Raw genomic sequence first — 57,671 nt, forward strand, 5'->3', positions numbered from 1 at the left:
CCTCGTCTGCACATGCCCCCCAATGGACGCATACAAAGAAGCCGCAGAATAAACAGCAACAACAAAACAACCCCCCCGCCTTGGCGGGGGGCAAACGATTTTGGTCATGCTGCGACGGGACCTAATCGCTCTAGGCAAGTGGAGGAACAATGAAACACTATGTTCTCGGAAACGACCGCGCCCAACTGGCCAAATCGACGATTGACAGACAACACAGCATCGACGTTTTTTTGAACGAACCAGACGCCGAAGCTTCGGCAGAGATGGTTGTCGAATTCTTTCACGCTCTCAATGACCTAGTGGAAGATCACACTTACGTCGTGAACATTCGCTGTACCGCAACGGCATCGGCAGGTGATCCGCTGTATTGGTCAAGTCGCACAGCGATCTTCTGGGGCAATATTCGTGAGACTTGGCTAGACGAGAACCACGATGTAACGCGGCTTTCGCAGGTGCTTAATCTTGCAACCCGTTCGATACTGGTTGGCGGGGCCGTAATGCTGCTGGAGAAAGCCGGACGGGGCGACCAGCCCATTGCCGCCATCCATCCCAATTTCTCGGCCGCGGCGCGGGAAATTGGCCTTGCCGACTGTCATCGAAGCACCCGCCGATCCCCTGATGGGCGGGTCCATACCGCAGCGACCAAACTGAGCGCCCTGCGCCTGTTGGCGGAATTTGTTGCACTGGATCACGGAGAACACCTGGCCGAAACGCTTCGCAGCTATATTGGTATGACCGAGCCGAAACGTAGCTGTACAAGCCAACTTGGAACGCGACTTATTCACAGGTCGGGCGAAGACCCGTTGGTGCGCCAAGTGATCGAAAAGATGCTGAGCAACGTGGAAGATCCGCTGAAAATCTCCGATTTGTCGGAGGCACTTGGGGCATCTACGCGGCAACTGCAGCGGCGCTTTCTCAGCAAGACGGGTGTCAAACTGCTAACCACCTATCGCGAGTTGCGGTTGGAACGCGCCTACAGCCTTTTGCGTCACACTGACATGCCGCAGCTTGAGATTTCTGCAGCTACAGGCTTCTCATCCTCAGCCGCATTGGCGCGCGCGTTTAGAGATCAGTACAAGACGACGCCCGACGCCGTACGCAGCCGTCGCTTTGCCGGAGCGTTGTCGGTATAACCAACACCGCGTTGAATCGTTTTATCAAACCCGATCATGAGGGCTTGCCTGTCTTCAGTTCTTGGGATTTTCTGGCTTCATTCACAAACCACATGTCCGGGCTGGAATGAAACTTGAATTTCATCACATTAATTTTGTCTCTGATGATGTCGATCGGTTGCACCGCTTCTACACTCAAGTCCTTGGATTGGACGATATCCCGATCGAGAACTTCCCACGGCCAGATGAGACCGACGACAAAGGTTATAGCGGGAAGATCCGCTTTGCGACGGACGGTAGCATGCAAATGCACCTGGCGGAAAAGAACCTCGACGTTGCCTTCAAGCACGGGGAAACGATCAACCCGGTCGAGCGTGGCCACATTGCGTTTCGAACAGATGACATCGAAGCCTTCAAAAAGCTGCTGGACGACAATGGGGTTCCTTATTCGGACTACGGTACCGCCTTCGCGAAAGAGTGGCACCAGTTGTTCTTCCACGATCCCGAAGGCAATATAATCGAGGTACATCAAGCGCTTTGATCCAATTGGGAGGCAAAGATTGACACAGGCCGTACTCGTTGTCGACGTCCAACCCTGCTTTGACCCACCCCAGTGGCTGGTCGATCGCAGCCGGTTATTGGCGGCCAAATTTCCTACGGTCGCTACAGTCGAACACCATGATGAAGCCAAGGTTCCGTTTTTTCGACAGCTTGGGTGGAAGCCCCGATCCGTCGACGACAGCCTTGTTCAGGCGAACCGAGTTATTGTGAAATACGGCTATGGTCCGCCCCCGGAAGTAATCGACCAGTTTCACAGTTGGAAGGTCGACCGCGTTTTAGTCTGCGGCATTCAGGCCGATACGTGCGTGCTGGCTGCTGGTTTCGCACTATTTGACGCAGGCCTTCAACCGACCATAATTGCAGACACGGTTGTCGGGTCTTCGCTGGATCGTAGTGGCAAGCTGGGCGTAGACCTCTGGCGACATCATTTTGGTCAGGTGATTGAGAAGCATTCGGATATTTTTTGACGTCGCAATCCCTGTCCGTATTGGAGAGGAGAGACATAATGACCTCGAAACATAGTCTTAAACAAACCGCCCTCGCCATTATCGCGGTCGGACATTGCACAGCAACCTATGCGGAAAGCTTTTCACTAACTGGCCAGTATGAAGGGATTTATGCCTGCGACAGCACGACGGGCGGTGTGCCCTCAAGTTGGTCAGACCCGATGACCGCAGGAATTGTTCAGGACGGAGATCGCATCTCCATCGACCTGCTTTACACCGACAAACAAGAGCTTGGGGCGGAATACTCGCTTTACACGGGCTCAATTGCGCTGGACCCAACGGGCACGCTGGTAAGCGGGTATTTCGAAGCCTGCGGGGGGACTTTTCCATCGAAGGAATTAGCCCGGATATTCCCGGCCGCCACGGACTCATCATTCAGTTTTGCGGTGACCAGTGTTTGGTCCTCGGATCAGGTGCCAAATCTGCCGGGGCTGACGGTTCAATCCTGCACGTGGAGCCTGAAACGCGTGTCCTCGGAAACGCCCAAAGTCAGGCCGTGTGAAACAGCAGATCGCTAAGCGCGCAACCCATCTGGACTCATTTATTAAGGCCAGATGTTTAAATTGGATCCAAAATGCCCATATAGCCCCAATCTTATAACTTAACCGTGCCCGAGCGGGTGTTATCCACCCGGCAAGCCCCCAGAAAAACAGGATGGTCCCGATGAATTTTATTCTACGCGGTAGCCTGGTTACTCAAATCATCATCGGTCTTGTGGCCGGTGCTCTTCTCGCCACCCTTTGGCCATCGGCTGGCATGGCCGTCGGCTTGCTGGGCGATTTCTTTGTCGACGCGCTGAAAGCCGTCGCGCCCGTGTTGGTGCTGATCCTGGTCTGCGCCGCAATCACCAACCACAAAAAAGACAGTGAAGCCCGAATGGGACCGGTGGTGCTGTTGTATATCCTTGGCACTTTTGCGGCTGCACTTGTCGCTGTTGGGGCAAGCTTCATGTTTCCGGTCTCGCTGCATCTGACTGGCACGCCAGAGCTTATGAGTGCCCCGGAGGGACTGGCCGAGGTGGTGAAGAACATCCTTCTCAAGATTGTGGACAATCCGGTAAACGCGCTGGCACAAGCCAACTATATCGGCATCCTTGCCTGGGCCGTTGGTCTGGGGCTGGTTTTCCGCCATGCCAGTGACTCGACCAAGACACTGATGTCCGATCTGGACGGTGCTATCACCAAGATCGTATCCGTCATCATCCGTGTTGCCCCAATTGGTATCTTCGGCATCGTGTCCTCGACCATTGCCGAGACAGGCTTTGAAACGCTCGCCAGCTATGGCCAGCTTCTGGCTTTGCTGATCGGCTGCATGGCGTTCATGGCGCTGGTTGTGAACCCTTTGATCGTGTTCCTGCGTATTCGCAAAAACCCCTACCCGCTGGTCTTTACCTGCCTGAGGGAATCCGGGATCACAGCATTCTTCATGCGCAGCTCGGCCGCGAACATTCCGGTCAACATGGAATTGTGCCGCCGTATGAACCTTGATGAAGAGACTTATTCCGTCACCATCCCAATTGGTGCCACTATCAATATGGCGGGCGCCGCGATCACCATCACGGTGATGACGCTGGCAACCGTGCATACGATGGGTATTCAGGTCGACTTCTTCTCGGCCCTGTTCCTGAGCATCATCGCATCCATTGCCGCAACCGGAGCATCCGGCGTGGCAGGTGGGTCGTTGCTGTTGATCCCGATGGCCGCCAGCCTGTTTGGCATCGACAATGCGACGGCAATGCAGGTAGTCAGCATCGGCTTTATCATCGGTGTCCTGCAGGACTCGGCGGAAACCGGTTTGAACTCGTCAACCGACGTGCTGTTCACAGCGGCCGGATCGTATAAGCAAGGCGATCCTTATCCGCGTAAATTGCCGATGGAAGAAGTTCCTGCTTAAGCCGGACCTTATCTCTCTCCCACAACCGCAGTCTTAATCTGCGGTTGTGGATTCGGCTTTGACCCACCCGGCGGCGCGCATGGCCGATGTAAGCTCTTGAACCGGCGACGGATCAGCAAACACCCGGGTTTTCAAAGCTTCCAAAGGAAAATTCGGCCAAGTCTTAGCATAGACATCAGCCAACCTGCGTGCTTCGGCCCGGTCGCCTTTGTTCCAATGTGCCGCCATCAAATAAGCTGTGGAAATCGGTCCAAAGGGGCCTCCACGCGCGATTGTATCTTCGTAAGTTTGAATGGACCCCGCATAGTCACCCGTATGAAACTGAGCCGCACCCAGCGCGTTTCCCGCCACCGATCCGCCCCCTTGCTCGGCCATTGCTTGGTATCGAGCGGCATTCGAAAGTACTCGGTCGAAATTCAACGTGTATAGCGAAATCAGGGCGTCGAACTCGGCAATATGTGGATCATTGGGGGCCCTTTCAGTTGCCCGCTGCGTAAGATCGGTAGATTTGTCATAGTTACCGGCGGCAAATTCGAACCACGCACGCGCGGACAAAGCCCAAGGCGCGTCAGGGGCAAGTTCCAGCGCGTGGGCGCTGTTGTCGTTGGCGGCACCAAGCAATTCTTCCGCTCCGGGGTCCCAGAATTGTAGAATAGCCAACATCGTTTCGACTTGTGCCGCGCCCGCATACCCGCAGTAGTATAAAGGGTCTCGTTGTTTCGCGGTTTCAAAAACCAGCAAGGCAGGCCGCAGGCGCGACAAATCTACGACCGGAAAGATCAGGTCTCGCCCCGCCTTGCATAGGTTCGTTGCCTCGACGCGCGTAGGAGAGACATCGTAGATCGTAGACTGATCAGCAACGGGCCAGTTGGGTTCGCTGTCCCTCGAAAGGGAAAGGGTTAGATAAATACCAAAGCTCAAAGCAGCCGCGGCCAAAATTGCACACGCCAGAAATATATGCCGTTTGCTCCGACTTGGGCTTGAGCCGGCAAGGAACTCAGGCGCATAACTGCCAACGGGCAGTGAAATAACCACCTGGTCCGATGCGCCCTCGCCCCCATAATAGGCCTTAAGCTTGCGTCGCACCCGCCCTGCATCGACCCGTACCACCCCTTCACGTCTGGACAGGTCATCGGCGCCATAACCGTACACATCCATCGCAATCGTCTTGGCGCGAATTTCTTCAGTGCGCCCGGCCAGCGCCTCGGCCACCACATAAGACAGGAACGACTGCATTCGCGCCGACCCCTTGAAATCTTTCGACGCAAGCACCCGTTCAAGCGCAGCCTTGATCTGTTCCGTCGGGAACGATCCGGTGTCCTTGTGCGCGTTGTCTTCAGTTGAGGCAGTCAAGAACTATTCTTTCAAGGTAAGGACTTGGCGGCATGCTGCTACGGTAGCATGCGGCCTTTTACGTTCAAGAGATATTCTTGGTTCGGCATGGTTGAGGGGTGAAACAATCAACGGCCGCATTGTATGACCAGTGACGAATTTTTTGACGCACAGTTTCCGGGCACAGCGGATAAGCTGCGAGTTCTGCGCGCCCAAGACACGGAATTCGATCAGATTTGCGCAGATTATCACGAGGTCTTTTTGGAATTGGCCCTCGTACCGCAGGCATCAGGTCAAACGCAAACCCGTTACATCGTGGATCTGGCTGAAAGCGTCTCGGACTTGCGGAACTCGATTGAACGGCGATTGCAAGCTTCCAACGACATGAATGAGTGAAAGGTTGAACATGAAACTCCAAACCCTTCTTCCCCTTTTGATCCTCACCGCCAGCCCAGCGGTGGCTCAGGACACGCCAATCATCCATGACGGCGAATTCGAATACCTGCGCGCGCAGTTCGGTGAAACGTGGGAAGCGCAGGATGTTGAAATCGACGCCAAACTGGCCGAAATCCGCGCCGCCAATGGCGGCAAGCCGCCCAATCTTCTCTACATTCTGATTGATGACGTCAGTTTTGGTCAGATGGGCGACCGTAAGATGAACTACGTCATGGGGATTGAGACGCCGAACATCAACCAATTGGCCACTGAGGGCCTGTCTCTGATGCGGATGTATACTGAACCGTCCTGCACACCCACGCGAACCGCACTCCTGACGGGTCGTCATCCGGTGCGCGCCGGGGTGGAAGAGGTAAAGGTGGCTTTGGTCGGCGAAGGCCTTCCCGCGTCAGAGGTCACGTTGCCCGAAATCCTGAAACAAGCGGGCTACTCGACCACTCATGTCGGCAAGTGGCACCAGGGTGATATCGAACAATCTTATCCGCACAATCAAGGCTTTGACTGGGCCGCCTTCCCTCTGCACCAACAAGTTCAGCTGAGTCTCATGACCCCCGAGGCGATGCGGTCCAATGCCATGCTTGGTTATGTTCCTGAAGGCCAAAACAATCAGTTCCTTCTGGACGAGCGTTTCAAACCCTACGGCCTGGTCACCGGAGTTGAGGCCGAGAACGGCGGTTTGGCACGCGAAGTTGACATGTCGGCGGGCGAGGTTTGGACACAGGCAAAATACGAAGAGATGAACTTGCGCTATCAGAAACAAGCCATTGAGCAGCTGCAGCGTGTCGCCGCCGAGGATGAACCGTTTTTCCTACAATACTGGCCGCTTTACCCGCTGAACTTTGTCTATCCTGATCAGGCTATCTCACGGAATGGTGGGTTCCATGCGGACAAACTGCAACTGTTGGACGGCTGGATTGGTGACCTGCTGCAAGCGTTGGACGAAACCGGCAAAGCGGACAACACCATTGTGATCCTGATGGCGGACAACGGCCTGATGTATCACTATGAAGGCTCTTCTGGTCTGAACCAGCTGATCTATCGCGGCGGTAAGACACAGCACTTGGAGGGCGGCGTGCGTACAGATGCTTTCATTCGCTGGCCCAATGTAATCGAACCCAACAGCGCTGCCGGCGACATCTTTCACGTCTCGGACATTTACACAACGATGGCCCGGATTGCCGGAGCAACGGATCATATCCCACGCGATCGAGTGATCGATGGCATCGATCAAACTGCGCTGCTGCTGAATGGAGAAGGGCATGGGCGGCGCGATTATGTGTATGTCTACGAAGGCCCGGTACTACGGTCGGTGGTCAAGCAAGAGTTCAAAATGCATCTGCCTGCCCCCGGTCAACCCGGCGCCGCGGCCCCCACGTACAATATCTATCGTGACCCACGTGAAAAGCATCCGCTGGTTGGGTATTCGCTGTGGGCTGGGGCATCGTTTCAGGACATGATCAAACGCCACCAGAAAATGATTGCGAAATACCCCCACTCAGAGATTGGCAAAGGTCGGCCCTATGACGGGATCGAAAACTTACGACCCGAGTCGGAACTTACGCGCGATGTGTTCATGAGCTGGCAGTAACGCAGCTTCGTAGAAATTTCGGAACAAGTATCGTAATGTTTTAATGTGAGGTTAATCTGCGAAGGAAACCGAAGGGTGACCTGACAGCGGTAGGGGAGTACGGAATGGACTTGAGATGGTGGATTGCGGTGGCAGCAGGCTTTGTAACCGCGCCGGCGATGGCACAAGAAAACCCAATTCAACACGACGCGGAATTCTACATTCTTCAGGCACAACATGCCGAGCAATGGGCTCAGGATGATGCAGCCGTCAATGAAGCCTTGGCAGCGTTTCGAGAGGAAAACGGAGGTAAGCCCCCCAACATCGTCAGCGTATTGATTGACGACATGGGCTTTGGCGACATGGGCATTCCCGAACTGAACGCTGTGCGGGGATATGAGACACCGAACATCAACGATTTTTCGGATCAGGCGATGCGGATGGTACGGATGTATACGGAGCCTTCTTGCACGCCGACCCGAGTGGCGCAGATGACAGGACGGTTGCCAGTGCGGATGGGCATGGGAGACACCACAGTAGACATAGCTGGGTTTGGCTTACCGGGCGGCGAGGTCACTCTGGCCGAGGTTCTTAAACAGGCTGGCTATGCGACCAGCCACGTCGGCAAATGGCATATGGGCGACATTGCTGAAAGCTGGGCGATGAATCAGGGTTTTGACTATGCCCAGCACGCCATCCATCAGCAGGGCCAGCTTACTATCTTCAACGACGATGCGATCAAGGAACAAGTCTCGGTCGCGATCCGGGACTATGACGACAAATACACGCTGGACGATTGGTTCCGGCCAGATTCTGCGGCGATGATGACGGTGATTGAAGGCGAGACCGGCGGGCCCATCCGGGAAATCCGCATGGAGACTGGCGAACGCTGGAACGCCGCCAAATATGACGAAATGAACCAAGCGTTTCAGGACAAAACGCTAGAAGAACTGGAGCGCCTTGCGGACGGGGACGAGCCATTCTTCCTGCAATACTGGCCGATGATCCCGCTTGATAACACGCGCGCCGGACGATCAGGACCAGAAAGCGTGAATGGTGGTCTATATGTGGACAAGATGCAGTTGCTGGACCAGTGGCTGGGCGATCTTTTCGCACGTTTGGATGACCTAGGGCTTTCCGAAAACACTATTGTCGTGGTGATGGGAGACAATGGCCATTTCACCAAATACGCACCACAATCCGGGTTCACTCCGCTGATCTATGCCGGCGGTAAAGGGGACACCACCGAAGGCGGCGTTCGTGTCGATGCCTTCATCCGTTGGCCTGGCATGATCGAGGCCGACGGGCTGCTGAACAGCATCATCCATGTCTCGGATTTGTATACGACGCTGTCGCGCTTTGCCGGGGCTGATCAGTACATTCCCCGGGATCGTCTGGTGGACGGCGTGGACCAATCCGCCGCCCTGCTGTTTGCCGATGAATCCAAAGCGCGTCGCGATCACGTCATCGTCTATTCGGTAAACAAACCCGAGGCGATCGTGAAAGACCAGCTTAAGCTGAAGCTGCCGGGACCCGGGGAAAGCGCGATTTTGGCAAAGTTCTTTGATCTCTACCGGGACACGCGTGAGGAGTATTCGGTTTCGACCGAGGTCGGTGCTTGGGGCGGGCAAGAATTCGCCCGGATACTGGGTCGCCACATGGCCCGTAAAGAGAAATTCCCCGACACTACGCCCGCCTACGGCGTGCCTTACGAGGGGATCGAAAATATCCGCCCGGAAACTCAGCAAGCCGTCGACGCGTTCATGATCAAACGCGCCTCGCCACAACAATAACACCAAGCAGGAGGTGCAAATGGTCGGAACTTTACTCTTCGCCTTGGGCTTGATCGTCTCGCTCGGGATCGGCTTTGTTTATTTCCGCGATCTGGGCGACATCTCGCAAATGCTACTGAAGGTGAAGCGCGAGAATATGGTGCGTTTTATCCGGCACGAATATCGTTTGATCGGAGTGGGTTTAGGCGGCTTTGCTGTTGCGACGCTGGCACATTTCATACTTGGGGGTGGACCGTTCTGGTTGTGGGTCGTAACGACCCTTCTCGTGCTGTTTCTTTACGGGTTTCCCTATGTCTGGGTGCATCTGGGCCTGCGCAACCAGATGAATGAGGCTGCCTTCTTTCCAATCAGCGAGGCACAGAAATATGTCGGGCCCACAGCGCCTGTTCTGGTGATCGACAATAACGGCCATGCCCGCGCTCACCCGGATGCACAGATCATGCGCCCGCATCTGGCCGGAAGTGCTGATGGGCTGGGCGGAGAAGACGTGATCATGACCTATTGCGCGATGGCCAATCTCGGTCAGGGCTACGTTCCCCGGGTCGAGGGCAAACGGCTGGACCTTGAAGTTCTGGCCCAACACGGCAACAACCTGATCCTGCGCGACAACGAATCCGGCGAGCCGATCCAACATATCTATGGCTTCCGTGAAGCCGACCGTGACCCGAACCCAGACGGGTTGGCCTGCCCCCTACGCCCTGAGGCGCAGATGAAACCATGGCCGACCTATCGGATGACCTTCCGCGGGTTCCAAAAAGCCTTTCCTGATGGAGAAGTTTTTCTGAACAAGCCATCGCCCAACCCTCTGTTAAGGCTGCTGGACATGGTAACCGAGATCACTTTTGGCTGGGGTATCGGTCGCCAACATCAGGAAGATGCCCCGGTGATGGATAACATGGACCGGTCGGACGACCGGCTGCCCAACAAAACATATGTCTGGGGCATCACCATCGGTAAAGACGCGGCCTGCTGGACCGACGATTTTATCATCGACAACGACTGGCTCGTGAACGCCACTGTCGGCGGTCGTGATGTCGTCGTCAGTCTAGATCCGAAATACGAAAGCCTTGGGGTATGGTACAATGATAGTGGTCAACCCGCTTCCCGCTGCGATTTCTGGGGTGTATCGGATCAGGGTCAACTGCAGAGAGTTGAGACCCTGCGAGCGGGGGTCTTCTGGCACGTCTGGTCCGAGTTTTTTCCAGACACAGATATCAATCGCATAGGCCTTGGCGCTGGCAAATCAGACGACATGGCCGCTTAAGTTCCATTTGAACGATAAAAGAACATAAAAAGGGAGGGATAGAATGAAACCACTACGAGGAATAAAACTCGGCGCAGTCGCTACGGCCATGCTTGCATTTGCGACGACGGCAACCGCGCAGCAATCCGCGTGGTCCTACGAGGCGACGATCTATCTGTTCATGCCCGAAACCGAAACCAAACTGGACACCCCTGCCGGTACGCTGGATGGCACGTTGAGCTTTTCCGACGCGCTTGAAAATCTGGACTTTGCCTTCATGGGCACGTTGGCTGCAAGCAATGGGCAATGGAGTGTGCTGGCCGATTACAACTATACCAACCTCTCTTTCAGCAACACAGCGCCAGGACCGTTTGCAGGAGATTTGGACACCTCGGTTAAAACACAGTTCCTGACAGCACTATTGGGATACCGGGTGCGCAGCGATCAATCTTTGAACGTTGATTTGGCGGGCGGTTTCCGGTGGTACAGTACGGACACGGAATTCACCTTAACGTCCGAGGCGGGCCCCTCACGCAATAATGATGCCGATGCAAGCTGGGTCGACCCGGTCGTTGGCGTTCGCGCGCGATATGCCTTTTCCGACACTTGGAACGGAACGGCCTACGTCGACTATGGGGGATTTCGCAGTGGCAGCCAGACTTGGTCAGTTCTGCTGACCGCCGATTACGTCATTAACGACAGATGGGTGCTGAGAGGCGGATACCGGTATATTTCGTTCGAACACGATATAGACGGCAGTAATTACGAATTCGATCAATCCGGCCCGCTGATTGGCGCAACCTACCGGTTCTGACGGTCGAACCCAGTTTCAGGTTCTAACCGTGAGCACGTGCAGGCATGGCTGAAACTGTCTGCGCGCGATACCCAGTTGCATTGTCAAGCCAGCTCAGAAAATCCCGTGCGTTTTGCGTGATGCCAAGGCGCCCTTCTGGGACAGAAAGTACCCGTGCAAAGGCCACAAGTCTGGGGGCGACCTCTATCAGCAGTATTGCGCTTCCAACAACAATCGTCGCACTGACAAGTGGTGATGACGCCAGTTCATAGCTGTGTGTCGACGCGACCCAAAATGCAAACCCAAGACGCGTAACAGCGACCGCGTCAGTGATCCTCCGCAGACGCGGCAAAAAGTAGGTTGTAATCGCGGCTGCCACGACAACAGCCACCATGTAAATTAGGCCGATTATGATCGGAACAGGCATACCCCCGCTGGTGACACCCATGTGCGAGTACAAGACCGTGCCCGCCAAGAACGACAATATACCAATCAGCGCCAATCTGCGCCGCTCTAGATAGATATGTCGGAAAATGGTCTGCATCGATCAATTCCTCTCAAGAAGGTTTAGAACGAACTTGAAAGGTTAATTTGCGCCTGATCTGACAAAATGTGGGCAGAAGTAAGACTTTGCTCGAGGTGTGCGATCAGAGTTGAACGACTTTTCTAAACATCGCTTTCCACACGCAAAAACCAGTTCTTATGGCCTTTGCAGCGCATCTCAGAACGTCAAGGCAATCGTGATCGCTATACTGCTGGCCGACGTTTTAGCTTCTGTACGATTGAACTTAAGCGACGTGAGCGCCTGCGTACCAAACCGCGCGCCTATCGAGAATTCTTCAAATCAGCTGTCAGACGTTTCTAACCTTTTACTGCCTATTCGAGCCAGAGACTCTGAAAAACAATTCCCCAACGGACTGCCGACGCTGCCACCGCCCATGGTCATTCCAATCCTAAGCATCTGAACCCTTTATCCGAATCTTGAATATGTGGCATGCTCAGTTTCAGGTGATACCAGACAAAACTAAGTTTTGATTTGGCGCCTATGGCCTGGGAGGAGCCAATTATGAACCTTAGACCTGATCCTACTTTTCACGCGACTCCGAAACTTGCTATGGAGGCGCCCGCGGAAACGCTTGCCTTCACATTGATGCTCAGCCCGGACGGTTCAGAACCCGACGGTCTGGCTGTCATAGATGTTGATCCGAAATCCAAGACTTACGGCCAGATCGTCCATCAACTGATGATGCCAAATAAGGGCGATGAATTTCATCATTTTGGCTGGAACGCTTGTTCTTCTGCACTCTCGCCTTTGACCGGCCACGCGTTCTTGGAACGGAGGTACTTAATCATACCGGGCATCCGATCCTCGCGAATTTACGTGATCGACGTAAAAGAACCTCTTAAGGCGAAAATCCACAAGATTATCGAGCCGGAAGAAGTTTTCGCCAAAACAGGGTACTCGCGCCCACATACAATCCATTGTGGCCCTGAAGGTATTTACGTCTCAACGCTCGGCGGTGGCGGCGCGGATGGTACCGACGGACCTCCGGGTATTTTTATCATGGATTGCGAAACCTTTGATATTCTCGGTCGCTACGAGATGGATCGGGGCGAGCAAGACAAGCACTACGATTTTTGGTGGAACCTTCCGCGCGATTACATGGTGAGTTCGGAATGGGGGCTGCCACCGCAGTTCGAAAACGGGATAGTGGCCGAAGACTTGCTGTCGAACAAATACGGTCACAAGATTCATTTCTGGAACTTGCGCGAACGCCGCAACGTCCAAACCATTGATCTTGGCGAAAATCATCAAATGGCATTGGAAATTCGGCCAGCGCATGATCCGGCGAAGGATTACGGTTTTTGCGGTGTGGTTGTCGACACAACCAATTTGCAGGGTGCAATATTCACTTGGTGGCAAAAGGATGACGGGACTTTTGAGGCTAAGAAGACGATCACAATTGATCCAAGGCCGGAAAAGCCCGAGAACCTGCCACCGCTGTTGCAAGGCTTTGAAGCCGTACCGCCTTTGGTCACTGACATCGACCTAAGCCTAGACGACAAGTACCTGTACGTTGCGTGCTGGGGTCAAGGTGAAATGCATCAATATGACGTTTCCGACCCGATGAATCCAAAGCTGACCGGAAAGGTCGAGCTTGGTGGAATTGCACGGAATGCGAAACATCCGAATGGCAAAGGTTTTGCCTATGGCCCTCAGATGGTCGAGATCAGTCGGGACGGCAAGCGGGTTTATTGGACCAACTCGCTCTATTCGACATGGGACGATCAATTCTATCCCGATGATGAGGGCGGTCAGATGGTCATGGCCAACGTCGGAGAAAACGGCGGCTTGGAATTGGACAAAGACTTTTATGTCGAGTTCCCGAAGGGCTATCGCAGCCACCAGATCCGACTGGAAGGCGGAGATTGTTCAACCGACAGTTTCTGCTACCCGTCTGTCTGACGCGTGGATGGATTAAATACGGCAACAGCCCTTTGGTGGGCTGTTGTCGCCTCTGGAATATATCATGGGGTCAATCCGGGCATGGGTTGGCCCTTGGCCGTGTCTGCAGCGCTGATGGACCAGAGCCGCCATAGTCTTTTCAAGGCGTTGATCGCTCTGGCGACAGGACATCTTGTTGCGATGGCCGCCATATTGTTTCCCTTTACCGCCCTGCTTTTTCTCGCGGAGTGGCAGCGTGAAATTCAGATCGGCGCGGCGTGTCTTGTCATCGGGCTGGGCGTCTATCTGGTATTCAATCGCCGCCATCCTCGGTTTCTTGCGCGGGTGCCTCCATCTCGGCTTGCGCTGTGGTCGTTTTTGGCAGCAATGGCACACGGGGCGGGTTTGATGTTGGTGCCTATCTATCTTGGCATCTGCCGCACCATAGAAACCAATTCCGGTCATGCTGCCGCTTCTGATTTGATGACTGGAAACGCTCAAATCGCCATCGCAGTTGCCTTGGCCCACACGCTTGCAATGACTTTGTCAGGCGGTTTATTTGCCTTCGGAGTCTATCATTGGCTAGGCCTACGGTTCCTTTCCAAGAGTTGGTTCAATCTGGATTTGATCTGGGCATTGAGCCTGATTTTGGTGGGATCACTATCGCTACTGTTCGTTCACTGACACTGAATGAAATGGAAGTGGCCGTCAGTCTCTCAGCCCATCTATTGCGGTCACACCAATCTGGGCCATTGTGATGCTGAACTCATCGCTCAGAACGTCCCACATTTGATGCAGGCCCGCTTCGCCTTCCGCCGCCAAGGCGAATTGCATGACCCTACCAAAAAACGCGAAATCCGCCCCTGCAATTAACGCTTTGACGGCGTCCTCTCCGGACCTCAAACCGCTGTCGAAGAACACAGGGTAGTCATCGCCCACCGCAGCCCGAATTTGCTGTAATGCTTCAAATGCGGCAGGTGCGCTGTCCAATTGCCGGGCACCATGGCTGGAGACCTGAACAGCATCCGCACCAGCAGCTTTCACGGCCAGCGCGTCCTCGGGATCAAGAACGCCTTTGACCACCAAATTTCCATCCCACTGATCACGTACGCGGGCAAGTGTTTCCCACGTCGCCTTTGCCCGACTTTCAGTGCGGTCGAATTCGTAGCCCTCCATCAGGAAATTGGCCATCTGCGGTTTGCCGGCGAACAAGGTTGTCAGCGACCACCTGGGATGCAGGGCAAAATCGATGAACTGACGCGGACCGATGCGAAATGGCATCTTGAAGCCATGTCGCAGCTCGCGCGGGCGGCGTCCGACCTCGGGGACATCCACGGTCAAAACAAGGGTTTTGTATCCCGCAGCGCGCGCCCTATCGACCAATTTGAAGGTGCCCTGCCCGTCGCCGCTGAAGTAAAGCTGAAACCACGCGTTTCCTTCTGCGGTTTCAATCACCTCTTCCATCGGGGTCGAGGCCACGGTTGAAACGCCCAATGGCACCTTGTAACGCGCAGCCAGACGCGCCAGCATCAGATCCGCCCCAGGCGCGGACAAGTTGCACATACCCATCGGCGCGATGCCAAAGGGACGTTCTGCTGGTTTGCTAAACAACGTGGTTGCCAAAGACCGTTTGCTTACATCCCGCAGCACGCGCGGGCGTAGGGTCATGGCATCCAAAGCAGCGCGGTTTCGGGCGGCTCCAACCTCGGCCCCCGCTGCACCGTCTATGTAATCGAAAACCATCCACGGCAGACGCCGCCGCGCGATACGGCGGGCGTCTTCGGCGCTGTGGATGGCGCTGGCTGGCATCAGGCTTGGACGGCCTTCATAAAGCGGTCGCGGATAACAACCGGGTCCATCGTGATCGGCGGCATCTTGACATTACCGCTTTCGCACTTGCTGACGATGATGGTCATCTGCTTGGAGTCCAATGCCTCTTGCAACACGCGGCCAGTGTCCTCGGCCGCGCATTCGATAACGCGTTCACACCCAGCTGCCTCGGCCATTTTAGAAAGCGATGTCTTCTGACCAGCATAGGTAGGCTGATCACCAGTTGAACCGTAGGAGCCATTGTCTACGATCAGCAGAATGTAATTGTCCGCCACGTTATTCGCGATGGTCGGCAGCGTACCAAGGTTGGTCAGGACCGAACCGTCCCCGTCGATCACGATCACCGGCTTCGGCTGCGACAACGCCAGCCCCAAACCAATGGATGAGGCCAACCCCATCGTACCCAGCATGTAGAAATTGGTGGGTTGATCGTCGATGGCGTGCAGTTCCTGGCTGGGTATGCCGATATTACAGACAACCAGTTGATCACGCAGGATCGGGGCGATTTCTTTCAGGATTTCAGAGCGGATCATTGGTCGCCATAGCCTCCCCAAAAATTGGCGTCGGTCAGGATGGCGACCGGCTTATTGCACATGAACGTATATTTCAGGATCGCATCCAATTCTTCCACGTCCGCCTGATGGTGGAAGTGATAGGTCGGGATATTCAGCTGGGCCAGCAGAGCCTTGGTATGCACCGCCATTTCAACCTGACAGGCAATAGGCTCGCGCAGTTCTCCGCGGTACGAGATCAGCATAGGCAGCGGCATGCGGTAGTATTGGATCAGCGTTGCCAGCGTATTGATGGTCACACCAATAGCAGTGTTCTGCATGATGATAGCTGGGCGTTTTCCACCCATCCATGCACCCGCGCACAGGCCCATGCCTTCGTCTTCTTTGTTCGATGGGATGTGATAGATGCCGTCGTGCTTGTCAATTTCATCTATAACCCCGGCCAGCTGCTTACACGGCACGGTGGTTACGAACGAAACATCGTTTGCAACCAGATCGTCAGTGATCTTTTTGTCTATGTTCATTTCCGGTCTGTCAGTCCTGTTTTGGGCGCCATTGGCGCGGTTGACGGTTTAAATCCTGCGATGGACGTGCACCGCACATCCGGCATGGCGGACAACGCGAGATGCGGTCGAGCCAAGGAAATAGTCGCTGAGGCCCGGCTTGTGCGAGCCGATAACAATGCAGTCAAAGTCGTTGTCGTTTGCGTAGTCGATTATAGTCCGCGCTGTATGCCCTTTAACGATCTCGGGCCGTACACCTTCAAGCGCTTCGGTCTTTTCCCGTAGAAGGCTGTTGGCCGCCCGAAAGCCCTCGGCAACCATATCCTTATCGAGATACGCGCTGACTGATCCCTGAGGCATCTCGTAGACGTGCAGCGCCACGATCTCGGCATCTGCTTCTGACAAAGCGCGCGCGACCTCGAGCGTGTGTTGTGAGATGCCGTGATCCAGCGCCATTGGAACAAGAACTTTCTTATACATGAATCCCTCCGTTTCTGCCGGGCCTATGCCCACGGCGCGAGGATAATTTTCGGGGCCGAAACAACCCCTTTTCGCAATTCCCGAAACGCACCTGCACCTTCGGACAGAGGCCTTTCTTCGATCCAATCCAGCGCGCCTAAACGGCCGTCGAAAATAGCCTGTGCAGTTTGCCGGAAATCCTCGGCCGTATATGTATAGGTGCCGATAAAAGTGATTTCCTGCAAGGTCATGCGGCGAATATCCAGCCCTCCGGTATCTTCACCCAGCCCGACATGCGCGATCACCCCCCCTGGCTGAACCAGCGTCGAAGCCACAGTCCGGGTGACGGCATAGCCCACGGCATCGATCACCAAAGGGAAAGCTTCCGCTGTCTCTTTGATGGCGTTGAAAGAGCCTGTGCGCTGCAAGTATTCTCGCCGCAGATCACTGGGTTCAACGATAACCACGTCCTCAATACCCATCGCGGTAAGCGCCAGCGCAGCCGCTACTCCGATAGCACCTCCGCCGATCACCAACGCCCTGCGATCCATTGCAGGATGCAGAGCCTCGAGGCCCAGCCGGACCGCGTGCCAGCTTACCGCCAGTGGCTCGGCCAGTGCGGCCTTGGCGAAACTCACATCCTCCGGCACCGCCACCAGATTAGAGTCGGGCATCGAAACATATTGGGCAAAAGCCCCTTCACGCGGTGGCATCGAGATGATTTGCCGGTTCGGGCACAAGTTCTCGCGCTGGGACTTGCAGGCCGCACATGTGCCACATGTCACCAGCGGGTTTATCGTTACTCGGTCCCCATCACGCGAGCCACCCACGATTGTTCCTGCGGCCTCATGCCCAAGGATCAGAGGGGCCGGGCGGCGCGCGTCATGACCCAGATATGCGTGCATGTCAGAGCCGCAAATACCTGCGGCTTCGATCCGAATAAGGTGTTCACCCTCTAGAGGCGCTGCGTCCGGCACATCCCTGAACGCCACCTGTTCGACATCTTCGTAGACCAAAGCTTTCATTTCGCCGTGAACCCTCCGTCGACCATAAGAACTTGTCCGGTGACGTAATCCGAGGCTTTTGAGCACAGGAACAGGATTGGACCGTCGATATCATCCATCCGTCCGTTACGTTGAATGCAGGTTTGGGTCGCGTTTCGTGCAGCACGTTCGGGGTCATCAAACACCGCCTGTGTCAGTTCGGTAGGAAAGAAACCTGGTCCAACGGCGTTTGCAGTGATACCAAAGGACGACCACGCTTCGGCCATCGCGCGGGTCAACTGCCCCACTCCGGCCTTGGTCGCGCCGTAGGCTATCCCACCCGGGAAAGCCCGCGTGGTTTGCAACGAGGCAAAATTGACGATACGACCCCAGCCGCGTTCTTTCATGGCAGGAACCATCGCCTGACTCAGAAAAAACGGCGCGCTCAAGTTCAAGGACAAAGTTGCGTCCCACCCTTCGGGTGTGACGTCATCCGCAGCTTCCCGTTTATTCACCCCAGCAGCATGAACGACGATGTCCGGGGGGCCGAATTTCGCCCCAACCCGATCCACTAACTCGCCAATTTGCGCGCGGTCGGCCACGTCAGCGACCACGGTGTCAGAGCGCTCACCGATTTCGGCCTTAAGATCAGCCAAGGCCTCGGCGCGGCGCGCCACCCCGACGACGCGTGCACCGGCAGCAGCCAGCACAACAGCTGCGCGACGGCCAAGACCTGAACTAGCCCCAGTGACACAGGCCACGCGTCCCGTCAGATCAAAAAGCGTGCGTGGGTCAACCATCTGCGGTCAGGTCAAACTGTTCGTCAGGGAAATACTTGGCCAGACGCACATCTGCCGCTCGGGCATGCCCCTCCATCCCTTCCAGACGCGAGATACGTGCGGTTGCCACAGCGACGGATTTCGATCCCTCCCGTGTTGCTCGCTGCCAGGTGACGATCTTCATGTATTTGTGGACACTCAGGCCACCAGTGTAACTGGCCGCTCCAGAGGTTGGCAGAACGTGATTGGTGCCGGTTGCCTTGTCTCCGTAGGAAACGGTCGTCTCCTCCCCAAGAAACAATGACCCATAACAAGTCAACCGGCTAAGCCACCAGTCCAGATCCTCTGCCTGAACAGTCAGGTGTTCAGGCGCGTATTCGTCAGAACAGGCGGCCATTTCTTCGCGATCCGAACAGACAATGACTTCGGCATAGTCGCGCCACGCGGCGGCGGCATTTTCGCGGTTTAGTTCCGGCAGGTCTTCGATCAGAACAGGCACAAGTTCCATCACTTTCTGCGCCAACTCCCGATCATCCGTCACCAGCCAAACGGGCGAGTTGTAACCATGCTCAGCCTGACTCACCAAATCGGTTGCAACCACGTGTGCATCGGCGCTGCCATCGGCAAGGATCAGACTGTCCGTTGGCCCAGCGATCATGTCGATGCCGACCTTGCCATAGAGAATTCGTTTCGCCTCGGCCACGAACTGATTGCCCGGCCCCACAAGGATATTAGCGCGCGGAAGGCCGAATAGCCCGTAAGTCATCGCGGCAACGCCCTGTACACCACCCATAGCAAGAATACTGTCGGCTCCGCAGATATGCGCAGCGTACACGATAGCAGGGGCAACGCCCTCACCGGGACGCGGTGGAGAGCAAGCAGTGATGTGGCGACACCCAGCGACCTTGGCCGTTGTTACAGTCATGATCGCGCTGGCAACGTGGCTATAGCGCCCACCGGGTACATAACAACCCGCCGCATCCACAGGGATCGCCTTTTGACCGGCAACAAACCCCGGCACGATCTCCATCTGCACATCCGACACTGTGGCTTTCTGCGTCTCGGCAAAGCGGCGAACGTTGTCATGGGCGAACCGGATATCTTCCTTCAGCTTTTCCGGCACCAAGGCAATGGCAGCGTCAATCTCGTCCTGAGTCATCAGGACATTGCCGTCGAACTTGTCGAACTTGGCGGCGTATTCCAGCGCTTTGGCATCTCCGCCTGCCTCAATATCGGCAAGAATGGTTTTGACCGTATCATGCACCTCAGTGGCATGAGATTGCGCTGTCAAAGTCGCCTTTTTCAAATAGTCACGAGGCATAGTCAGGGGGTCCTATTGATAGATTTCAGGTAGCAAGGTGGTCGACACTGCCGGAACATAGGCGATCAAGATCACCACAATCAGCATGGTCAGAACAAACGGCACGGCGCGGGCGGCGATTTTCAGAATCGACTCGCCAGTTATCCCCGAGACCACGAACAGGTTCAGGCCCAGCGGCGGCGTAATGAAACCAACGCCCAGCGCGGTAATCATCATGATACAGAACTGAATCTCGTTCATGCCGATATTGTCCGCCAGCGGTTTCAGGATCGGTGCCAGGATCACGATATTCGGTGTTGTCTCCATGACGCAACCGGCAGCGATCAGGATACCGATCATCAGCAAGATCAATAGATACGGATCGTCTGTCATGTTCGTCACCGAAGTTACGAAACCCTGTGGAACGCCCATGATTGCAAGCGCCTCGGCCAAGGGGGCAGAAAAGGCAATGATTGGAAGGATCACGCCGTTCACCTTGGCCGAGCTGACCAGCATCGAAGGGAAGTCAGCCAGCGTCAACGTCCGCAGGATAAAGCCCATGATGATGGTAACAACAACGGCGGTGGCACCAGCCTCGGTCGGGGTCAGACGGCCTGAGAAGATGCCGTAGAAGATGATCCCCGGTACGATAAACGCGTACCAGCCGGATTTTAGCGCTTTGCCCAGGTTTGCTAGCCATTCACCCATGGTCATCATTCCGCCGCCCTCATAGGCGTAGATGCGGTTCATGATAATATTGGTGATCAGGATCGACACCAGAATGGCCAGACCAGGGATCAGCGCGGCCAGAAACAGGGTTGAAGCGGAAATGCCCAGCACAAGGCCGATAATGATATAGGCAATTGAGGGTGGGATCAGGATACCGGTACAGGCCCCTGCTGCCACCAATGCACAGGCATAGGGACGCGGATAGCCGCTTTCGACAAGCCGGTTGATCGTCATCCGGCCCACGGCAGCAGCTCCTGCTGCATCCGAGCCCGAAATAGCAGCGAACATACCGCAAACCAGCACAGTGGCCGAACCAAAGCCGCCTTTGGCAAAACAGGTTAACGCTTCGGCTACATCGAGGAATTTTCGGGACAGCCCAGTGCGGACCAAAACGTCACCAGTCAGGATGAACAGTGGAACGGCGGTTAGAGCAAAGGCGTCGATGCCGGTGAAAAGGCTCTCGCCCACAAGGCTGAGAGGAAGGTCGCCGGACATGATCAGCATAACAATCGCCGCTGTGCCGATCGCTGCCCAAACAGGTACGGCGAGCGCGATCAGGCCGACGAACAAGATTACAGGCAGGTAAAAGTCCCAGCCCAGTTCAACAGTTTGATTGAGGGAATTCCAAAGCATCTCAGGTCACCTCAATCAAACAATTTGTCGCCTTCGAAGACGGGTGTGCCGTCTCGGAGGGATTTCACATCACGCAGAAAGGACTGGATCAAACGCCAGATCATCAAAGCGAATCCAGTGGGAACGGCCATTAAGAACCAAACCTTCGATACCCGCAGACCATCCGTCACTGATCCGAATTTGGCCGAGACGTGCACAGCTTCATACGACCAATACAACGCGATGATTGCGACAACGAACATCACCAGATCACCGAAGATGTATAGGACTGCCTTAGGCCGCGGCCCGAGATAGTGCATGATCACGTCGATGCGGATATGCGCGCGCTCCTTGACCGCCGCCGCAGCACCGATCCACGCGAGATATATGAAGGAATACCGGACGATTTCTTCGCCCCAAATCGAGGAAAAAGCGAAGATCTCACGCCGCAAAACCTCGATGGCCATTGTAATGACCAGCATCACGTAGAACACCAGCAGCAGCCAGCGCTCGGCATTTTTGTCTATGTTTTGAAGAGCGGTCATCCGTATCCCTCGGCGAAAGAACAGCCAGGCCACAGCCTTCTGTTTCGGGCCCGTTTAGGCCTGACTGTCATTGGTAAAACCGGGCGCCTTCTGCAGGCGCCCAAGATGGCGTCACGCGTCGTGAACGTAGTATTTGCCCTGCGTTCCCGCCGCCTCGACCAGTTTTTCAAAGTTCTCCATCGACCCGGCCAATTCGGTTTTGAACGGATCCCATTCCGACCGCTGATAGCCGCCAACGTCCTTCCATTCCGCCAACTGATCATCGGTCAACGACTGGAATTGCACCCCAGCCTTGTTCAGCTCCGCCATGGCATAAGCACGGGCCGAAGGTACCTTGGACAGGTTCTGATGGCTGGTCATTTCTGACCCCCACATGATGCCTTCCTGCACATCCGCCGGCATCGAGTTGAACCACTCAAGGTTACAGGAATAGACCTGACTGTCTGGCACCGCTTGGGTGAACGTCACATTGCTGAGGATATCTTTGAACCCAAAGACATACAGCGCCCCAACCGACGGGTCGAGCGCATCTGCAACGCCTTGCTTGATGGCCGAGGGGGTTTCACCCCAAGCAACCGGCGTCGGGTTGGCACCGACCATACGGTAATATTGCTGCAGCATTTTCGAACCCGGTACGCGGAACTTCACCCCGCTCATGTCGGCAGGTGTGACGATCGGGTTGCCGCCCTGACGCACCGCGACAACACGCGGGTCAATCACCACATAGAACAACGCCTTGAACCCAGCAGCCTCAACTTTTGGATGAACCTCGTTCTTCCAGGTATCGGAGTGTACCAAGTTGGTGAAACGCTGGTTCGAGCCACACAGATACGGCATGTTGATCAGGTCAACAGTCGAAGCAAATGGGGCGAAGTTTGACAGTGAGTGCTGCGCGGCCTGAATTGTTCCGCCCTGCACCTTTTGCACCAGTGAGCCGCCTGCGCCCAATTGACCGCCCGGAGCTAACTTCACGTAGACCTTACCGTTCGTGGCGTTCTGAATGTTCTCTTTCAGGTCCAGTTGCATGATCGGGTAGCTGCGCGATGCACCCAGCACATAAGCCGTCGCGATTGTCATCACGTGCTCAGCCGCTTTCTCGCGTTCACTCTCTTCCTTAGCGGTTTGAGCCGCAGCCTCGGACGACCAAAGCACGCCAGCGGCGCCTGCGATCATTGCGGCGGTAAAGGCGCCAGTCGCGCTGAGTTTCAGGAAATTACGGCGCTCTTCCGACACCAAATCGTTCTTGTCGTTGTTCATCAATTGCCCTCCCAAGCAAAAAAGTCAGCTGTCACTTTCAGCGTCGCGTTCAGCTTCCTTTTTTAGAATTGCGACAACGAAAAGGATCGACGCCGCGAACAGGACCAACATCTCTCCTACGTCCCCCAGAAACGCGCTGCCCGCGAAAGCACCCATTGCGACGTTCGCAAAATAGACAACGAACACGAAGATTGATGCGGTCAGAAACATTCACCGGACTCCTTTTTGGATTCGGTCCGACGCCATTTGTAAGCGCTTACATGAAAAATGCAAGCGCTTACATAACCGCTTTCATTGCGGTGCGCTTAAGTTTAAGCTTATTGGCAAAAGCGAATTGCAGGTTTGGAAATGTCAAAACTTGGATCAGCGCCAACGTTGGATGATGTGGCCAAACTAGCAGGAGTTTCGACTGCGACCGTATCGCGTTGCCTGAACAACCCGGATCGGGTGGTGGAGGCAACGCGCCAGCGCGTTCAGTCAGCAGTGGACGCACTAGGATACATGCCCAACTTTGCCGCGCGCGTTATGGCGGCCAAACGGTCATCGACCATCGGCGCAATCATTCCGACCATGGAAAACGCAATCTTTGCCCGCGGCCTGCAGGCGTTTCAGGAAGAATTGCACCAACATGGTTATACCCTGCTGGTCTCAAGCTCTGCCTACAAACCCGAGATCGAGGAAGAGCAGATTCGAACGCTGGTTGCACGTGGTGCAGACGGATTGCTGCTGATCGGACATGATCGCGACCCGCGGATTTACGAAGACCTGGCGCGCAGGAACATTCCTGCTCTGGTCGCTTGGTCGTTTCAGCCCGACGCACAAGTTGCCTCCATCGGGTTCGACAATCGCATAGCGATGGTCGAGCTTGCGCACCGTGTGATCGAGTTGGGGCACCGAAAGATCGGGTTAATTTCGGGCATCAGCACCGGCAACGATCGCGCTCGCATGAGGATCGAAGGCGTAAAAGATGCTGTAACGCAGAACAACCTGTCGCTGTCAGATCTGACCATCTTGGAAACGCCTTACGAAATTGAAAATGGTGCCGAAGCATTTTCCCAGTTGATGTCGCAAAGCGAACCGCCCACCGCGGTCTTGTGCGGCAACGACGTTCTGGCCGTGGGCGCACTGCACCGTGCACATGAAATGAAACTACAAGTTCCAAACGACGTTTCCATCACTGGATTTGACGATATCGAACTCGCACGGATCGCAACCCCAGCCCTGACGACCGTGCACGTACCACACAGAGAAATGGGTCGAAGAGCTGCGCTGGAACTCGTCAGAATTCTCGACAACCAAGGAACCGGTAAAAGTGCAAGGCTGGCGACACACATCGTCGAGCGTCAATCGCTTGGGCCGCCAGCTGGCACCTAAACGGTTTCGGCCTCCATCGTGCGGAAATCGTCCTTCAACCAGGCATGACTTTCGCACATCGGATCGGTGAAATGCTGCCGGATCAGTTCAACCATTGCCTTTTGGATCAGTCTTGAAGTTGTCTCGGGGTACACCTCAGTCGTAAACAAAGACACCGTTCGCACAAAGTTCCGACCCGGAAACGGAATGACCCGAACACTGTCATGAAACCTTTGGGCGCGGTGGAAACAGGCGGCTGACGTAATCGCCCAGCCACTGCCCTCTGCGACGAGGCCAATGATCGAATGGTTGCACTCCAACTCAAATCGATTGGGCAGATTGTACTTGCTGCGGGTCAGCTGAATTTCGATCTGTTTTCCTATCATGTAGTCGCGCGAATACCGCAGCAGCGGCAGTTCCGCGTCTGGCTTCAGCAGATCTTCGGGCTCACCCGGATAAGTGTTGGGCAGGATGACAATAAACGGGTCCCGCATCAGCGGGTATTCAATTAGCCCTTCGGTTCGCTCCGAGGGTCGGGTGGCAACACCTGCATCCAGCTTATGTTCTTGCAAATTGGCAATGATTTCATGGCTTGGACGGGTGTAGTGGCGAAAACTGCAGCGCGGCAGAGCCTGCGCCAGAAATCGAAACAAGTCTGGCGCGATCTGATTGTCGAAATCGTTGACCAAAGCCAGTCGCAAATCCGTTGCGTGTTGCCAGTTACCTGACCGGATTTCCGCCTCACCCCGTTTCAGCACTGTAAGCCCATCACGGACATACCGTGCAAAGACTTCGCCCGCCGGTGTCAGGCCCATCGGTCGCCGACCGTGATCAACCAAATTGACCCCCAACGCACCTTCCAGACTGCGCAGGTGGTTCGAGACGGTGCTGATCGACAGCCCCGTCTCAGACGCGACTTGTTGGATCGATCCCGACTTTGCGACCAAACGGAAAACTTCCAGCCAACGAAGGCTCAAGGGTTTCGACACAGTGCCCATCCATTGTTTCGATTTATTCGAAATGAAAACAAGCAAAGTTTGGCGCTGGCGGCAACGATGAAGTTAGCCAAGCAGATCAAAATTTTATCACAACCAAAACCGCAGGTACGAAAAACAATTTATTATCAGTATTTTATACTTCATGCAGGAAACGTTCAAAGCGGATTCAATCCGCGCGCCCGTCGATATCTGACCGCCTTGCAAAACGCAGATATTCGCAAGTACCCCTTGCGTCTTGCTCTGCGTGAGCCCGCCCATTCCCAAGCCGTAAAACTACCGCTAGGCTCGCGCCAGAATCAGGGAGAGGGGCCATATGACCAATTCGTTTTTTCAGCCGGTTTCAGCGATGGAACTAGCCCGTTTCGCAGGCATCCCCACCTTCATGCGTTTGCCCAGTGTCCCACTTGACCATGAACGCATTGAAGACGTCGAAGTGGGTTTGGTCGGCATCCCATGGGACGGCGGAACGACGAACCGCCCAGGCGCCCGCCATGGGCCACGACAATTGCGGGATTTCTCGACAATGATCCGTGCGATGAATCCGGTTACCGGGATCGCGCCTTTCTCGTTGGTCAATTGCGCCGATCTGGGTGACGTCGCGCCGAATCCGGTTGATATTGAGGATACGCTGAAACGGGTCACTGATTTCTATTCAGACCTATGTGGCCGAGGCATTACCCCTTTGACTGCTGGAGGCGACCACCTGACCACGCTGCCCGTCCTGCGTGCCCTTGCTGCATCCGGCCCGCTGGGCTTGATCCAGTTCGACAGCCACACCGACCTGTTTGACACCTACTTTGGCGGTCACAAGTTCACCCATGGCACCCCGTTTCGACGCGCGGTCGAAGAGGGGCTGGTCGATCCCAAACGCTTTGTTCAAATCGGCATCCGCGGAACCGCTTACAACACAGAAGATATCGAATGGGGCGAGGCTCAAGGCATTCGCATAATCCGTATTGAGGAGCTGTTTGATCGGGGCATCGACGACGTCATGGCCGAAGTGCGTGGTATCGTCGGTACTGCCCCCACTTATTGCACCTATGACATCGACTTTGTGGACCCGACCTATGCCCCCGGCACTGGCACGCCAGAAATTGGCGGGCCGAACAGTTTTCAGGCGCAACAGGTTATCCGCAAAATGGCAGGCATCAATCTGGTCGGAGCCGATCTGGTCGAGGTCGCGCCGCCCTTTGACCCCGAGGGCGGCACGGCCTGGCTCGGTATCTCGCTGATGTTTGAGTTGTTATGCGTTCTTGCTCAGGCGGTGGACGCTAGGCGCCTTTAAGCAGCGCTAACGTTTTCAGCAATCATCGAGATCATTTCGAACATCACCGCTGCTGCTGTCAGGGCGGTGATGTTGTTCGGGCTGTCCTTGGTGGGCATCATGCAAACCACGTCTCCGCCCACGATGTTCAACCCGCGCGCGGCGCGCAGAATGCCAACGGCCTCGTCAATGTCGAACCCCTTTTCGCCGGGCTCCAGATTGGACACCGCAGGCGCAACCGTCGGGTCAAGGCAATCGAGATCGAAGGTGATGTAAACCGGACGGTCGCCCAACACCTCTTTGGTTTGCGCCACCACATCCTCAAGCCCACGCTGTCGGAATTCGCGCATGGTGACGATATTGTATCCATAATCGTAAGAGGGTTGCAGCCAGTCCAGACTGCGCGGATGGCCCCTGAGGCCGATCTGCATAGACCGCGTCGGGTCGACCTGCCCTTGGTCGGCCAGATAAGCCCCCCAATGAGCGGCGGATTTCTTGGCGCCCAGAAAATGATCGACCTTGGTGAACACGTCCGTGTGGGCGTCCAAATGGAGGAAGCTGATCGGCTCACCGCCCGCCAGCTTGCCCCGACCCAGCGCCTGCACAATTCCACCCGTTATGGAATGATCACCTCCGATCGAAACAGGCCGCGCCCCAGCTGTATCGATATCCTTATAAAATTGGGTAATACGTTCAATACAGTCTTCATTGTCATTGGCTTTCGGAAACGGCACGTCCCCCACATCGGCAATGCGCGCGCTGGTCCATGGGTCGATCTCAAACAATGAATGTACCCGGCGCTGCACGGCTGACACATGGCGCAGCGCGCGCGGGCCAAGATGCTGGTCTCGTTCCGTCGTACCATTGCCTGCGGAATGCGGGACGCCTACCAGCGCTATATCCTGTCCCTCTGGGCCTTCGTTTGGGCACCGAAACAAGGTTGGCACACCCCACCAATACAGATTGTCCATCATGGACTGTTCATAGCGATCGGTCATAGTTTTCTCCGGTCAAAGAAAAACGCCCCCGGCGGGAACCGGGGGCGTGTGCATTTAGATTTTCTCGTCTTCTCGCCTGAAGGCCCCTTGCACGATCCGATCCATGACCATGGCCAGGAACAGGATAGCAAAGCCGCCCAGCAGGCCCGGACCTTTGGCCGCGTACTGCAGCGCCTCTAGGATTTCCTTGCCCAGACCGCCACCACCGATCAGCGAGATGATGACCACCATTGACAGACACATCAGGATGGTTTGGTTCACGCCGGTCATGATCGAAGGCAAAGCCAGCGGAATCTCAACATCTTTCAGCAGTTGCCATTTCGATGCGCCGAAAGCCACGGCGGCCTCTTTGATACTGTCCGGCACTCCCCGCATGCCCAGGGCAGTCAAGCGTATGACCGGTGGCATGCCAAAGATGATTGTGGCCAGAATCCCCGGCGGGTTGCCGGTGCCGAAGAAGGCAATGATCGGGATCAGATAGACGAAGGCCGGAAGCGTCTGCATCAGGTCAAGCACGGGTTCCGCCGCACGATAGGCCCTTGCAGATTTGCCAAACCAGATACCCAGCGGAATGCCGAAAACAACACATAGCAGCACAGCGGCCCCCACCAGAGCCACCGTCTCCATCGCCACATCCCAGTACCCAAGCAGGGCGATATAGGCCAACGACGACGCGGTGAAAATCGCCACGCGCGGACCTGCCGCACGCCATGCAGTTACGCAGATCACAAGCATAACAACCGGCCATGGCGAACCGATCAACGCAATCGTCAGACCATCCAGAACTGTTCTAACCCCACTGACAATCCCGTCAAAGACATCACCCCCAGCGGCTGCGGCAGCGTCGATCTGCGCCTCCATCCAACTGGCCAGATTCGAGAACAGCGTCCCCTCGCCCGGACCCAAAATGATCTCAGACACCTGCTCCTCGGGAAAGGCATCCAGCAAGGGAAGCGACGCATTCACGGTGAACTTGTAGATGATCAGCGGCGCAATCGCGGCCACCAGAACAGCGCCCAACACCGTGTTGCGCGTTGACCGACCACTTTCGGTGCTGGCAGGATCAATCCGCCAATTCGAGTATTGCTTTTCATACACCCGATCCGCGTAGAACCCTTGGACCAGCTTAAAGACCAGCAGCATCAGAAGGCCGGTGATCATAATCCCAGTCGCTTCGGACTGTGCCGCCTGCGCTTGCGCAAAGCTGCTATCCGCCGCTTTCTGGATGTTCTCGGCCAGACGATTGAACCGGTCGATATCAGCTTGTTCTGTTGCAGCAGTCGCCCGTTCCAACAGTTCATTCGCGCGTGCCTGCTGACGTTCAGCCCGTTCAGCCAGATCAGCACCCGGGTTACCCCAGGCACCACGCCCGATCTGAACCCAAGCGATGATCTCGAGTATCAGGAAGGTCCAGAACATGCCCCAAACGGCCCTTGACGCAGACCAGAAAGGACCCAGAACCGCCGCCCAAAGGTTGAACGTATTGGGCACGGCGCTGGTGGCATCGTGGATTTTGTGGAACGCATTGACGTAGTAATCGCCGCTCGGACCAGCAAATTCGTGAATGGATTTGTCCAGAGCCTCGCGGTCGACCTCAATATCAGAGGCGGCCGTGACTTTCATTTCCATTGCAGCATCAGTCATTTTTGCCCCCCTGAATTCCGCGCAATAGGCGCGGCTTGGTCACGACGCCAACGTCAGCGCCCGCATCGGTGATGACCACCGGCATATCGGTATTCACCGCAAGATCGATCAGCTGATCCAGATCCGATCCCTCATCCGCGCGCGGCGCGCCGTCGATAGAACCCGAATAACTGGCGATCGGTTCCATGATCGAGTGCGCCTTGACCAGTTTCAGTTTCGAGATGCCCTGCACAAACTCGCGCACATAGTCGTCCGCAGGGTTCATAACGATGTCTTCGGGCGTGCCAATCTGAACGATTACACCATCTTTCATGATGGCAATCCGGTGACCGATGCGAATGGCTTCATCCAGATCGTGAGTAATGAACAGAGTGGTTTTTTTAAGCTGCGCCACCAGCGCCTTGAACTGATCCTGCAATTGCAGGCGGATCAGTGGGTCAAGGGCCGAGAATGGTTCATCCATCAACAAGATTTCCGGGTCAGAAGCCAAAGCGCGAGCAATACCTACCCGCTGCTGCATGCCGCCGGACAGTTCCTTGGGCAGCCGGTCCTCATAACCGGTCAGGTCCACCAGACCCAGTGCGTGGTCGGACACTGCCCAGCGCTTGGATTTCGACACTTTTCGTATTTCCAGCGGATAGGCCACATTGTCGCGCACCGACCGGTGCGGCATCAGCGCCATATGCTGGAACACCATGCCTATCTGCTGCGCCCGGATGCGGCGCAACTCGGCTTCGGAAATTTTGGAAACGTCATGGCCCAAAATCTCGATCTTGCCCGACGTCGGCTCGATCAACCTGTTCACATGCCGAACCAGTGTAGACTTACCCGAGCCTGACAGGCCCATTATGCAGAAAATCTCACCCCGAGGCACTTCAAAGGTGGCACCCTGCACACCCACGACACAATTGAATCTCTCAAGAACTTCAGGCTTTCCAATGCCCTCGTTCCGCACGGCAGTCATGGCTTCTTCGGCGCGTGCGCCAAAAATCTTCCAGACATCCGTCAGTTTTACGACAGTTTCCGTCATTTTTGTCCCTTTGATGCAGAACAGGCCGCCGGGTTTGTGCGGCGGCCTGTCTGAGTTTCAGCACTGTTCAGTGTCAATCACTGAGACATCCAGCCCAGAACGGCATCTTCGTTCGCAGTCACCCACTCTTCCGCATAGGCCGCAGGCTCTTTGCCTTCGATCACAAGTGCGTAGGTCATTGCGGAAACCGTATCAGTGTCCAGCTTCATGTTAGACAAGAGCGTGGCAACCTCGGGGTATTCATCCTCAAGTTCCTTGGCATAGTGCAGGTGAAGGTAAGCCAGATCCCATGCGACACCAGCTTCGGACTTTTCAAGCCAGTCAGGGTCATCGGTAGGCTGCAACACGTTCCACTTGGACGCGTCATAGGCAGGCTCTTCCAGAATCTGCATGTCATGCAGGGCAAATACGTAGTGCGGCGTGTAGCAGAACCCGACCCACGGATCGCCCGCTTTGATCGCATTGTCGAGGTTGGCATAGGCCACGGTCTCGTCGATTTCGGTCAACTCCATGACCTGATCATAGCCATATGACTTGGCCCGAATCTTTTCCACGTTGGTAGAAGCCCAGCCCGGGGCACCGATCCAAACTTCACCCTGACCGTCGCCATTGCTGTCAAACAGTGCCGCGATATCGGGGTTGGTCAGATCATCAATCGAGCGGATATCGTTGGCATCAGCAGTTGCCTTATCAACGCACATTCCCTGGAATGCTTCTACGCCATTGGGATTGAACGCAACTGTTCCTTTATCGGTGACGTAGGTGTCGTGCAGGTTCTGCTGGTTCGGCATCCAGACTTCAGGGTGCACATGCATGGCACCCGAATCCATCGCTTCGAAAACGATCGGGTTGGTGCCGTTCTGAAGTTCGACCTCAAGCCCAAGGTTTTGCTCAATCGCCACCTTCAGAATATGCGCCGTAGCGTTTACCGAAGGCCAGTTTGGCACACCGATCACGATGTCCGCAGCCATCGCCGGACCGGCGATCGCCATTGATGCGCCTCCCAAAAGCGTTGCAATTTTCTTCATTTGATATCTCCATGTTGGTCGTCTGTGGTGCTTATTTTTGTCCCGGTCTGACCGTGGCGCACCTTACAGGCAATTGTCGGAAAGCGAGCCTTCCAAATAGTTTGGCCAACGGCACGATACACCGGGCTGGCCAGAAAGTTGAAACATGTCACCACCCTACGCATCAAGAGGCAGGAGCGACAAACGCCTGTATGCGAAATTAACGTAGATTAGTTTTCCCTTTTTGCAAACTATGACTGTTCAATGCCGGAAATCGAAGCAGGCAAAGAATCTGTCCACTTGCGAAGCTCATCCAGAAACCCCAATGCTGATCGCCCCAATTCAGTGATCGAGTACTCGACCGAAACCGGTGAGGTCTTCAAAACATTACGCGAAACCAGACCTTGTGCTTCCAGCTGGCGCAACCGTTCTGTTATCATTTTCTTGCTGGCCCCTCCGATCAGTCGGGACAGATCATTGAAACGCGTCGGCCCGTCTTTTAGGTGCCACAGGATCGACCCGGTCCACTTGCCACCCAAAATCCGCATCCCCAGCTCGATTGGACAAGGTTCGCGGCACGCATTCAACACACGTTTACGCCCGTTTTCATCGGCTTTTATTTGCGCACGCATTGCCTAGTCCTCCAAAACTTTAAGGTTACTAAAAGTATACTGGTTGCTTTTTTCAACTGGCACTCACAACTTTTCCGCAGACCCACCACAAGTCAAGTGGTGCGTTTCAGAACAAGGACGTCGACATGAGCAATTTCCTGATTTTAAACGGCACGCAACCTTATGGTTCGGCCCCAGGAACCCTGAACGCCAGCCTGACAGAACTTGCGCGCGACAGTCTGATCCGAATGGGTCACACTGTGCGCGTCACCAAGGTTGCTGAAGGCTATGACATAAACGCAGAGATCGATGCGCATTTGTGGGCAGACGTGGTTATCTGGCAGTTTCCGGTAAACTGGATGGGTGTTCCCTGGGTATTTAAGAAATACATGGACGAAGTTTATACTTCAGGCATGGACGGACGATTTGCCAACGGTGATGGCCGGACCTCGGACGCACCCAAGGCAAACTATGGAATGGGTGGTAAACTGGCCGACAAAAAATACATGTTATCCGTTACGTTCAATGCACCCATTGAGGCCTTTGACAACCCAGCCGAGCCGTTCTTTGCTGGCGGCAGCGTCGATGATCTGCTCCGCCCGCTGCATTTGACCGCCAAATTCATGGCGATGCAGGCACTGCCCACCTTCGCCGCTTTTGACGTTATGAAAAACCCTAGCATCGATGCCGACTTCACCCGATTTGAAACCCATTTGAAGAACACATTTGCGGAGGTTGAACATGTCCCAGCCTGATATCCATCTCTATACCGCTGGCACGATGAACGGTTACAAACCGGTCATCTTTTTGGAAGAAGCTGGCATTCCCTACGATCTGACGCACATCAACTTCTCGAAGCAGGAGCAAAAAACGCCAGAGTTCCTAGCCCTGAACCCCAACGGGAAAATTCCGACGATTGTGGACCGGTCTGAAGATCGCGCAATCTTCGAAAGCGGAGCAATCTTGTGGCACCTGGCTGAGAAATACGGAAAATTCTTGCCCTCTGACCCAATCAAAAGGTCGGAAGTCATGCAGTGGATGATGTTTCAGGTCGGTCATATTGGCCCAATGATGGGTCAGGCCATGTATTTCCAACACATCGCCGCCCCCAATGGACATGTCGAGCCGTTTTCGATCCAACGCTATGTCAACGAAAGCCGCCGTTTACTTGAAGTTATGAATGCGCGTTTGAACGGACGGGATTGGATAGCGGCAGATGAATATACCATTGCAGACATGATGCTTTATCCATGGGCACGGGCCTATGTGTGGGCAAGAGTTGACGTGGATGAACTGCCCCATCTAGAAGCGTGGTTTAATCGCATCGACGCGCGACCGGCTGTGCAAAAGGCACTGACCATCCCGAAGTCCAATCCACATTTCTGGGATTCGCAGGCCGATGCCAGCGCGTTTGCAAAAGAGAACGCGGCCCGGTTTTCAGGTGATGTGAACAAGGATTGAACACGTAGATTCGCCTGGCCAGCAACGACCTCTGAAAGACCAGAGAGATCGCAAAACAAAAAAGGCTCAGACGCAAATTTTTGCCGTCTGAACTGCGGGCCTCTGTCACGTTCAGATGGCCCGCCTTCGCTGCATGGGAACAATCCCCGGCAAATTACAATCGCTCAGTTGATCCGAGACGATGCAGCCAAAGCACCCGCCAGAGCGTTCTTTATGTCCTGCGGGAAATCGCGGCCTTCTTCATACAACCCGGCTGCAACCCAACCTACCGTATGCCCACGACTGCCGATGTCGTTCGCTCTCGCCAGCGCCGGAGACGTGTTTTCAACACTAACCAGAGCCATCGACTGTTCAATTTCGCTTTCGGTCAGAACCATTTTCACGGCGCTGAAGATGTCGACTGACACCTGCAAAGTCTGATGCTCCAACCGATGTGCCGCATCAGTCAGAAGGCGCGTGCAAAATGCTGACAGAAAATACCAACGGAAAATGGAAAACACGCGATCTTGCAATTCGCCGTGAATCGCGACGCTGTCAGTAGCCAAATGCGTGATGCGCGCAAAAGCTGCCTCAGCAGCCTGGGAAGCTTGGCAAATCTGTCGTTCGCGTTTCGCTATCGAGATGACACGCGGTGCGAATTCCACTGCGACTTCGTGGGATTCCAAATTCATATTAGTCCTCCAAGTCTAACTCCTGACGAGGACATAGAAACTCTCAAATAAATTCGGTTGCGAATTGACGCCATTTTTCGCAGAAAAAGTCCCTTCGTTGGCGTAACAAAAATGTCATAAACAGTTTTATTACGCAAACAAAAGTGGCTTGAAGGGCGCAAACTTTAATCAAAACGCGCATCAGGAATTAAGGCACCTTTTGCGAATTAGGCCAAAAGATACATACCTCTGACACGATATTGTAATAGTTATGCCCCTTTCGTCGCGTACTGATACTTAATCCTGCTGATCAGTTTACGAGTTTGAATTTAACGAGGGGGTACGAGCGGGGACAGGGGGTGAGCGCCTGACCACCCGGGCTCGCCAATGGACAGAGCAGCTCCCCCCGCCGTTTACAATCAATCAATCTTACTTTTTTGCGCATGCGGTGTGACGCCAAAGCTGGAGCGGTAAACGCGGGAAAAGTGGCCCGGGCTTTCAAAGCCACAGGCCATGGCAACTTCGGTCACCGATGCTTCGGTCTGAAGCAACAATTTCTGGGCGCGCTCCAAACGAAGTTCCATGAAATACTTCTTGGGGGAGGTGTTGAGATATTTACCGAACAACCGCTCCAACTGTCGTGTCGATATCCCCAGATCTTCGGCAATTTGCGACGGTGAGACAGGCGCCTCAATGCAATCCCGCATGATGTGGATTGCGTTGGCCAAATGCGCATTTCGCATGCCATTTCTCGATTGCAACGACACACGCTGCTTGGCCGTGGCATTGCGCACGGCGTTGTAAACCATCTGGTCGGCGACGGCGATAGCCAGCTCTTCACCATGATCCTGTTCGATGAGATGCAGCATCAAATCAGCCGTGGCAGTGCCACCTGACGCTGTAATGTGTTTTTCATCAGCTACAAAGACACTGCGAACAAGATTTACCTCGGGAAAAGCTTCCATGAACGCGTCATGGTATTCCCAATGGATTGCGGCCTGCATCCCGTCCAGAAACCCCGCCTCAGCCAAAAGCCACGCACCCGAGCACAACGCACCTATGGCCGTGCCCCTTGCCCGCTCGCGGCGCAGCATAGCCAGCAGCGACCGCGTGACATGGTTTCGCATGTGAATGCCCGACAACACGAACAACTGATCGGTTTTTGGCAAGGCATCCAAATCGCCATGAGCCAAAGTCACCGACCCGTTCGAACACACCGCCTGTTCCCCATGCTCTGATAGAAACGTCCACTCATAAAGGTCTTCCCCGCTGACCAGATTCGCGATTCGAAGCGGCTCTACCGCGCAAGAGAATGCGAGGTGTGAAAATTCTTCGATCAGGATGAACGTTATATGGCGCGTTTGGCGCATGAGTGCCCCATTCGATTTGGCGTGGTCGGTGATCTATGCTGCACGATTTTTTTCTGTATACAAGTTGTATTTTTTTAGAATACAGAAAGGATACGAAACGCTAAGACGATTCGTATTGGATAAGAGGGGAGTCAGGATGAAGGACGACGCAAAATCCCGCAAAGAGATGCTCAGGGATCACCTGCGAGTGTCGATCCTGACCCTGCGGCTGCAACCAGGTACCGATCTGGACGAGGCCCATCTGTCCGATGAGTTCGGCCTGTCGCGAACACCCTTGCGCGAGGTTTTCCGCCAACTGGCAGGGGAAGGTTATCTGGACCTTCGCACCAACCGCAGCGCGCGGGTATCGGAAATGTCCTACACCACCTTGCGCGATTTCTTTCTGGCCGCTCCAATGATCTACGGCGCAATACTTGGCTTGGCGGCACGGAACGCCTCAAGGCCTCAAATCGAAGCCCTGAAGGATGCTCAAAAGGGCTTTAAAGCTGCAGTTCGCTCTGGATCTGTTGAAGATCGAGCGCTTGCGAATAACCGTTTTCACGATTTGACCGGTGAAATGTCCGGCAACGTCTACCTGTTGCCGTCGTTCAACCGCCTTCTGATCGATCACGCTCGGATCGCAATGAATTTTTACCGGCCACAATTGGCCGGCGCATCCGACAATCTTTCAAAATCCAGTGACCAGCATGACGCAATCATCGCAGCTATCGAGGCGCGCGATGAGGCGGCTGCAACGCAATTGGCCGAGGACCACTGGAACCTGTCACGCGATCAGATCGAACTGTTCGTGATGCCGGATGCGCTGGATGTCCCAATGGGCACCCCACCCCTTTCAAAACCTGCATGAGGACGGAATGAACCCGATTTTCAAGTTTGAGGGGATTTATACCCCTGTAGTGACGCCTTATCACGCTGATGGCAGCGTGAATTGGGACGCTCTGGCGCAGGTGATTGAGTACTTGATCGAGAACGGCGTGCACGGCCTCATCTCGGGCGGTTCAACCGGCGAAAACTATGCCCAGACTGTCGCAGAACGGCTGGAGCTGGCGAAGTTTACCCATGACCAGTTGAAGGGCCGGCTGCCGCTGGTTGTCGGTACCGGTGCAATGTTGACGCCGGACTCGATCGCTCTGGCGTCCGGCGCACGCGAGATCGGCGCGGACGCAATCCTGCTGGCCAGCCCACCCTATTCGGTGCCGACCGACCGTGAAAACGCGTTGAACGCGCTGGCCATCGATAAGGCAGCTGATCTGCCGGTGATGCTGTACAACTATCCGCACCGTACTGGCACCATGATGAATGAAGAGTTCCTTGATCGCGTTGGTCGCAGCCGGAACTTTTGCGGCATCAAGGAAAGCTCGGGCGATATCAACCGGGTGCATTTGCTGGCCCGCGACTACCCGCACATCCAACTGGGTTGCGGCATGGACGATCAGGCGCTTGAGTTCTTCGCTTGGGGCGCGCCGTTCTGGGTGTGCGGCGGGTCAAACTTCCTGCCTGCCGAGCACGTTGCGCTATACAACGCCTGCGCCGTCGAAGGTGATTTCGCCAAGGGTCGCCGGATCATGAGCGCGATGATGCCGCTGATGCGCGTTCTGGAACAGGGCGGCAAATTCATCCAGACCATTAAACATGGCGTGACCATGAACGGGATCGACGCGGGTGTAATGCGACCTCCGCTGAAAGGTTTGAACAAGGACGACAAGCGCGCGCTGGAACAGGTGACGCGCGTGTTGAAAAAGACAATCGCTGACATCGTGGCGGAAGGGTGAGAGACATGGATCTGCTGACACAGGAAGAATACAAATCCATCGCTACGGGCCTGACCATGCCCACTGGCGCTTTCATTGACGGTGCCTACCGACCGGCGATTTCGGGCGAAACGTTTGAGACGGCAAACCCCGCGACCGGCGAGAAACTGGCGAACATCGCGGCTTGCGGCGCAGCGGATGTCGACTTCGCTGTCGAAAAAGCGCGCGAGGCGTTTGACGATGGCCGCTGGTCGAAACTGCACCCTTCGGACCGCAAAGACGTGCTGATCCGACTGTGCAAGCTGATGACCCGCAACGCCCGCGAACTGGCAGTGATGGAGAGTATCGACAGCGGCAAGACCATCTATGACTGCGAAACCGTAGACGTGCCCGAGACCATCCACTGTCTGAAATGGCATGCCGAAGCAATCGACAAGATCTATGATCAGGTCTCGCCCGCCAGCGACGATCACATTGCCATGGTGGTTCGCGAACCGATCGGCGTTGTGGGGCTGGTGCTGCCCTGGAACTTCCCGCTGCTGATGCTGGCGTGGAAGATTGGACCTGCTCTGGCGGCGGGCTGTTCGGTGGTGGTGAAACCGGCGGCTGAAACCACCCTGACCGCGCTGCGTCTGGCCGAGCTGGCGATGGAGGCCGGTCTGCCACGTGGCGTTCTGAACATCGTCCCCGGTGGCGGGGCCGAGGTTGGCGAACCTATCGGGCGTCATATGGACATCGACATGGTGTCCTTCACCGGCTCGACCGTGACTGGCAAACGTTTCTTGACCTATTCGGCAGAAAGCAACGCCAAAGAGGTCGTGCTGGAAATGGGCGGCAAGAACCCCGCCATCGTGATGGACGACGCCGAGAACCTCGACCGCGTGGCCGCGCATGTGGTGAATGGCGCGTTCTGGAACATGGGCGAGAACTGCTCGGCCTCGTCGCGATTGATCGTACACAAGGACGTTAAGGCGGAGCTGCTGGAACGCATCACGCATCACGCCAAACAATGGAATATCGGCGACCCGCTTAACCCGGAAACCCGCATGGGAGCGTTGGTCAGTGAAGGTCACTACAACAAGGTCTGCGGCTATCTCGATCAGGCCGAAAATGTCGTGATTGGTGGTAAGGCTGAAAAAGGCTTTGTCGAGGCTACCGTTGTCGAAGTTCCCGGCAACGACGCCACTCTGGCGCGGGAAGAGATTTTCGGCCCTGTTCTGTCTGTGATCGAGGTATCGGGTTTCGACGAGGCGATCACAATCGCCAATGACACCGACTACGGCCTCTGCGCCTCGATCTTCACCGCCAACGCCAAACGCGCCATCCGCGGAGCGCGGGCAATCCAGGCGGGCACTGTGACGGTGAACAGCTTTGGCGAAGGTGATATCACCACGCCCTTTGGTGGCTATAAGCAGTCCGGCTTTGGTGGGCGGGATAACTCGGTGCACGCGCACGACCAGTATACCCAGTTGAAAACCATCTGGATTGATCTAGCGGATGACGAAGACGAGGCCGTCGATTGACGACACATACTGCAAAACGCCTGCCACGGCAGACAGGCGCGGCAGGATGGAATGCCATCTTGCCGGCCCAACAGGCTTTACCTGAACTGACTGAGGACCAAACCGCTGATGTCACCATTATCGGCGGTGGGTTTGCCGGTCTGGCAGCTGCGCGGCGCCTCTGGCAATTGGATCCGGGCTTGAAGATCATTTTGCTGGAAGCCAACAAATTTGCTGAAGGATCGGCTGGGCGCAATTCGGGCTTCATGATCGACCTGCCACACGATCTGTCCTCGGACAACTATGCGGGTTCTGGGTTGGACGCGGATCGGGCTGCGATCGCGTTGAATCGTCAAGCCATCGCGTTTGCTTCTGAGGTGGCAACCGAATGCAAATTACCGCAGGAAATGTTCGACCCTTGCGGTAAGTTCAATGCGGCCGCAAGCCGGTCGGGCGATCAGCACAATCGCGACTTCGCCGCTCATCTTGAACGACTGGGAGAGCCGCATACGCTGTATGATCGACAGCAAATGCAGGAGATAACCGGCAGCCCGCATTACACGTCAGGCCTCTATGCACCGGGTACGGTCATGATCCAGCCTGCCGCTTATGTCCGGGCGTTGTCATCGCGGCTTACGAAGACTATCAGCGTTTACGAAAATTCCCCTGTGATGAGTTTCGAGAAGCAAGAGAACACCTGGGTCGTTAACTCTGACAAGGCCAGGGTGAAGACAGGGCGCATCATTCTGGCCAATAACGGTCATCTTGAAAGCTTTGGCTTCTACCAGCGTCGGCTGATGCATGTCTGCCTCTATGCCTCGATGACTGAACAGCTAACACCTGAGCAGATCAAAACTCTGGGCGGTCAGTCGCGCTGGTCCGTGACACCCGCAGACCCCATGGGCACATCGGTTCGGCGTATCTCGGGCAGTTATGGTGACCGTATCCTGATCCGTACTTGCTCCAGTTTTCACCCCAATATTGAAACCAGCCAAATGCGGCTTCGAAATGCAGGTCGGGTGCATGATCGCAAGTTTCGCGAACGATTTCCGCATCTGCCCGATGTTCGCATGCAGCATCGCTGGGCTGGGATGCTTTGCCTTAGCCGCAATGGCTCGGCTGCGTTCGGAGAACTTGAAAACGGGGTCTATTCCGCCTGCTGCCAGAATGGCCTGGGTATCGCCCGTGGCACGTTGCAAGGCATGGGCGTTGCCGAACTCCTGGCGCAAGGCGGGTCGGATATTGCCGACCATTTCCTGGCGCAACCATTACCGCCGCGCCTTCCACCAGAACCTTTCGCGTCGTTAGGGGCAAACGCCTATTTAAGCTGGAAAGAATGGCGATCGGGCAAGGAATGAGCTCGACTCAAGGCAGGCTCAGTTTGGCCATCCGTCCACCATCAACGGTGTACACCTGACCGGTGATAAAGCTTGCGTCATCCGAGGCAAGGAAGGCCACCAATGCCGCAACCTCTTCTGGGGTGCCGGTTCGGGCGATTGGGTGGATACGTTTTATGTCCTCCCCAAACGCCTCAGGGTTCGGCATCGAGGCAATGAAATCCAGGTTCAAATCCGTATCAATCCAACCCGGCGCAACCGCATTGCACCGGATGCCCTCGGCACCGTGGTCCACAGCCACCGCACGGGTCAAACCGTGCAACCCGGCTTTGGACGCGCAATAGGCTGCGTGACCGGGATTACTACCCAGCCCTTCGATGGAACCGATATTAACAATCGCTCCGCGCGTTTGCCGAAGATGGGGCAGCGCAGCCTGGATCAGTAAGAAAGGCGCTGTCAGGTTCACAGTGAGATTGCGCTGCCAATCGTCAAGGCTCATCTCCTCGACTGTAGCTTCCTGCATCATGCCTGCATTGTTGATGAGGATATCCAACTGCCCTGCCCTGTCGATGACTTGATCGACCACGGTTTCAAGGCCATTGGGCGCACCGAAATCCACCTCGACACTTTCAAAATCTGGATCAGCTCCACGCTGGGCCGTAAACACCCGCGCGCCATCATCAGACAGCCGATGGGCAATGGCGCGCCCGATGCCGCTGCGCCCACCGGTGACAAGTGCAGTTTTGCCATCAAATTTGGTCATGATACGGGCTTGCCTCCGTTCACTTCCAATAATGCCCCGCAGATATAGCGCGAAGCGTCTGAGACCAGAAACATCACAACGTCGGCAATATCTTCAGGTTCGGCGATGCGTCCTAACGGAACGGTTTGGCCCAACTCGGCAACTGCCGTATCAGGATCGAACCCCCGCTTTTCGAAACCAGATCGCAGCATCGGCGTGTTGACCTCATTTGGACAGACTGCATTGATGCGGATACCCTGATGGGCATGGTCCATGCCCATGCACTGGGTCAGGGATGCAATCGCCGCCTTGGTCATGCAATAAACCGCATGGTTCGGACCGGGCCGCAACCCCCAGCACGAGGCGGTATTCACGATCGCCCCGTCACCCGCAGCCGCCATAATCGGGATCGCGGCCCGGCAGATGCGGAATGGGGCCTCGACATTCACGCCCAGCGAAAGGGACAAGTCCTGATCCGATGTTTCAGTGACCGCACCACGCGTTATAACGCCAGCGTTGTTGATGACGATATCTAAACCACCTAATGCGTCTGCTGCGGCCTGTGGCAGCGCGTCTGCGTACGCACCGTCCAGTAGATCACCGGGGATATGGGCGTCCGCCTCGACACCGTCGACGGTCCGATCAGCAACCGCAACCTTCGCACCTGCTTGTCGAAGGCGCTGCACGATTGAAGCTCCGATCCCGCCCGCTGCCCCGGTCACAAGCGCTTTCTTTCCGTCTAATTCCATCGATCCTCCGAATAAGGTTAAAAAAACCCGCCCGATGATCCGGGCGGGTAAGGTGCGGGGAAACTGCTTAGTAACTCTGGTTCAGTTCATCTGCGGCAGGTATTTCGCGTTCGCGCCGCGCGATGTAATCCAACAAGGCTTCGTTCCTTGCCTCATCAAGTTTGGGTTCTTTGTATTCCGCTAACAAAGACCGAGCGCGGTTCAGGGCACGTTCAGTGATTTCGACACTGCCCTCAGCCTGCCATTGTTCGATAGAGTTGTTGTCGAACAGTTCCGGCATAAAGAACGCGTTCTGGAAGTTGTCCTGCGTATGCGGATGGCCCAGATAGTGGCCGCCTGGCCCGACATCCGGCACCGCCGCGATGGCCTGATCGAAGTCGTGCCATTTCGGCCCTTCAGCCATGCGATAGGCCATGGCGCATTGTTCGGCATCGACGATGAACTTGGCGACAGAACAGTGCATTCCAGCCTCGTTCCAACCCGCGCTGTGCCAGATATAGTTGGCCCCGGCGTGGATCACCGCCTGCAAGGTCGTTGCAGATTCATATCCTGCCTGCGCGTCAAAGGTCTTCGCCCCGCCCAGTGTGTTCGAAGTGCGCCAGGGTACATCATAGTGGCGCGCCATCTGTCCGATCATAAAGTTCATAAGGCTAATCTCAGGCGTACCTGCCATTGGCGCCCCGGACTTCATCGAAACGGTCGACAGGTAGTGGCCGTATATCGCGGGCGCGCCTTTGCGGATGACCTGCGTGTAGGCCAGCGCGCTCAGAGCCTCGGCATTCAGTTGCGCCACAGTCGCGGGCACACTGGCGGGTGTATTGGCTCCGCCCAGAACGAAGGGTGAGCACAAAACCGGTTGATTGCGCCGGCAGAAGGCGCGCATCGCGCCCAGCATGGTTTCGTCCCAGACCAACGGCGAGTTGCCATTGCAATTGCCCGTGGTGACAGGGTGATCCTCAAGAAAATCCTCTCCGAACAGGATCGCGCACATCTCCATTACATCCTCGGCGTTCTTGGGACTGGTGGTCATGCCCATGAATGTCTTGTCCGAGTGTTTCATCGACGAGTAAGTGATGCGCAGATGTCGTTGGCTGATCGGATGATCATAGGGTTCGACAATGTGATGCGCGGAGGAATGCAACGCGGGCATCATGTGGCTGAGCTTGTGGAACATCGCAAGATCGTCAAGCGTCGGGTTCCGGCGCACATCGTCCAGATCACGCAGGAAGGGCGCGCCCGTCATCGGGACAAAGATCGAGTACTTCCCGCCCAACCGCACATTCTTTTTCGGATCGCGCGCGTGATAAGTGAAATCGCTGGGGATGGTGGCGATCAACTCGCGTACCAGCCCTCGGTCCAGATAGACCAGCTCGCCTTCGACCTTTGCTCCGGCTTTCTTCCAGTCTTCCAGCGCGATGGGGTCGCGAAACTGGACACCGACATTTTCAAGGATGTCCATTGATGCGTTGTCGATGCGTTCAACCTGTGCGCCGTCCATCACCTCGCACAATGGGATGCCCCGGGTAAGGCCGGGCAGCATTTCAAAGTTCGGTGCGGTTCGAAGGGCGCGACGGGCCGAGCGTCCGCCTGCTCGGGTCGTGGTTCGGATGTTCATTGGGCAATCCTCCAATCTTGTATTCCAAACTGGGGGATTCGCGGCTTTTGCACCTGACTGAATGCGATATCTGTTTGCAGGAAGCGACACCTGCTCAAGACGAAAAACGCCGCCCCGGTTGGGGCGGCGCTGATGTCTCGATTGAAGCGTGCTTATTCCGCAGCCTGCGTAGCGACGCCATGCTTGTCGCGCTGGCTATCGCGGAACAGGGCTTTGCCCAGAGCAATACACATCAGGCCCATCACCATTGTGAACGGCAGCGCGCCGATGATCATCGCATTACGTAGCGCGTCCATCGGGTTGTTCTCACCAGCGGCAAGGATCAGTGCGCCGATCACAGCGGTCAGGATCACACCCCAGATGATGCGGTGTTTGACGCCAGTTTCCTGACTGCCGCCGGACATAATGGTGTTCATCACCAGAATGCCCGAGTCTGCAGACGTCACCAGGAAGGTCATGATCAGGATCACACACATGACGTTCAGCATGGACAGCAGACCACCATCGATCATGTAGGACAGCGTTACGAACAGCTTACTGGTGTTCGATGCACCGATGATCGCACCTTCAGCAGCACCGGCCAATTCCAGATCGATCGCGGTGCCACCCAGAACGGTCATCCATGCAAAGCAAACCAGCGCTGGTGCGAAGACGCAGCCCAGGATGAACTCGCGCACCGAGCGCCCTTTGGAGATGCGCGCCAGGAACAAGCCGACGAAGGGAGAGAACGCGATCCACCAAGCCCAGTAGAACGTGGTCCAGCCCGCCTGCCAGCCGAACTGGCGGCCTTGCTCACCCGCAGCGTAAGCAGCTGCCAGCAGTTCTTCGTCCAGCTCTGCAGCAGCACCGGACAGTCCTTCGCGGAAGCCTTCAAAGCTGCCCCATGCATTGGTTGCACCGCCCATCAGGTCATTGGCATGGGCCTGTGCTTCGGCAGGCAGAGCCGCCGCGAAGGCATCCGCCGACAGTGGGCCGTAGGCGTTAAAGCTAAGCGACAGGAAGTGCAGGATGTAGTCTATCATCGCCGTGCCATAAGTGGTCATGGCAAAGACGAACGAGCCGAAGACGACGAAGGTGCCCAGCAATATGATCGACAGCACGAGGTTCAGGTTCGACAGGTACTTCACGCCCCGGCCAACGCCGGACACAGCCGAGATGATCGACAGGCTCATGATGACGACCAAACCTGAGATCAGGCCGACCTTACTGGGTGTAGGCACCTCACCGCCCAGATCCATTACCCACTGCATTCCAGTGATCGCATAGACCCCGTCAATGAACTGGCTGACGCCGTAACCGATGGTCACCGACACACCGAGGATCGTTGCAACAACGCCCAGAACGTCGACTACATGGCCGAAAAAGCCGTTGACGAAACGACCGAACAGAGGTGTCAGCGCCGAACGAATGGTCAGAGGCATGTTCCGCGTATAGGCGTAGTATGCCAGCGACAGACCAGTAACGACATAAATCGCCCAGGCATGGAAGCCGTAGTGCAGATAAGTGAAGCGATATGCCGATTGCAGCGCCTCGGGCGAATTGCCCTCGACTGCGCCGGACACGACCACGGGGTTCGATCCCCACAGTCCCAGCGGCTCAGCCGTAGCAAACACCATCAGGCCTACGCCCAGGCCTGCACCGAACATCATGGAGAACCATGAGAAATTCGAAAACTCGGGCTTTTGACCCGGCGTTCCCATGATCCGACGACCGGTGGATGGGATGATGGCCACAATGGCGAGAAAGAAGAAAAACGCTCCTACGATCAGAACGTAAAAACTATTGAAAATCTCAAGCAGCTTGCCATTCAGACTGCCCAAAGTACTGTTCGCATTTGCAGGGAACACGAGTGCCCACAGAACCAGCCCAACCATAATGGCCTTACTGATCAACGCGATGGGAACGCTGTAGTTTTCATAGAAACCGGCATCGGCCGTTTCTATCTCAACATCCGTAAAAGGTTCGGGTACCGACATTTTTTCCTCCGTGTTGACGGTATGCGTTGGGTTGATTCTGCCTAATGACAGGACCCCAATTCTGATCTTTCCTTCGACCCGTTCCTGTGATGCAGCGCATCATTCCTCCGTCGGAACAGGTCCCTGAAAGCCATACCGGGCGCTGTGCCCGGGTTGCCGTCAGAACACGGCAGCTGTTGGTGTGCTTGCCTAGCCCGACGATTTTTTGTTGATCCGGTCAGAACCGACGCATTCTGTAAAATTGCGACACGGCCCGAAAAACGTGATCGACAAATACACCTTCTGCGCAACCAGTTCTGGCCTTCAACTGGAAAAATCCTAATACTCGGATGAAACAGACTCACCCGAACTCTGACAGCGATTCCTGTACCAAAATGTCTCGACGCCACTACAACCTACCGCCGCTTACCACGTTATCCGCGTTCGAAGCTGCTGCACGTCATCTAAGTTTCAAGAATGCTGCCGAAGAACTTTCCGTCACGCCTGGCGCGGTCAGCCACCAGATCAAGGCGCTTGAGGGCGATCTGGACACCACGTTGTTCCAGCGAAAGCATCGTGGCGTTGAATTGACGGATGATGGCAAAGCCCTGCATGAGGTTTTATCGTCGTCATTCGGGCGCATCTCGAAAGCGTTATCCTCGATCCGAGACCGCAAGTCAGATGGCAAGGTCACGGTCGGATCGACAACTGCGGTGGCGGCGTTGTGGCTGTCTCCCGCAGTGATCCGGTTCTGGCGCGACATGCCGGATGTTAACGTAGATCAGCTGTCGCAGGATCGGCCATTTCGCGACCGACCAGATGTAGATTTCTTCATACGATATGGGCGTGATAGCGACCCGGTATTGACGCACACACCGTTGTTTCGTGACCACCTTGTCCCTGTAGCAAGCCCAGAGATCGCAGAAAGACTGGCGGGCGTCAGCCTAGAAGCGCTTGCGGCGGAACGATTGATTCATTTGGCCTCGGAAGACCGAAGTTGGACGACGTGGCCAGAGTGGTTCCAGCAATTGGGGCATAAAGGCACGATCCCGATTGAATCGCGCGTCAACAGTTATTCGGTCGCGCTTCAGCTGGCGCGCAAAGGGGCGGGTCTGGCACTGGGCTGGCAACGGCTGATCCAGCCGATGCTGCAATCCGGTAAGCTGGTGGCCATCGGCCCGCATCACCTGACCGCACCCAATCAATTCTACCTTGTTGGACGCCCGGATGAGGAATTGTCAGACAGCGCCCACGCGCTGAAAGAATGGATCATTCAAGAGGTTCAGGAAGGTTCGGTTTAGATCAGATCACCTTCTGATGAGGATTTCTGGTATTGAGAGGTGACTGCCCTATCCGCCAATAGGAAAAGAAACGCATCCAGCAAACTTTAGGAGAGCCCGATGAACAAGCATAGCACGCTGTCATCCGTACTGGCCGATGTGACCGTCGCCAACGGCCTGCCGAACGAACACTATGTCGACCCGGCCATGTTTGCCGAGGAAAAACGGTCGGTGCTTTATGCCAATTGGTCCGGTATCGGGTTTGGCAAGGATGTGCCCGAAGAAGGCGACGCGAAACCCGTCGATTTTCTGGGCATGCCCCTACTGATTGTGCGCGACCGAGACGGAGAAATCGGCGTCTTCCAGAATACCTGCCGTCATCGCGGGATGATCCTTGTGGACACTCCGCGCAAGATTGGTGGTGCAATTCGCTGTCCGTATCATAGCTGGTGCTACAGCCTTAAGGGCGAACTGCGTGCAACCCCGCATGTGGGCGGCCCCGGTCAGAACAAGCACGAAGACGTCAATCGCGACGACCTTGGTCTGATACGCGTCCGCTCGCATGTCTGGCGTGATGTGATCTTTGTAAACGTAGACGGCAATGCGCCAGAATTCGAAGAAGCTCATGCAGCGCTGCTGGAGCGTTGGAAAGAATTCGAACAGCCTCTGCATCACGGTGGTGAAACATCTTCGTTCAAGTTGGAGGTCAAAACCAACTGGAAACTAGCGGTCGAGAACTACTGTGAAAGTTACCACTTGCCTTGGGTGCACCCCGGTCTGAACAGCTATTCCCGACTGGAGGATCATTACAACATCGAGGCGCGCGGGCATTACTCTGGTCAAGGTACGTTGGTCTATCGCCAGCTGACCGACCAAGACGGTGCGACCTTCCCGGACTTCGAAGGCCTCAGCGATAAATGGGATGAAGGTGCAGAATACGTGGCACTGTATCCCAACGTGCTGCTGGGCGCGCAGCGTGACCACGCATTTGCGATCGTGCTGGAACCCGTGGACCACGAAAACACCGTTGAGCATATTGAGCTTTACTACGCCAAAAGTGTCGAAGATACGCCTCAGCATGATGGTTTGCGTGCCTCCAACGCACAGCTTTGGAAAACCGTTTTCGAAGAGGATGTCTTTGTCGTTGAAGGCATGCAAAAGGGGCGACACGGGGTATTGTTCGACGGCGGACGGTTCTCTCCTGCGATGGACGGACCGACACACAACTTCCATCACTGGGTTGCAACCCAGATCGAGAACGGCCGCAAGGAGTAAATTTTCCAATCGACTGCGCCAGGCGGAAAGCCAATGGATAAGAATGAACTGGATCGTCTGCTGCTCGAGGCCCATGATCGCAACGATCATGCGGCCTTGATCCGTTACTACACGATTGCAGCAAACGAACGCGAAGCAGCAAATGATATTGACGCGGCTTGCTTCTACCTGACCCATGCTTTTGTTTTTGCGTTGGAATTCGGCGCACCCGAAGCAGACGACTTAAATGCACGCCTCGTTACCCACGGGCGGGCGCATAGGCTGGAGTTTTGACACGCGCGCTTTCGCGCGATTCAATCTAGTTAAACTAAGAAGCCTTGTTTTCACACCCAACTCCAGCCTACTGCACCGCCCGGTCTTTCATTCTGTGTTTTAGGGATTGAGAGCCATACCCCTCACGCAATTTCGCAATAACCAACCGCAGATTAGCGCCTGACCGCCGCACTAGTGTTTCTATTTTTCGGGGGGGGTGATGGTAGCGGAGTAGGACTTTGTACCGCCAACGCGCTGATAATGATTTAGGCCAGAGATCACCATAAAGCTCTACGACCTCCCAATTCTAAGAAGCGGTTGATCAACAGTGACCCAGGCAAGCTTAAAGGGTATGATACGCCAGAAATGAACCTTTTATTAATTCAACGTGTTACTCTGATTGCGACGCCCCGAAAGTTGCAATATAAAATCGTTCTTCACTGCTTGATAGACCAAGCCTAAAATCCGCCTTACCTAAACGGTCCTATTGGTACTAACGTCAAATTTTCGAGCCTGCCTCAAGCCCAGTTATTCTCGCAGTTCGACATCTCTCACAAACAGCAAACCGCCTACACGTTGCCTTTGATATTGTTCGCAAATCGTGGCCGGGTGAAAATGAAATTGTCCAATTCGATGTTGCCCAATCCCACACTAAATAGGGGGACAAATGTGTTGGATGTCTCGACTAGGATCAGCGTATTCTGATCTGACATCGGCGGCAGAGCATCTTGATATTGAACAATATTCGCGTCCGTAAGCTTTTCGGTATAGCCGCCGCGTATTGCAGACCAATTCACTGTGTGACTGTTGGAGGCCTCATCGTAAAGTACTAACGAAACTCGAAATTTCAGATCGGCCTTGTTGACCACCATCAAACTGAACATTTCTTCCATCGAGTCGATGTAGGCGTCGTTAATTTCCCGGGTTTCGCGCGAAATTAGGTCGCCGATCGTGTGCGCCGCTTTGATGTTCGAGGCGCTCTGCCTATAGGCTTCGAAAAAAGTATAACCCGCCATGATCGCCCAAAAAAGCATTGGCGCGATGAGGACCGCCTCGACGGAGATTGAGCCGTTTTCCCGTCCTTGGAAACGTTTCAGGCGGCGCATTTGAAATCGCTTGATCATGATACTAACTAGGCTCCTGCACGAACACAGTTGTAGCAGTCAGGGCGTACTGACCCTCATCGTTAACCAGTGTCTTGCCCATTGCGGATGTCGGGAAGACAGGGTTGATCTTCGCGCAGGCCCGAAGAACCATCAACTCGTTCTCAAGACCATTTTGGAAAGATCGCACGGGCCGGGCTTCTTCGGAGAGGTCAGTGCAATCAGGATCAGTGGGCACCGTGATAGTACCGAAGGGATCCTGCCTGATCATCTCCAGACGCATGTTTTCCGTGCAATTTTTGATGAAGCCGGCACGATTGCAGATAAGTGTTTTGATTTCGTCGTGTTGTGGATCGATGCCGGTATTCAGCCGAATGTCGCGCACGGTTAGATCAACAGCACGCTCTAACTGTGCGTGTTTCAATGTGACCATCCCAAGCTCTAACCCCGAAAGAACCATGAACATGATGGCTGGGAAGACAAGTACAAACTCGACGGTCACATTTCCGTTTTCATGCCGGCGGAGCTTGGCCAGAGCGGAAATCAAGGTACGCATCATTGTGTCAACCTCAGCATGCGGACGGAGGAGGCAATCGAAGTGAAGGCATCGGTGAGTTCAACGGCCGGTGCCTCGTAATAATGACTGTCAGAGCTTGCGCAGTTTTTCAGTACGTCTTGTCCACTCGCCGGCGCTTCGACGCTGACACTAAAGACAATCACTCCCTCATCTTTGGCGGCTTTGCACACGTGTTTAGTGCGCTGATCCTTGGCAACCGCATATTTCTTGCTGAATGCCTTGCCTTCCCACTGACCATAGGCGCTATTCGACTGGGTGAAAATGTTGTTTTCGATGTGTTCCAAAGACACGAGGTTCAGCAGTTCAACGTAGGACAACTGCACAGCGTTGCCGGGTTCGGCTTCTTCCACGCATGTCGTTTTATTGCCTTTTCTCGTACAACGCGAGTTTCCATTGCCGTAGGGGTGATCCTGCCAGCTATTGTCGTGCGGCCACCAATAGTTGGGGTTGCCATTTGACTGGTAGACCGAGAAACTATCGGCGTCCTCGTTGTACCAGATATCCGACATGGTGGTGCGCATTGACGGGTTCAGCATGTGCTGATCAGTATTGTCCCCATCGGAAACCAAGATCAGAACCTTTAGAACGTTGCCATTGTAATCCACAGGACGTCCAACAAACGTGTCAGGAACGATATTATCCATGGTGGCAAGGTTAGTTATGACCGGACGTGTGCCGGGATCCAACAGGATAAGACCCCAATTCGCGCCATTGTCCAGGCCTGAGTCTTCGTCCGCCACTGGATTGCTCAATTGGGTGAGACCGTCGACGTAGTTATGAAGCACTGTTTCACTGTTTTGGAACGGCAGGATTGCTGATCCTGCGCGGATTGGGCAGACAGGATGTTCAATCGGCTCTTTTGTCTCGGTATAAGGGTCGAAATGAGCCGTTTGCTCCAGCACTCTGGTCAGAGAAAGATCGGGTTTACTGAATTCGTTGTCGATAAAGTTGACACAGTGCGAGTAGCCGTGGAAGCGGTCGAGATTATAGTATTTCAACAAATCCGCGCCAGCGTTAACCTGACTGGAATATGGGATCAGCGAGAATGAAATCTCGTTGCTCCAGGTCCCGTTTTTCATTCCGATCTGAGTGATGATGCTTTTCGTAGCGCTTTTCAGTGCTGGAAGGTTAATAGAGGTCGACACGTCCATGACAATAGAGATTTCGGCCAAGCCGACGCTTTCCTCGGCAGTACTTGCCGCAGGTGCGGTCAGTGTATCGATGCCGGAAAGGTGCATGAATTGGGTCGGGAACTCGGACATGGCTGTCGCCGACACCTCTCGATAACCAGTGCTGTTGACCACATCGATGCTGGTCACATGTTCCAGCAGGTCCGCTTTTTCCAGGTATGAACGAACGACGGATTTTGGATCTGCCTTTTGATCCAAGTCTGCTGCTGCCAGAACAGATCGGTCAAGCGTGTACTGCAAATCTGCACGCTCGTTCTCATAGCGCATGTAATCTATGCCGATGCCCACAGTGGCAACCAGGACCAAAAACATAAAAAGGGCAAAAATGGTAAGTGAACCGCTCTCGTCACGGCCAAGTTGCCGTGCACCTACCGGACGCAGAATATCGAGCATGGCGTTCTCCGCTAGCATAAATGAATCTGAGGATAAATTAGCGAAGAATTTCGTCTTTATTATGGATCTAAAAGGGCGACAAACTTACCGAAGATAAACTGAATGTTAACTGAAAATAAACAATACTGTGTTCTCAAAATTGATTTTAGGAAAGGAATGAGCTGAATAAGCTGGAAGTAGATCCAACTTAAATGCGGATGCCGCACATTGAATGGAAGGGACTGATTGAATTATACGGCTCCAAGAAACATGCTACTCAAGCTAGAAACCGTAAAGCAACGCTGCTTGTTCTTCCTGCATCAGTCCCATTATGGCTGATACCTCGGCACTAAAAGAGAGTTGAATCAGCGGCTAACGCCTGGATCAAGGCCAACGCAAATCTAAGCTCTATTCAGTGGAAAAATACGATTGGTGTAACCCAAAATGTCACCCAATGCGCATTCGGGCGTAAGAGACCTACGAGAAGATCGCGAACCCGTCTGATGCTTTTAGAATTTCTTGGTATCGGAGGCAGGACTTGAACCCCCGACACGCGTATCATGATTTGCTCTGTGAATTGCATCAGCGCGCCATTAACCTCCAAGTTAATCCAAAACAACTTTTTGGCTTGCCTAGGAATTCACCTCAAAGGTCGCCGTATCGGGCCATTAAAGGCCACACTCAACCACAGGCCTCTTTTTTACCCATAAACAATCCAAACTGAAATCGGATTGTGAGAAAGATTGAGGCAAACTTATCCTTTGAGCCCACCTTCACCGATGCTGCGTGACGCACAATCGGGCGCGAAGCATGTATTGCGATCATTGGATTTGCTTATTTCGACCCAATCCGCCGTCCCTACGATATTTGCAGCGCCGCAGCGGCATAGCCAGCCCCCCGCCACTCCATTTGGCAAATTACACGGGTTTAATTCTTAGTTTGCCATCGCACCTTTGAATTTCCGAAGCATCAATATGTGTCTTGTGACGTCATGGGAACCGGCTGAATAACTGCCCCGTCAACGTCAATCCAAGGGCACACAGAAGCGGTCAGAAACAGCCTTGTTTTGATCACAATGTCGCCCGTTTAAACGGCTCCAAGTCAATGCCAACGTTAGTATCGACGTCAGAATTCGTCAGGTGTCACCCAAAATGTCACCCAGAACAAAGGATCATCGCCACGATTGACGCCAGAACCCGTCCAGTATTTTGATATTGTTAAGAAAATTTGGTAGCGGAGGAGGGACTTGAACCCCCGACACGCGGATTATGATTCAGTCCGGCTTGCCCCGCACCGCGCCACAAGCTGCCCCAGCCAACCACATTAACTATTTGGCTTTGTTAGGATTAAGGTGTGCAGGCGGACACATGCTGCCACAACGCGACACACCCAACCACAGGGTTGTTTGTTACCCATACGCTACCCAGTCCCGAAAGCGGACATTGATTTGCCGTGCAGCGATTTCAAACTTCGAGCCCAATGCAGACATGCTTTGCGGGTGAAGTTCCTGACTAGGCGGTGGCGGTTCTCTAGCCTCGGACATGGGTTTGGATAGACAACGCGGCGGACGCTGCGTTAGAAATCAGAAAGCTCATTGAATGGCTAGTGCGAACGGGCAAAGTCGATATCCGACGTTCGCTGAACCAATAGCTCGGATGCTTCGACAGATAGGTCTAGGCAATATTGAAGAACAGACGGGAAATTCTGTCAGGTATAGGTGTTTTTTGGAGTGCAGGTCTTGCAGCTCCTTCTTTATTGTCTTCAAAGGCGAATGCATCGCAGAAAGTGCTGCGTATTATGCGCTGGAAGAACTTCGTTCCGGCTTATGAATCCTGGTTCAACGACGAGTTCGTAAAAAAATGGTCTCGTGAGAACGATACGGAAGTCGTCGTATCAAACGTGGGCCTTGGCGAAATCGGGCGGCTTGCGCAGCAGGAAGCGAAAGCTGGAGAGGGGCACGATCTGGTGCTCTTTCTGTCTCCACGGCCATCGCTGGAAGATTATACGATTGATCACAAAGACATTCACCTCGAATGCGAAAGGCGATTTGGCAAAGCATACGATTTTGTACGGCAAAGCGTTTTCAATCCGCGCACAGGCCGACACCATGGCTTTGCCGAAAGCTATGCACCGACAGTTGTCACATATCGCAGCGACATCTGGAACGCAGTAGGAACCGTTCCTGACGACTGGGATAAGATCAGAAATGCGGGCCGTGCTGCAAAACTTCTTCACGAAGCGCCGATAGGGCTTAGCCTCGCACCTGAACATAATGCAGACCACAGCCTTCGGGCACTGATGGCGGCTTTCGGATCGTTTGTTCAAAGTGAGGGCGGGCGTCCCGCACTGGTCTCCCCAAATACCCTAGAGGCTCTGAAGTTCGGGAAATCTCTTTACGAAGAAACGATGTCTCCGGAAGTCCTCAACTGGACATCCGCATCCAATAATCAGGCGATGTTGTCCGGCGCCGCGAGCCTGACCATCGACACCATGTCCATCCTGCGCGCGGCAGAAGCAAAACGCCTGCCTGCAGAGCCTTTTCTAACGTTAGCAAAACTCCCCGACGGACCCGCAGGACGCGGTGGCCCGGCCTTTGCCACGAATACGTTCGTCATCTGGCGCTTCGCTCGCAACATCGAAGGCGCGAAAAAGTTCCTGCTGGACTACATCGGGTCATTTCGAGATGGTTTGCTCAGAAGCGGGTTCCAGAACATGCCGGCTTTTCCGGGCGCAGTGTCCGACCTCGACGAGCTGATAAGCCCCCTTTCCGCAGCGAGCGGACGCTACGATGTTCTTTCTCACGTGCCGGACACCCTTACGAACCTTGGGTTCCCCGGCCATTCCAATGCTGCGACTGATGAAGTGGTGAGCCGCCGTATCATCCCTGAAATGTTTGCCCGAGTCGCGAAAGGAACCGCCACCCCACAGGAGGCAATGGATCTGGCCGGAGCCGCGATTGGTTCCGTTTTCGACAGATGGCGAGAATTGGGTAAAATATAGCCAGATCACAGAAGGTTGGGTTCATGCGCATTCGGAACAAGCTGCTTTTTGCTATGACCGTTCCGATCGGCCTTCTGGTTTTACAGATCCTGCTTGTGAACGTGTTCATTCGCGAACTGCAGACCGCGGTGAAGTTCATCTCGTCTGCACATGAGACCATCGAAAACAGTTTTGCAGCGGGAGATTTAGTGACTGATCTGCGCGCAGAAGCAAAACAACTGCCTGTTTCGTTTATGACAGAAAGCGCAGTTCAGGATGACGATGTCCAACCATTCAGGGCCGGCTTCGAACTGTTGGAAGCACGCATTGCAGCTATTATCAGGATCACCGAAAGCCAGCGCACTATGGGGGCCGAGGCAGCCGTTCAAGAGGCTTTTGATCGTGTCCGGGTCGAACTTGAGGCGACAGAAGACTCGCTCTCAGTGGATGCGGCGGATATGGATACTCTGTTGGAACGTGCGATATTTCTGGATGCTGCACTTGTTTCACTATCTGACGCGTTAGAGGCGCTTACCCGCGATTTGCGTGCGGAGTTGCAAAGTGCCGTAAATCGCGAACGGGAAATCCATAATCGCCCGATCTTTGCAGGTATCGCCATCGGTGCTCTTACTGTGATTATGCTGCTGTTTTTCACTTGGCTCGTTGTTGATCGGCATTTTGTTAAACGTTTGAGCAGTCTGAGCCAGTCGATGCTGGCCATCGCCGGCGGTGATCTTCGTGCCTATGTGCCTGAGCCTGCGTCGAGAGACGAAATCGCTGAGATGGCGAAAGCACTGGTTGTGTTCAGAGACACCGCGGTGGAGGTTGAGGAAAACAACCTGCGCCAGGTGGCCGAGGCGCGGCAACGGCTGATCGATGCCATCGAAAGCATTGAAGAAGGGTTTTCGCTCTACGACAGCGAGGATTGCCTCGTCCTTTCCAACCGGCGCTATCAGGATCTCGTACGACCAGACACGAATGAGGCACTCAAATCAGGAGCCAAGTTCATAGATGTCGTCAAAGCAACCGCGCGGTCTGGTCAGATTATTGACGCGACAGATCGCGAGGAAGAATGGATCAATGACAGGCTCCGCCGTCACGGCAACCCGGCGGGTCCTTTTATTCAACATCACAAGCCGGATCGATGGATAGAAGTGACTGAACACAAAACCAGCGATGGCGGAACAGTTGCGATTTACGCTGACATTACGATGCAAAAACGATCCGAACTGGCCCTACTTGAAGCCAAACAGCGTGCAGAGGAAGCAACCGAAATGGTGTCCCAAAAAAACGCGATGCTGGAAGGATTGTCCGCGCAGCTGTCCAAGTATCTTTCGCCACAGATTTATTCTTCGATTTTCAGTGGTCAGCAGACAGTGGAAATCGCTAGTAAACGTAAAAAATTGTCCGTGTTGTTTGCCGACATCGTCGGTTTTACTGAAACTGCTGACACTCTGGAATCCGAAGAACTCACCAATCTGCTCAACAATTACCTTACGGAAATGTCGCAGATCGCGCTCCGAAACGGAGCCACAATCGACAAATACATCGGTGACGAGATCATGATGTTTTTTGGTGACCCGGAAACGCGTGGCGTTCGTGACGACGCGGTTGCCTGTGTGCGCACGGCCGTAGAGATGCAGGTGCGGGGAAAAGAGCTGGAACAAAAGTGGAGAGATCTCGGGATCGAGAAGCCTTTTCGGATGCGGATTGGTATCAACACCGGGTATTGCACGGTAGGGAATTTCGGCAGCGAAGACCGGATGGACTACACGATCATAGGAAACGAAGTGAACCTTGCCGCACGCCTTCAGACGCTGGCCGAACCTGGTAGAATTGCGATTGCGCACGAGACATTTTCCCTCGTTCGCGACCAGTTCCATGCGGCAGAAGCGGAACCGAGGAGTGTCAAAGGCTTTGACAAACCAGTGCGAAACTACCTGGTCGATCTGCCTGAGGATGATGATGCTATCGCGGCGTCAACGCACACGATTTCCCGTCATGGTCTGAGTGTCACCCTGGAAGCGACGAAGATGTCGCCCGACGACCGCGCTCAGGCTGCAAAAGAAATAGAGCATCTTCTTACACTATTGGGCAGCAAGGAATGACAAGCCCCGGCACGCCTGCGGCGAGCTGCAATTCAAATGAAGAAAAGAACGAAAACGCGCGCAAGTGAATGTCGGTTTTGTCCGCACAGTCCGCACGCAGGAGATTACAGACATGAAGAACCGAAAGCTCTACCGTGGTCCCCTATCTTCTCAAATTAGATGTTTTCGCCTCACCGGTGAGAATTTCGCCCACATGTCAACTGGCAATCGGGTTAGAGTAGAGCGACGAAATAGCGTCGCATCAGGAGAGCAAAGCCGCGCGTCATGGCGAAGATACCGTCGTTGAAAAGCATTCAGGCCTTCGAAGCGGCCTGCCGGCATCTAAGTTTCAAGGATGCCGCCGATGAATTATGCGTCACTCCGACTGCCATTTCCCATCAGATCAAATCGTTGGAGGATCAACTTGGGGTGCCCCTGTTTCACCGGCTGACCCGCGCCTTAAAACTGACAGAGGATGGGGCCAACTACGCGCCCCACATTATTGAGGCCTTCAAGAACATCGAAGCCGCCTCCCTCGCGCTGGAGGAAGACGACATTGCGGGCACATTAACAATCTCAACAACCGGGTCCTTTGCCGCCAACTGGCTTAGTCCGCGGCTGCGAGGCTTCTACGAGAAATACCCGGAGATTTCGGTAAGGGTTCTGTCAAGCGATCAACTGGTGGAATTCAAATCCACCGATGTGGATGTGGCCATTCGGTACGGCTTTGGCGATTATCCTGACATCAATGTGGCTTGGGTCTTGAATGACTGGGTAGCCCCTGTCTGCAGCGTGGAAAAGGCTCAGTCACTGAGCTCTCCCGAAGATCTTCTGAAGTCTCGTCTGATCGAATACCAATGGAGCGGGTTTTCCGATGCGGATCCTAGTTGGGAACGCTGGATGGACGCGGCCGGCTTGCAGACCGGTGATGTCGAGCCGTATGTCACCTATTCCGAGGAACACATCTGCTTGCTAACGGCAAGCGATGGTCATGGTGTGGCCCTGGTCAGCCTTTTGGCCGCTGCGCGTTTTCTGGAACGAAATATGCTGGTCGCTCCCTTTGACACTGCATTGAAGAACAAGAGCTATTTTCTTGTCTGCCCGGAAACTTACGCCAATCGTGCACGCGTTCGTGTGTTCCGAGAATGGCTATTGGACCAAGCAGATGAGTTTCGCGACAGCGCTGTCGGTCAAAGATTTTTTGAAGATTAGCGCGTTCGCAACGATCTAATCCGGCGCTTGAATTTTTGTCATTTCTAAATTGCCGAGAAGCATGCGTTTCTAAAACTCTAATCAGGAGTTTTTGCG

54 protein-coding genes are annotated in these 57,671 nt (G+C 54.8%); 26 read left to right on the forward strand and 28 right to left on the reverse strand.

What is annotated here, in order from left to right; translation table 11 throughout:
• Positions 1–149 precede the first annotated feature (149 nt).
• From ACR0L3_RS19770 to sstT, 5 genes are all read left to right on the forward strand, one after another.
• Positions 150–1,133 (forward strand): helix-turn-helix domain-containing protein, encoded by a 984-nt coding sequence (locus ACR0L3_RS19770; RefSeq protein ID WP_480747494.1) that lies wholly within the window; start codon positions 150–152, stop codon positions 1,131–1,133.
• 106 nt (positions 1,134–1,239) lie between these two features.
• Positions 1,240–1,653, forward strand: a complete 414-nt coding sequence (locus tag ACR0L3_RS19775) for a VOC family protein (protein WP_480747495.1) — start codon at positions 1,240–1,242, stop codon at positions 1,651–1,653.
• 19 nt (positions 1,654–1,672) lie between these two features.
• Entirely contained in the window at positions 1,673–2,140 is a 468-nt protein-coding gene (locus ACR0L3_RS19780) for an isochorismatase family protein (protein WP_480747497.1), read from the forward strand.
• 38 nt (positions 2,141–2,178) lie between these two features.
• On the forward strand, positions 2,179–2,697 hold the full coding sequence (locus tag ACR0L3_RS19785) for a hypothetical protein (RefSeq protein ID WP_480747498.1): 519 nt from the start codon (positions 2,179–2,181) through the stop codon (positions 2,695–2,697).
• A 145-nt stretch (positions 2,698–2,842) separates the two neighbouring features.
• Positions 2,843–4,072, forward strand: a complete 1,230-nt coding sequence (gene sstT / locus ACR0L3_RS19790; protein WP_480747499.1) for a serine/threonine transporter SstT — start codon at positions 2,843–2,845, stop codon at positions 4,070–4,072.
• Between the two features lie 33 nt (positions 4,073–4,105).
• On the opposite strand, the gene ACR0L3_RS19795 is transcribed toward sstT, so the two are convergent.
• Positions 4,106–5,425, reverse strand: coding sequence for a tetratricopeptide repeat protein (locus ACR0L3_RS19795; protein ID WP_480747500.1), 1,320 nt, complete (start codon positions 5,423–5,425; stop codon positions 4,106–4,108).
• Positions 5,426–5,548: 123 nt separating this feature from the next.
• On the opposite strand from ACR0L3_RS19795, the gene ACR0L3_RS19800 reads away from it, so the two are divergent.
• From ACR0L3_RS19800 to ACR0L3_RS19820, 5 genes are all read left to right on the forward strand, one after another.
• Entirely contained in the window at positions 5,549–5,800 is a 252-nt protein-coding gene (locus ACR0L3_RS19800) for a hypothetical protein (protein WP_480747501.1), read from the forward strand.
• Positions 5,801–5,810: 10 nt separating this feature from the next.
• Positions 5,811–7,448: a sulfatase-like hydrolase/transferase gene (locus ACR0L3_RS19805; RefSeq protein ID WP_480747502.1), complete on the forward strand. Its 1,638-nt coding sequence runs from the start codon at positions 5,811–5,813 to the stop codon at positions 7,446–7,448.
• Between the two features lie 104 nt (positions 7,449–7,552).
• Positions 7,553–9,220 carry a sulfatase-like hydrolase/transferase gene (locus tag ACR0L3_RS19810; RefSeq protein WP_480747503.1) on the forward strand — a complete coding sequence of 556 codons (1,668 nt, stop codon included), beginning with the start codon at positions 7,553–7,555 and terminating at the stop codon, positions 9,218–9,220.
• A 19-nt stretch (positions 9,221–9,239) separates the two neighbouring features.
• Positions 9,240–10,484: a DUF3179 domain-containing (seleno)protein gene (locus ACR0L3_RS19815; protein ID WP_480747504.1), complete on the forward strand. Its 1,245-nt coding sequence runs from the start codon at positions 9,240–9,242 to the stop codon at positions 10,482–10,484.
• A gap of 43 nt (positions 10,485–10,527) precedes the next feature.
• The gene (locus ACR0L3_RS19820; protein ID WP_480747505.1) at positions 10,528–11,277 is read left to right on the forward strand and encodes a porin family protein; all 750 of its coding nucleotides are present in this window, start codon (positions 10,528–10,530) and stop codon (positions 11,275–11,277) included.
• Positions 11,278–11,299: 22 nt separating this feature from the next.
• Here the strand turns inward: ACR0L3_RS19820 and ACR0L3_RS19825 are convergent, their stop codons facing one another.
• Positions 11,300–11,800: a hypothetical protein gene (locus ACR0L3_RS19825; RefSeq protein ID WP_480747506.1), complete on the reverse strand. Its 501-nt coding sequence runs from the start codon at positions 11,798–11,800 to the stop codon at positions 11,300–11,302.
• Between the two features lie 522 nt (positions 11,801–12,322).
• On the opposite strand from ACR0L3_RS19825, the gene ACR0L3_RS19830 reads away from it, so the two are divergent.
• Together ACR0L3_RS19830 and ACR0L3_RS19835 are read left to right on the forward strand one after the other, a co-directional pair.
• Positions 12,323–13,723, forward strand: coding sequence for a selenium-binding protein SBP56-related protein (locus tag ACR0L3_RS19830; RefSeq protein ID WP_480747507.1), 1,401 nt, complete (start codon positions 12,323–12,325; stop codon positions 13,721–13,723).
• Between the two features lie 3 nt (positions 13,724–13,726).
• Positions 13,727–14,386: a hypothetical protein gene (locus ACR0L3_RS19835; RefSeq protein WP_480747508.1), complete on the forward strand. Its 660-nt coding sequence runs from the start codon at positions 13,727–13,729 to the stop codon at positions 14,384–14,386.
• A gap of 24 nt (positions 14,387–14,410) precedes the next feature.
• On the opposite strand, the gene ACR0L3_RS19840 is transcribed toward ACR0L3_RS19835, so the two are convergent.
• From ACR0L3_RS19840 to ACR0L3_RS19890, 11 genes are all read right to left on the reverse strand, one after another.
• Entirely contained in the window at positions 14,411–15,511 is a 1,101-nt protein-coding gene (locus ACR0L3_RS19840) for an alpha-hydroxy acid oxidase (protein WP_480747509.1), read from the reverse strand.
• Entirely contained in the window at positions 15,511–16,065 is a 555-nt protein-coding gene (gene comE / locus ACR0L3_RS19845) for a sulfopyruvate decarboxylase subunit beta (protein ID WP_480747510.1), read from the reverse strand. The genes ACR0L3_RS19840 and comE overlap by 1 nt, the downstream gene beginning before the upstream one ends.
• On the reverse strand, positions 16,062–16,568 hold the full coding sequence (comD, locus tag ACR0L3_RS19850; RefSeq protein WP_480747512.1) for a sulfopyruvate decarboxylase subunit alpha: 507 nt from the start codon (positions 16,566–16,568) through the stop codon (positions 16,062–16,064). Before comD ends, comE begins: the two co-directional genes overlap by 4 nt.
• Positions 16,569–16,616: 48 nt before the next feature.
• Positions 16,617–17,027, reverse strand: coding sequence for a universal stress protein (locus ACR0L3_RS19855; RefSeq protein ID WP_480747514.1), 411 nt, complete (start codon positions 17,025–17,027; stop codon positions 16,617–16,619).
• A gap of 23 nt (positions 17,028–17,050) precedes the next feature.
• On the reverse strand, positions 17,051–18,031 hold the full coding sequence (locus ACR0L3_RS19860; protein ID WP_480747516.1) for a zinc-dependent alcohol dehydrogenase: 981 nt from the start codon (positions 18,029–18,031) through the stop codon (positions 17,051–17,053).
• Positions 18,028–18,789: an SDR family NAD(P)-dependent oxidoreductase gene (locus ACR0L3_RS19865; RefSeq protein ID WP_480747517.1), complete on the reverse strand. Its 762-nt coding sequence runs from the start codon at positions 18,787–18,789 to the stop codon at positions 18,028–18,030. Before ACR0L3_RS19865 ends, ACR0L3_RS19860 begins: the two co-directional genes overlap by 4 nt.
• Positions 18,782–20,089, reverse strand: coding sequence for a histidinol dehydrogenase (gene hisD, locus ACR0L3_RS19870; RefSeq protein ID WP_480747518.1), 1,308 nt, complete (start codon positions 20,087–20,089; stop codon positions 18,782–18,784). The genes ACR0L3_RS19865 and hisD overlap by 8 nt, the downstream gene beginning before the upstream one ends.
• A 12-nt stretch (positions 20,090–20,101) precedes the next feature.
• On the reverse strand, positions 20,102–21,430 hold the full coding sequence (locus ACR0L3_RS19875; RefSeq protein ID WP_480747519.1) for a TRAP transporter large permease: 1,329 nt from the start codon (positions 21,428–21,430) through the stop codon (positions 20,102–20,104).
• Positions 21,431–21,441: 11 nt separating this feature from the next.
• The gene (locus ACR0L3_RS19880; protein ID WP_480747520.1) at positions 21,442–21,954 is read right to left on the reverse strand and encodes a TRAP transporter small permease; all 513 of its coding nucleotides are present in this window, start codon (positions 21,952–21,954) and stop codon (positions 21,442–21,444) included.
• Positions 21,955–22,065: 111 nt separating this feature from the next.
• The gene (locus ACR0L3_RS19885) at positions 22,066–23,211 is read right to left on the reverse strand and encodes a TRAP transporter substrate-binding protein (protein ID WP_480747522.1); all 1,146 of its coding nucleotides are present in this window, start codon (positions 23,209–23,211) and stop codon (positions 22,066–22,068) included.
• Positions 23,212–23,235: 24 nt separating this feature from the next.
• Positions 23,236–23,421, reverse strand: a complete 186-nt coding sequence (locus tag ACR0L3_RS19890; protein ID WP_480747523.1) for a hypothetical protein — start codon at positions 23,419–23,421, stop codon at positions 23,236–23,238.
• A 138-nt stretch (positions 23,422–23,559) separates the two neighbouring features.
• Here ACR0L3_RS19890 and ACR0L3_RS19895 point away from each other — a divergent pair, with 138 nt between their 5' ends.
• Positions 23,560–24,585, forward strand: coding sequence for a LacI family DNA-binding transcriptional regulator (locus ACR0L3_RS19895; protein WP_480747524.1), 1,026 nt, complete (start codon positions 23,560–23,562; stop codon positions 24,583–24,585).
• Here the strand turns inward: ACR0L3_RS19895 and ACR0L3_RS19900 are convergent.
• Positions 24,582–25,553, reverse strand: coding sequence for a LysR family transcriptional regulator (locus ACR0L3_RS19900; RefSeq protein WP_480747525.1), 972 nt, complete (start codon positions 25,551–25,553; stop codon positions 24,582–24,584). The two genes, ACR0L3_RS19895 and ACR0L3_RS19900, sit on opposite strands and share 4 nt — an antisense overlap.
• A gap of 322 nt (positions 25,554–25,875) precedes the next feature.
• Between ACR0L3_RS19900 and ACR0L3_RS19905 the strand changes: the two genes are divergently transcribed.
• Positions 25,876–26,847: an agmatinase gene (locus tag ACR0L3_RS19905; protein WP_480747526.1), complete on the forward strand. Its 972-nt coding sequence runs from the start codon at positions 25,876–25,878 to the stop codon at positions 26,845–26,847.
• Here the strand turns inward: ACR0L3_RS19905 and ACR0L3_RS19910 are convergent.
• The 5 genes from ACR0L3_RS19910 to ACR0L3_RS19930 form a co-directional block, all read right to left on the reverse strand.
• A complete protein-coding gene (locus tag ACR0L3_RS19910) occupies positions 26,844–27,824 on the reverse strand; it encodes an arginase family protein (RefSeq protein ID WP_480747527.1) in 981 nt (326 codons plus the stop codon). The two genes, ACR0L3_RS19905 and ACR0L3_RS19910, sit on opposite strands and share 4 nt — an antisense overlap.
• 54 nt (positions 27,825–27,878) lie before the next feature.
• Positions 27,879–29,468: an ABC transporter permease gene (locus tag ACR0L3_RS19915; protein ID WP_480747528.1), complete on the reverse strand. Its 1,590-nt coding sequence runs from the start codon at positions 29,466–29,468 to the stop codon at positions 27,879–27,881.
• Positions 29,461–30,498 (reverse strand): quaternary amine ABC transporter ATP-binding protein, encoded by a 1,038-nt coding sequence (locus ACR0L3_RS19920; protein ID WP_480747529.1) that lies wholly within the window; start codon positions 30,496–30,498, stop codon positions 29,461–29,463. Before ACR0L3_RS19920 ends, ACR0L3_RS19915 begins: the two co-directional genes overlap by 8 nt.
• Positions 30,499–30,575: 77 nt before the next feature.
• Positions 30,576–31,526, reverse strand: coding sequence for an ABC transporter substrate-binding protein (locus ACR0L3_RS19925; protein ID WP_480747530.1), 951 nt, complete (start codon positions 31,524–31,526; stop codon positions 30,576–30,578).
• A 230-nt stretch (positions 31,527–31,756) separates the two neighbouring features.
• Positions 31,757–32,137 carry a winged helix-turn-helix transcriptional regulator gene (locus ACR0L3_RS19930; RefSeq protein ID WP_480747531.1) on the reverse strand — a complete coding sequence of 127 codons (381 nt, stop codon included), beginning with the start codon at positions 32,135–32,137 and terminating at the stop codon, positions 31,757–31,759.
• Positions 32,138–32,262: 125 nt separating this feature from the next.
• On the opposite strand from ACR0L3_RS19930, the gene ACR0L3_RS19935 reads away from it, so the two are divergent.
• Positions 32,263–32,871, forward strand: a complete 609-nt coding sequence (locus ACR0L3_RS19935) for an NAD(P)H-dependent oxidoreductase (protein ID WP_480747532.1) — start codon at positions 32,263–32,265, stop codon at positions 32,869–32,871.
• Positions 32,858–33,577, forward strand: a complete 720-nt coding sequence (locus tag ACR0L3_RS19940) for a glutathione S-transferase family protein (RefSeq protein ID WP_480747533.1) — start codon at positions 32,858–32,860, stop codon at positions 33,575–33,577. Before ACR0L3_RS19935 ends, ACR0L3_RS19940 begins: the two co-directional genes overlap by 14 nt.
• 164 nt (positions 33,578–33,741) lie before the next feature.
• Here ACR0L3_RS19940 and ACR0L3_RS19945 read toward each other — a convergent pair whose 3' ends face one another.
• Positions 33,742–34,248, reverse strand: a complete 507-nt coding sequence (locus tag ACR0L3_RS19945; protein ID WP_480747535.1) for a hypothetical protein — start codon at positions 34,246–34,248, stop codon at positions 33,742–33,744.
• 398 nt (positions 34,249–34,646) lie between these two features.
• Positions 34,647–35,597, reverse strand: coding sequence for a GlxA family transcriptional regulator (locus ACR0L3_RS19950; protein ID WP_480747536.1), 951 nt, complete (start codon positions 35,595–35,597; stop codon positions 34,647–34,649).
• Positions 35,598–35,733: 136 nt separating this feature from the next.
• Here ACR0L3_RS19950 and ACR0L3_RS19955 point away from each other — a divergent pair, with 136 nt between their 5' ends.
• The 4 genes from ACR0L3_RS19955 to ACR0L3_RS19970 are packed head-to-tail and all read left to right on the forward strand — an operon-like array spanning position 35,734 to position 40,208.
• Positions 35,734–36,444, forward strand: coding sequence for a GntR family transcriptional regulator (locus ACR0L3_RS19955; protein WP_480747537.1), 711 nt, complete (start codon positions 35,734–35,736; stop codon positions 36,442–36,444).
• Between the two features lie 7 nt (positions 36,445–36,451).
• Positions 36,452–37,369: a dihydrodipicolinate synthase family protein gene (locus tag ACR0L3_RS19960; protein WP_480747538.1), complete on the forward strand. Its 918-nt coding sequence runs from the start codon at positions 36,452–36,454 to the stop codon at positions 37,367–37,369.
• A gap of 5 nt (positions 37,370–37,374) precedes the next feature.
• Positions 37,375–38,871: an aldehyde dehydrogenase gene (locus ACR0L3_RS19965; protein ID WP_480747539.1), complete on the forward strand. Its 1,497-nt coding sequence runs from the start codon at positions 37,375–37,377 to the stop codon at positions 38,869–38,871.
• Positions 38,868–40,208: an NAD(P)/FAD-dependent oxidoreductase gene (locus tag ACR0L3_RS19970; RefSeq protein ID WP_480747540.1), complete on the forward strand. Its 1,341-nt coding sequence runs from the start codon at positions 38,868–38,870 to the stop codon at positions 40,206–40,208. Before ACR0L3_RS19965 ends, ACR0L3_RS19970 begins: the two co-directional genes overlap by 4 nt.
• A gap of 7 nt (positions 40,209–40,215) precedes the next feature.
• Here the strand turns inward: ACR0L3_RS19970 and ACR0L3_RS19975 are convergent, their stop codons facing one another.
• From ACR0L3_RS19975 to ACR0L3_RS19990, 4 genes are all read right to left on the reverse strand, one after another.
• Complete coding sequence (locus ACR0L3_RS19975; protein WP_480747541.1) at positions 40,216–40,950, reverse strand: SDR family NAD(P)-dependent oxidoreductase; 735 nt, start codon at positions 40,948–40,950, stop codon at positions 40,216–40,218.
• Positions 40,947–41,678: an SDR family NAD(P)-dependent oxidoreductase gene (locus ACR0L3_RS19980; RefSeq protein WP_480747542.1), complete on the reverse strand. Its 732-nt coding sequence runs from the start codon at positions 41,676–41,678 to the stop codon at positions 40,947–40,949. The genes ACR0L3_RS19975 and ACR0L3_RS19980 overlap by 4 nt, the downstream gene beginning before the upstream one ends.
• A gap of 67 nt (positions 41,679–41,745) precedes the next feature.
• Complete coding sequence (locus ACR0L3_RS19985; RefSeq protein WP_480747543.1) at positions 41,746–43,293, reverse strand: trimethylamine methyltransferase family protein; 1,548 nt, start codon at positions 43,291–43,293, stop codon at positions 41,746–41,748.
• Positions 43,294–43,445: 152 nt separating this feature from the next.
• Complete coding sequence (locus ACR0L3_RS19990) at positions 43,446–45,269, reverse strand: BCCT family transporter (protein WP_480747544.1); 1,824 nt, start codon at positions 45,267–45,269, stop codon at positions 43,446–43,448.
• 329 nt (positions 45,270–45,598) lie between these two features.
• Here ACR0L3_RS19990 and ACR0L3_RS19995 point away from each other — a divergent pair, with 329 nt between their 5' ends.
• From ACR0L3_RS19995 to ACR0L3_RS20005, 3 genes are all read left to right on the forward strand, one after another.
• Complete coding sequence (locus ACR0L3_RS19995; RefSeq protein ID WP_480747545.1) at positions 45,599–46,549, forward strand: LysR substrate-binding domain-containing protein; 951 nt, start codon at positions 45,599–45,601, stop codon at positions 46,547–46,549.
• Between the two features lie 99 nt (positions 46,550–46,648).
• Complete coding sequence (locus ACR0L3_RS20000; protein ID WP_480747546.1) at positions 46,649–47,803, forward strand: aromatic ring-hydroxylating oxygenase subunit alpha; 1,155 nt, start codon at positions 46,649–46,651, stop codon at positions 47,801–47,803.
• Positions 47,804–47,836: 33 nt separating this feature from the next.
• Positions 47,837–48,076 carry a hypothetical protein gene (locus ACR0L3_RS20005; protein ID WP_480747547.1) on the forward strand — a complete coding sequence of 80 codons (240 nt, stop codon included), beginning with the start codon at positions 47,837–47,839 and terminating at the stop codon, positions 48,074–48,076.
• Positions 48,077–48,624: 548 nt separating this feature from the next.
• Here the strand turns inward: ACR0L3_RS20005 and ACR0L3_RS20010 are convergent.
• From ACR0L3_RS20010 to ACR0L3_RS20020, 3 genes are read right to left on the reverse strand one after another with little or no spacing between them, the layout of a single operon-like run.
• Positions 48,625–49,179: a TadE/TadG family type IV pilus assembly protein gene (locus ACR0L3_RS20010; protein ID WP_480747548.1), complete on the reverse strand. Its 555-nt coding sequence runs from the start codon at positions 49,177–49,179 to the stop codon at positions 48,625–48,627.
• A gap of 4 nt (positions 49,180–49,183) precedes the next feature.
• On the reverse strand, positions 49,184–49,717 hold the full coding sequence (locus tag ACR0L3_RS20015; RefSeq protein ID WP_480747550.1) for a TadE/TadG family type IV pilus assembly protein: 534 nt from the start codon (positions 49,715–49,717) through the stop codon (positions 49,184–49,186).
• Entirely contained in the window at positions 49,714–51,318 is a 1,605-nt protein-coding gene (locus ACR0L3_RS20020; RefSeq protein WP_480747552.1) for a TadE/TadG family type IV pilus assembly protein, read from the reverse strand. The genes ACR0L3_RS20015 and ACR0L3_RS20020 overlap by 4 nt, the downstream gene beginning before the upstream one ends.
• Before the next feature lie 1,662 nt (positions 51,319–52,980).
• Between ACR0L3_RS20020 and ACR0L3_RS20025 the strand changes: the two genes are divergently transcribed.
• The 3 genes from ACR0L3_RS20025 (at position 52,981) to gcvA (ending at position 57,575) form a co-directional block, all read left to right on the forward strand.
• Positions 52,981–54,297, forward strand: a complete 1,317-nt coding sequence (locus ACR0L3_RS20025) for an ABC transporter substrate-binding protein (RefSeq protein ID WP_480747553.1) — start codon at positions 52,981–52,983, stop codon at positions 54,295–54,297.
• Positions 54,298–54,320: 23 nt separating this feature from the next.
• Positions 54,321–56,384, forward strand: a complete 2,064-nt coding sequence (locus ACR0L3_RS20030; protein WP_480747554.1) for an adenylate/guanylate cyclase domain-containing protein — start codon at positions 54,321–54,323, stop codon at positions 56,382–56,384.
• A gap of 264 nt (positions 56,385–56,648) precedes the next feature.
• The gene (gene gcvA / locus ACR0L3_RS20035; protein ID WP_480747555.1) at positions 56,649–57,575 is read left to right on the forward strand and encodes a transcriptional regulator GcvA; all 927 of its coding nucleotides are present in this window, start codon (positions 56,649–56,651) and stop codon (positions 57,573–57,575) included.
• Positions 57,576–57,671 lie beyond the last annotated feature (96 nt).

It is taken from the genome of Ruegeria sp. CK1 (assembly GCF_056536545.1).

Coding starts and splice junctions, on each gene's coding strand:
- ACR0L3_RS19955 (WP_480747537.1), top strand. CDS start 35,734: ATGAAGGACGACGCAAAATCCCGCAAAGAGATGCTCAGGGATCACCTG.
- hisD (WP_480747518.1), bottom strand. CDS start 20,089: ATGCCTCGTGACTATTTGAAAAAGGCGACTTTGACAGCGCAATCTCAT.
- ACR0L3_RS19890 (WP_480747523.1), bottom strand. CDS start 23,421: ATGTTTCTGACCGCATCAATCTTCGTGTTCGTTGTCTATTTTGCGAAC.
- ACR0L3_RS19830 (WP_480747507.1), top strand. CDS start 12,323: ATGAACCTTAGACCTGATCCTACTTTTCACGCGACTCCGAAACTTGCT.
- ACR0L3_RS20030 (WP_480747554.1), top strand. CDS start 54,321: ATGCGCATTCGGAACAAGCTGCTTTTTGCTATGACCGTTCCGATCGGC.
- ACR0L3_RS20015 (WP_480747550.1), bottom strand. CDS start 49,717: ATGATGCGTACCTTGATTTCCGCTCTGGCCAAGCTCCGCCGGCATGAA.
- ACR0L3_RS19880 (WP_480747520.1), bottom strand. CDS start 21,954: ATGACCGCTCTTCAAAACATAGACAAAAATGCCGAGCGCTGGCTGCTG.
- comD (WP_480747512.1), bottom strand. CDS start 16,568: ATGAACATAGACAAAAAGATCACTGACGATCTGGTTGCAAACGATGTT.
- ACR0L3_RS19875 (WP_480747519.1), bottom strand. CDS start 21,430: ATGCTTTGGAATTCCCTCAATCAAACTGTTGAACTGGGCTGGGACTTT.
- ACR0L3_RS20005 (WP_480747547.1), top strand. CDS start 47,837: ATGGATAAGAATGAACTGGATCGTCTGCTGCTCGAGGCCCATGATCGC.
- ACR0L3_RS19815 (WP_480747504.1), top strand. CDS start 9,240: ATGGTCGGAACTTTACTCTTCGCCTTGGGCTTGATCGTCTCGCTCGGG.
- ACR0L3_RS19995 (WP_480747545.1), top strand. CDS start 45,599: ATGAAACAGACTCACCCGAACTCTGACAGCGATTCCTGTACCAAAATG.
- ACR0L3_RS19905 (WP_480747526.1), top strand. CDS start 25,876: ATGACCAATTCGTTTTTTCAGCCGGTTTCAGCGATGGAACTAGCCCGT.
- ACR0L3_RS20020 (WP_480747552.1), bottom strand. CDS start 51,318: ATGCTCGATATTCTGCGTCCGGTAGGTGCACGGCAACTTGGCCGTGAC.
- ACR0L3_RS19925 (WP_480747530.1), bottom strand. CDS start 31,526: ATGAAGAAAATTGCAACGCTTTTGGGAGGCGCATCAATGGCGATCGCC.
- ACR0L3_RS19820 (WP_480747505.1), top strand. CDS start 10,528: ATGAAACCACTACGAGGAATAAAACTCGGCGCAGTCGCTACGGCCATG.
- ACR0L3_RS19805 (WP_480747502.1), top strand. CDS start 5,811: ATGAAACTCCAAACCCTTCTTCCCCTTTTGATCCTCACCGCCAGCCCA.
- ACR0L3_RS19940 (WP_480747533.1), top strand. CDS start 32,858: ATGTCCCAGCCTGATATCCATCTCTATACCGCTGGCACGATGAACGGT.
- ACR0L3_RS20000 (WP_480747546.1), top strand. CDS start 46,649: ATGAACAAGCATAGCACGCTGTCATCCGTACTGGCCGATGTGACCGTC.
- ACR0L3_RS19825 (WP_480747506.1), bottom strand. CDS start 11,800: ATGCAGACCATTTTCCGACATATCTATCTAGAGCGGCGCAGATTGGCG.
- ACR0L3_RS19785 (WP_480747498.1), top strand. CDS start 2,179: ATGACCTCGAAACATAGTCTTAAACAAACCGCCCTCGCCATTATCGCG.
- ACR0L3_RS19980 (WP_480747542.1), bottom strand. CDS start 41,678: ATGGAATTAGACGGAAAGAAAGCGCTTGTGACCGGGGCAGCGGGCGGG.
- ACR0L3_RS19770 (WP_480747494.1), top strand. CDS start 150: ATGAAACACTATGTTCTCGGAAACGACCGCGCCCAACTGGCCAAATCG.
- ACR0L3_RS19915 (WP_480747528.1), bottom strand. CDS start 29,468: ATGACTGATGCTGCAATGGAAATGAAAGTCACGGCCGCCTCTGATATT.
- ACR0L3_RS19895 (WP_480747524.1), top strand. CDS start 23,560: ATGTCAAAACTTGGATCAGCGCCAACGTTGGATGATGTGGCCAAACTA.
- sstT (WP_480747499.1), top strand. CDS start 2,843: ATGAATTTTATTCTACGCGGTAGCCTGGTTACTCAAATCATCATCGGT.
- ACR0L3_RS19975 (WP_480747541.1), bottom strand. CDS start 40,950: ATGACCAAATTTGATGGCAAAACTGCACTTGTCACCGGTGGGCGCAGC.
- ACR0L3_RS19985 (WP_480747543.1), bottom strand. CDS start 43,293: ATGAACATCCGAACCACGACCCGAGCAGGCGGACGCTCGGCCCGTCGC.
- ACR0L3_RS19910 (WP_480747527.1), bottom strand. CDS start 27,824: ATGACCGATCGCTATGAACAGTCCATGATGGACAATCTGTATTGGTGG.
- ACR0L3_RS19960 (WP_480747538.1), top strand. CDS start 36,452: ATGAACCCGATTTTCAAGTTTGAGGGGATTTATACCCCTGTAGTGACG.
- ACR0L3_RS19810 (WP_480747503.1), top strand. CDS start 7,553: ATGGACTTGAGATGGTGGATTGCGGTGGCAGCAGGCTTTGTAACCGCG.
- ACR0L3_RS19950 (WP_480747536.1), bottom strand. CDS start 35,597: ATGCGCCAAACGCGCCATATAACGTTCATCCTGATCGAAGAATTTTCA.
- ACR0L3_RS19990 (WP_480747544.1), bottom strand. CDS start 45,269: ATGTCGGTACCCGAACCTTTTACGGATGTTGAGATAGAAACGGCCGAT.
- ACR0L3_RS19860 (WP_480747516.1), bottom strand. CDS start 18,031: ATGAAAGCTTTGGTCTACGAAGATGTCGAACAGGTGGCGTTCAGGGAT.
- ACR0L3_RS19930 (WP_480747531.1), bottom strand. CDS start 32,137: ATGCGTGCGCAAATAAAAGCCGATGAAAACGGGCGTAAACGTGTGTTG.
- ACR0L3_RS19800 (WP_480747501.1), top strand. CDS start 5,549: ATGACCAGTGACGAATTTTTTGACGCACAGTTTCCGGGCACAGCGGAT.
- ACR0L3_RS19945 (WP_480747535.1), bottom strand. CDS start 34,248: ATGAATTTGGAATCCCACGAAGTCGCAGTGGAATTCGCACCGCGTGTC.
- ACR0L3_RS19965 (WP_480747539.1), top strand. CDS start 37,375: ATGGATCTGCTGACACAGGAAGAATACAAATCCATCGCTACGGGCCTG.
- comE (WP_480747510.1), bottom strand. CDS start 16,065: ATGATCCGCTCTGAAATCCTGAAAGAAATCGCCCCGATCCTGCGTGAT.
- ACR0L3_RS20010 (WP_480747548.1), bottom strand. CDS start 49,179: ATGATCAAGCGATTTCAAATGCGCCGCCTGAAACGTTTCCAAGGACGG.
- ACR0L3_RS19855 (WP_480747514.1), bottom strand. CDS start 17,027: ATGTATAAGAAAGTTCTTGTTCCAATGGCGCTGGATCACGGCATCTCA.
- ACR0L3_RS19885 (WP_480747522.1), bottom strand. CDS start 23,211: ATGAACAACGACAAGAACGATTTGGTGTCGGAAGAGCGCCGTAATTTC.
- ACR0L3_RS19840 (WP_480747509.1), bottom strand. CDS start 15,511: ATGCCAGCCAGCGCCATCCACAGCGCCGAAGACGCCCGCCGTATCGCG.
- ACR0L3_RS19865 (WP_480747517.1), bottom strand. CDS start 18,789: ATGGTTGACCCACGCACGCTTTTTGATCTGACGGGACGCGTGGCCTGT.
- ACR0L3_RS19920 (WP_480747529.1), bottom strand. CDS start 30,498: ATGACGGAAACTGTCGTAAAACTGACGGATGTCTGGAAGATTTTTGGC.
- ACR0L3_RS19935 (WP_480747532.1), top strand. CDS start 32,263: ATGAGCAATTTCCTGATTTTAAACGGCACGCAACCTTATGGTTCGGCC.
- ACR0L3_RS19775 (WP_480747495.1), top strand. CDS start 1,240: ATGAAACTTGAATTTCATCACATTAATTTTGTCTCTGATGATGTCGAT.
- gcvA (WP_480747555.1), top strand. CDS start 56,649: ATGGCGAAGATACCGTCGTTGAAAAGCATTCAGGCCTTCGAAGCGGCC.